50 protein-coding genes and 1 riboswitch (2 of these 51 running past the window's edge) are annotated in these 57,671 nt (G+C 43.5%); of the genes, 32 read left to right on the top strand and 18 right to left on the bottom strand.

All coding sequences use genetic code 11. The features are described 5' to 3' along the window. On the top strand, positions 1–1,806 hold the 3' portion of the coding sequence (gene luxQ, locus AACW75_RS07450; protein ID WP_145571116.1) for a quorum-sensing autoinducer 2 sensor kinase/phosphatase LuxQ. The gene continues 765 nt to the left of window position 1, outside the view; the window shows 1,806 of its 2,571 coding nt (coding positions 766–2,571); its start codon lies beyond the left edge, outside the window; its stop codon occupies positions 1,804–1,806. Positions 1,807–2,036: 230 nt separating this feature from the next. Here the strand turns inward: luxQ and AACW75_RS07455 are convergent, their stop codons facing one another. Beyond that, the gene (locus AACW75_RS07455; RefSeq protein ID WP_145571117.1) at positions 2,037–2,696 is read right to left on the bottom strand and encodes a PilZ domain-containing protein; all 660 of its coding nucleotides are present in this window, start codon (positions 2,694–2,696) and stop codon (positions 2,037–2,039) included. A gap of 195 nt (positions 2,697–2,891) precedes the next feature. Here AACW75_RS07455 and AACW75_RS07460 point away from each other — a divergent pair, with 195 nt between their 5' ends. Further along, positions 2,892–3,242, top strand: a complete 351-nt coding sequence (locus tag AACW75_RS07460) for a HopJ type III effector protein (RefSeq protein ID WP_017075843.1) — start codon at positions 2,892–2,894, stop codon at positions 3,240–3,242. A gap of 167 nt (positions 3,243–3,409) precedes the next feature. On the opposite strand, the gene AACW75_RS07465 is transcribed toward AACW75_RS07460, so the two are convergent. Continuing rightward, positions 3,410–3,718, bottom strand: a complete 309-nt coding sequence (locus tag AACW75_RS07465) for a DUF1289 domain-containing protein (RefSeq protein ID WP_017075842.1) — start codon at positions 3,716–3,718, stop codon at positions 3,410–3,412. A gap of 160 nt (positions 3,719–3,878) precedes the next feature. On the opposite strand from AACW75_RS07465, the gene yegD reads away from it, so the two are divergent. From yegD to AACW75_RS07485, 4 genes are all read left to right on the top strand, one after another. Next, on the top strand, positions 3,879–5,231 hold the full coding sequence (gene yegD, locus AACW75_RS07470) for a molecular chaperone (RefSeq protein WP_145571118.1): 1,353 nt from the start codon (positions 3,879–3,881) through the stop codon (positions 5,229–5,231). Positions 5,232–5,723: 492 nt separating this feature from the next. Beyond that, positions 5,724–6,773, top strand: coding sequence for a porin (locus AACW75_RS07475; RefSeq protein WP_114635554.1), 1,050 nt, complete (start codon positions 5,724–5,726; stop codon positions 6,771–6,773). A 352-nt stretch (positions 6,774–7,125) separates the two neighbouring features. After that, positions 7,126–7,758, top strand: a complete 633-nt coding sequence (locus AACW75_RS07480; protein WP_145571119.1) for a fumarylacetoacetate hydrolase family protein — start codon at positions 7,126–7,128, stop codon at positions 7,756–7,758. Positions 7,759–7,928: 170 nt separating this feature from the next. Then, a complete protein-coding gene (locus tag AACW75_RS07485; protein ID WP_017075838.1) occupies positions 7,929–8,561 on the top strand; it encodes a LysE family translocator in 633 nt (210 codons plus the stop codon). Between the two features lie 118 nt (positions 8,562–8,679). Here the strand turns inward: AACW75_RS07485 and AACW75_RS07490 are convergent, their stop codons facing one another. Further along, positions 8,680–10,404 (bottom strand): phospho-sugar mutase, encoded by a 1,725-nt coding sequence (locus AACW75_RS07490; RefSeq protein WP_145571120.1) that lies wholly within the window; start codon positions 10,402–10,404, stop codon positions 8,680–8,682. A 507-nt stretch (positions 10,405–10,911) separates the two neighbouring features. Between AACW75_RS07490 and coxB the strand changes: the two genes are divergently transcribed. Genes coxB through AACW75_RS07510 form a run of 4 tightly spaced genes read left to right on the top strand, consistent with a single transcriptional unit; the run spans position 10,912 to position 15,366 of the window. Continuing rightward, complete coding sequence (coxB, locus tag AACW75_RS07495; protein WP_145565291.1) at positions 10,912–12,144, top strand: cytochrome c oxidase subunit II; 1,233 nt, start codon at positions 10,912–10,914, stop codon at positions 12,142–12,144. Further along, positions 12,141–13,802 (top strand): cytochrome c oxidase subunit I, encoded by a 1,662-nt coding sequence (ctaD, locus tag AACW75_RS07500; protein ID WP_017075835.1) that lies wholly within the window; start codon positions 12,141–12,143, stop codon positions 13,800–13,802. Before coxB ends, ctaD begins: the two co-directional genes overlap by 4 nt. 11 nt (positions 13,803–13,813) lie before the next feature. After that, on the top strand, positions 13,814–14,443 hold the full coding sequence (locus tag AACW75_RS07505) for a cytochrome c oxidase assembly protein (RefSeq protein WP_145571121.1): 630 nt from the start codon (positions 13,814–13,816) through the stop codon (positions 14,441–14,443). A gap of 38 nt (positions 14,444–14,481) precedes the next feature. Further along, positions 14,482–15,366: a cytochrome c oxidase subunit 3 gene (locus tag AACW75_RS07510; protein ID WP_145571122.1), complete on the top strand. Its 885-nt coding sequence runs from the start codon at positions 14,482–14,484 to the stop codon at positions 15,364–15,366. A gap of 37 nt (positions 15,367–15,403) precedes the next feature. On the opposite strand, the gene AACW75_RS07515 is transcribed toward AACW75_RS07510, so the two are convergent. Continuing rightward, on the bottom strand, positions 15,404–15,634 hold the full coding sequence (locus tag AACW75_RS07515) for a DUF2909 family protein (RefSeq protein ID WP_029225153.1): 231 nt from the start codon (positions 15,632–15,634) through the stop codon (positions 15,404–15,406). Between AACW75_RS07515 and AACW75_RS07520 the strand changes: the two genes are divergently transcribed. Genes AACW75_RS07520 through cyoE form a run of 4 tightly spaced genes read left to right on the top strand, consistent with a single transcriptional unit; the run spans position 15,522 to position 19,149 of the window. Continuing rightward, positions 15,522–16,463 carry an SURF1 family protein gene (locus AACW75_RS07520; protein ID WP_135457486.1) on the top strand — a complete coding sequence of 314 codons (942 nt, stop codon included), beginning with the start codon at positions 15,522–15,524 and terminating at the stop codon, positions 16,461–16,463. The genes AACW75_RS07515 and AACW75_RS07520 overlap by 113 nt on opposite strands. Then, on the top strand, positions 16,456–17,064 hold the full coding sequence (locus tag AACW75_RS07525) for a hypothetical protein (protein ID WP_135457488.1): 609 nt from the start codon (positions 16,456–16,458) through the stop codon (positions 17,062–17,064). Before AACW75_RS07520 ends, AACW75_RS07525 begins: the two co-directional genes overlap by 8 nt. Positions 17,065–17,111: 47 nt before the next feature. Beyond that, positions 17,112–18,167: a COX15/CtaA family protein gene (locus AACW75_RS07530; RefSeq protein WP_145571123.1), complete on the top strand. Its 1,056-nt coding sequence runs from the start codon at positions 17,112–17,114 to the stop codon at positions 18,165–18,167. Beyond that, positions 18,157–19,149, top strand: a complete 993-nt coding sequence (gene cyoE, locus AACW75_RS07535; protein ID WP_145571124.1) for a heme o synthase — start codon at positions 18,157–18,159, stop codon at positions 19,147–19,149. The genes AACW75_RS07530 and cyoE overlap by 11 nt, the downstream gene beginning before the upstream one ends. A gap of 115 nt (positions 19,150–19,264) precedes the next feature. Here the strand turns inward: cyoE and gbpA are convergent, their stop codons facing one another. Next, the gene (gbpA, locus tag AACW75_RS07540; protein WP_145571125.1) at positions 19,265–20,731 is read right to left on the bottom strand and encodes an N-acetylglucosamine-binding protein GbpA; all 1,467 of its coding nucleotides are present in this window, start codon (positions 20,729–20,731) and stop codon (positions 19,265–19,267) included. Positions 20,732–20,803: 72 nt separating this feature from the next. Continuing rightward, positions 20,804–20,893, bottom strand: a riboswitch (cyclic di-GMP riboswitch). Positions 20,894–21,216: 323 nt separating this feature from the next. On the opposite strand from gbpA, the gene AACW75_RS07545 reads away from it, so the two are divergent. From AACW75_RS07545 to aroG, 4 genes are all read left to right on the top strand, one after another. Beyond that, positions 21,217–21,570, top strand: a complete 354-nt coding sequence (locus AACW75_RS07545) for a hypothetical protein (protein WP_017075827.1) — start codon at positions 21,217–21,219, stop codon at positions 21,568–21,570. Positions 21,571–21,668: 98 nt separating this feature from the next. Then, positions 21,669–22,340 carry a DUF3313 domain-containing protein gene (locus tag AACW75_RS07550; protein WP_145571126.1) on the top strand — a complete coding sequence of 224 codons (672 nt, stop codon included), beginning with the start codon at positions 21,669–21,671 and terminating at the stop codon, positions 22,338–22,340. A gap of 12 nt (positions 22,341–22,352) precedes the next feature. Beyond that, complete coding sequence (locus AACW75_RS07555) at positions 22,353–22,568, top strand: DUF3820 family protein (protein ID WP_004730103.1); 216 nt, start codon at positions 22,353–22,355, stop codon at positions 22,566–22,568. Between the two features lie 313 nt (positions 22,569–22,881). Then, complete coding sequence (gene aroG, locus AACW75_RS07560) at positions 22,882–23,934, top strand: 3-deoxy-7-phosphoheptulonate synthase AroG (protein WP_145571596.1); 1,053 nt, start codon at positions 22,882–22,884, stop codon at positions 23,932–23,934. A gap of 121 nt (positions 23,935–24,055) precedes the next feature. On the opposite strand, the gene AACW75_RS07565 is transcribed toward aroG, so the two are convergent. The 3 genes from AACW75_RS07565 to AACW75_RS07575 all read right to left on the bottom strand — a co-directional run bounded on the left by AACW75_RS07565 (position 24,056) and on the right by AACW75_RS07575 (position 28,222). Continuing rightward, positions 24,056–25,480: a phosphomannomutase CpsG gene (locus AACW75_RS07565; RefSeq protein WP_145571598.1), complete on the bottom strand. Its 1,425-nt coding sequence runs from the start codon at positions 25,478–25,480 to the stop codon at positions 24,056–24,058. 16 nt (positions 25,481–25,496) lie between these two features. After that, positions 25,497–27,032 carry a mannose-1-phosphate guanylyltransferase/mannose-6-phosphate isomerase gene (locus tag AACW75_RS07570; RefSeq protein WP_145571600.1) on the bottom strand — a complete coding sequence of 512 codons (1,536 nt, stop codon included), beginning with the start codon at positions 27,030–27,032 and terminating at the stop codon, positions 25,497–25,499. Positions 27,033–27,106: 74 nt separating this feature from the next. Continuing rightward, on the bottom strand, positions 27,107–28,222 hold the full coding sequence (locus AACW75_RS07575) for a mechanosensitive ion channel family protein (protein ID WP_029225151.1): 1,116 nt from the start codon (positions 28,220–28,222) through the stop codon (positions 27,107–27,109). Between the two features lie 184 nt (positions 28,223–28,406). On the opposite strand from AACW75_RS07575, the gene AACW75_RS07580 reads away from it, so the two are divergent. Next, a complete protein-coding gene (locus AACW75_RS07580; protein ID WP_065205894.1) occupies positions 28,407–29,066 on the top strand; it encodes a potassium channel family protein in 660 nt (219 codons plus the stop codon). A 9-nt stretch (positions 29,067–29,075) separates the two neighbouring features. Next, positions 29,076–30,443 carry a TrkH family potassium uptake protein gene (locus tag AACW75_RS07585; RefSeq protein ID WP_017075819.1) on the top strand — a complete coding sequence of 456 codons (1,368 nt, stop codon included), beginning with the start codon at positions 29,076–29,078 and terminating at the stop codon, positions 30,441–30,443. A gap of 97 nt (positions 30,444–30,540) precedes the next feature. Here AACW75_RS07585 and msrB read toward each other — a convergent pair whose 3' ends face one another. Then, a complete protein-coding gene (gene msrB, locus AACW75_RS07590) occupies positions 30,541–31,683 on the bottom strand; it encodes a peptide-methionine (R)-S-oxide reductase MsrB (protein ID WP_145571602.1) in 1,143 nt (380 codons plus the stop codon). A 198-nt stretch (positions 31,684–31,881) separates the two neighbouring features. Here msrB and AACW75_RS07595 point away from each other — a divergent pair, with 198 nt between their 5' ends. Next, positions 31,882–32,280: an OsmC family protein gene (locus tag AACW75_RS07595; protein ID WP_017068628.1), complete on the top strand. Its 399-nt coding sequence runs from the start codon at positions 31,882–31,884 to the stop codon at positions 32,278–32,280. A 165-nt stretch (positions 32,281–32,445) separates the two neighbouring features. Here AACW75_RS07595 and AACW75_RS07600 read toward each other — a convergent pair whose 3' ends face one another. From AACW75_RS07600 to phnW, 4 genes are all read right to left on the bottom strand, one after another. Then, positions 32,446–33,516: an OmpA family protein gene (locus AACW75_RS07600; protein ID WP_145571603.1), complete on the bottom strand. Its 1,071-nt coding sequence runs from the start codon at positions 33,514–33,516 to the stop codon at positions 32,446–32,448. A 336-nt stretch (positions 33,517–33,852) separates the two neighbouring features. Then, a complete protein-coding gene (phnX, locus tag AACW75_RS07605; RefSeq protein ID WP_145571605.1) occupies positions 33,853–34,671 on the bottom strand; it encodes a phosphonoacetaldehyde hydrolase in 819 nt (272 codons plus the stop codon). 127 nt (positions 34,672–34,798) lie between these two features. Continuing rightward, positions 34,799–36,256, bottom strand: a complete 1,458-nt coding sequence (locus tag AACW75_RS07610; protein WP_145571606.1) for an aspartate aminotransferase family protein — start codon at positions 36,254–36,256, stop codon at positions 34,799–34,801. Next, positions 36,256–37,359, bottom strand: a complete 1,104-nt coding sequence (gene phnW, locus AACW75_RS07615) for a 2-aminoethylphosphonate--pyruvate transaminase (RefSeq protein ID WP_145571608.1) — start codon at positions 37,357–37,359, stop codon at positions 36,256–36,258. Before phnW ends, AACW75_RS07610 begins: the two co-directional genes overlap by 1 nt. Before the next feature lie 366 nt (positions 37,360–37,725). Here phnW and AACW75_RS07620 point away from each other — a divergent pair, with 366 nt between their 5' ends. The 6 genes from AACW75_RS07620 to AACW75_RS07645 all read left to right on the top strand — a co-directional run bounded on the left by AACW75_RS07620 (position 37,726) and on the right by AACW75_RS07645 (position 45,183). Then, positions 37,726–38,736: a putative 2-aminoethylphosphonate ABC transporter substrate-binding protein gene (locus tag AACW75_RS07620; protein WP_135457522.1), complete on the top strand. Its 1,011-nt coding sequence runs from the start codon at positions 37,726–37,728 to the stop codon at positions 38,734–38,736. Between the two features lie 168 nt (positions 38,737–38,904). Further along, positions 38,905–40,326: an FAD-dependent oxidoreductase gene (locus AACW75_RS07625; protein WP_145571610.1), complete on the top strand. Its 1,422-nt coding sequence runs from the start codon at positions 38,905–38,907 to the stop codon at positions 40,324–40,326. Positions 40,327–40,553: 227 nt separating this feature from the next. Continuing rightward, entirely contained in the window at positions 40,554–41,663 is a 1,110-nt protein-coding gene (locus AACW75_RS07630; RefSeq protein ID WP_017075811.1) for a putative 2-aminoethylphosphonate ABC transporter ATP-binding protein, read from the top strand. 21 nt (positions 41,664–41,684) lie between these two features. Then, positions 41,685–43,394 carry a putative 2-aminoethylphosphonate ABC transporter permease subunit gene (locus AACW75_RS07635; protein WP_445329515.1) on the top strand — a complete coding sequence of 570 codons (1,710 nt, stop codon included), beginning with the start codon at positions 41,685–41,687 and terminating at the stop codon, positions 43,392–43,394. A gap of 68 nt (positions 43,395–43,462) precedes the next feature. After that, entirely contained in the window at positions 43,463–44,167 is a 705-nt protein-coding gene (gene phnR, locus AACW75_RS07640; RefSeq protein ID WP_017075809.1) for a phosphonate utilization transcriptional regulator PhnR, read from the top strand. 113 nt (positions 44,168–44,280) lie between these two features. Next, positions 44,281–45,183 (top strand): EamA family transporter, encoded by a 903-nt coding sequence (locus AACW75_RS07645; RefSeq protein ID WP_145571616.1) that lies wholly within the window; start codon positions 44,281–44,283, stop codon positions 45,181–45,183. A gap of 103 nt (positions 45,184–45,286) precedes the next feature. Here the strand turns inward: AACW75_RS07645 and AACW75_RS07650 are convergent, their stop codons facing one another. The 3 genes from AACW75_RS07650 to AACW75_RS07660 form a co-directional block, all read right to left on the bottom strand. Then, on the bottom strand, positions 45,287–46,069 hold the full coding sequence (locus tag AACW75_RS07650) for a siderophore-interacting protein (RefSeq protein ID WP_145571618.1): 783 nt from the start codon (positions 46,067–46,069) through the stop codon (positions 45,287–45,289). 186 nt (positions 46,070–46,255) lie between these two features. Continuing rightward, positions 46,256–47,734, bottom strand: coding sequence for a peptide MFS transporter (locus AACW75_RS07655; RefSeq protein WP_339385029.1), 1,479 nt, complete (start codon positions 47,732–47,734; stop codon positions 46,256–46,258). Positions 47,735–48,200: 466 nt separating this feature from the next. Further along, entirely contained in the window at positions 48,201–49,571 is a 1,371-nt protein-coding gene (locus AACW75_RS07660) for an L-serine ammonia-lyase (protein ID WP_017075805.1), read from the bottom strand. 357 nt (positions 49,572–49,928) lie between these two features. On the opposite strand from AACW75_RS07660, the gene AACW75_RS07665 reads away from it, so the two are divergent. Beyond that, the gene (locus AACW75_RS07665) at positions 49,929–50,807 is read left to right on the top strand and encodes a YdcF family protein (RefSeq protein ID WP_145571620.1); all 879 of its coding nucleotides are present in this window, start codon (positions 49,929–49,931) and stop codon (positions 50,805–50,807) included. A 4-nt stretch (positions 50,808–50,811) separates the two neighbouring features. Here the strand turns inward: AACW75_RS07665 and AACW75_RS07670 are convergent, their stop codons facing one another. Both AACW75_RS07670 and AACW75_RS07675 read right to left on the bottom strand, forming a co-directional pair. Further along, positions 50,812–51,489 carry a hypothetical protein gene (locus AACW75_RS07670; protein ID WP_135457537.1) on the bottom strand — a complete coding sequence of 226 codons (678 nt, stop codon included), beginning with the start codon at positions 51,487–51,489 and terminating at the stop codon, positions 50,812–50,814. A 203-nt stretch (positions 51,490–51,692) separates the two neighbouring features. After that, entirely contained in the window at positions 51,693–51,953 is a 261-nt protein-coding gene (locus AACW75_RS07675) for a putative hemolysin (RefSeq protein ID WP_017075802.1), read from the bottom strand. A 369-nt stretch (positions 51,954–52,322) separates the two neighbouring features. Between AACW75_RS07675 and AACW75_RS07680 the strand changes: the two genes are divergently transcribed. The 4 genes from AACW75_RS07680 to AACW75_RS07695 all read left to right on the top strand — a co-directional run. Beyond that, on the top strand, positions 52,323–52,841 hold the full coding sequence (locus tag AACW75_RS07680; protein ID WP_135457539.1) for an NUDIX hydrolase: 519 nt from the start codon (positions 52,323–52,325) through the stop codon (positions 52,839–52,841). A 555-nt stretch (positions 52,842–53,396) separates the two neighbouring features. Further along, on the top strand, positions 53,397–55,508 hold the full coding sequence (locus tag AACW75_RS07685; RefSeq protein WP_145571622.1) for an LruC domain-containing protein: 2,112 nt from the start codon (positions 53,397–53,399) through the stop codon (positions 55,506–55,508). 12 nt (positions 55,509–55,520) lie between these two features. After that, positions 55,521–56,015, top strand: a complete 495-nt coding sequence (locus tag AACW75_RS07690) for a hypothetical protein (protein WP_135457543.1) — start codon at positions 55,521–55,523, stop codon at positions 56,013–56,015. Between the two features lie 252 nt (positions 56,016–56,267). Then, on the top strand, positions 56,268–57,671 hold the 5' portion of the coding sequence (locus tag AACW75_RS07695; RefSeq protein ID WP_145571624.1) for an ABC transporter ATP-binding protein. The gene runs 360 nt beyond the window's last position; the window shows 1,404 of its 1,764 coding nt (coding positions 1–1,404); the start codon lies at positions 56,268–56,270; its stop codon lies off the right edge, out of view.

Genomic DNA, 57,671 nt, shown 5'->3' on the forward strand with positions numbered 1-57,671 from the left:
AACTCTGTTGAAACGCCTCTCATCATTCGAGCTGTCCAAAAGAACACGAACTTCATTGCGTTAGAAGAGAACTATGAGCGTGCGATCATTGTTGTGATTGTGGTGATCATATTGATGTCTTTCTTTGCGCGAGTTTGGATTCAAAGAAGAGTGGCTGCTGAGCTAAATAAACTGATGAGCTTTACTCGTTCTGCGAGTGGTAATGATGAGTACAATAAGTTTGATGGTTCTAACATTTTCGAGTTCCACCATATCGGTTGCACGCTTGAAGACACCTTTGAACGGTTATCGGAACAGAATCAAAAGTTCCAAGATCTCTTTAACTTTGCTCATTCACCTATCTTGGTTTGGTCTGATAAAGGCGACTTGATTCAGATGAACCCTGCAGCCCGCATGGCGCTTTTTGATGCCGACGATACCTATGGTGCAATCGCTCAAGAATTTGAGAGCCGCATGTTGCCAAATATTCAAATGGTGGTTCAAGGGGCGAAACTGACCGGGATTAATGTACCAATCGGCGAAAAGGTTTTTCGCTGGAATATGTCTGCTATTCGTGTTGAACACGGTATTACAGGTGTTGTTGTTCAAGGGCAAGACATCACCAAGCTTATTGAAGCGGAGAGACAAGCTGATCGAGCAAGAGAAGAAGCTGAGCACCTTGCGAATTTACGTGCTGACTTTTTGGCTAAGATGAGCCATGAGATTCGTACGCCGTTAAACGGTATTTTAGGTGTTTCTCAGTTACTCAAACGCTCTATACAGGGCGAAGACAATCGAGATCAGGTCGATGTACTTTGTAACAGTGCTGAACATTTACTGGCGGTGCTTAATGATATCTTGGATTTCTCCAAAATCGAACAAGGTCAGTTTAATATACAGAAGAAAGATTTCCGTTTGGGTGAGTTAGTCAATACTTTGGATAGTATCTACCGTCCTCTGTGTGAGGAGAAATCTGTTGCCTTTAGCATTGTAAATCACTTGGAAGATGATGTTGATATCTACACTGACCAAGTTCGACTTAACCAGATTATGTTTAATCTATTGAGCAATGCTCTTAAGTTCACTCACCAAGGGGCGATTTCTGTCAGCTTTGAGCTCGAAAGTATTTTTAATTCAGATAAAGCCAGCTTGATTGTTCGAGTGAAAGATAGCGGTATTGGCATTGACGAAAATAAAATCGATGCTGTATTTGAACCGTTTGTACAAGCCGAAGAAACGACAACCCGTGAGTATGGTGGCACAGGTTTGGGGTTAACGATTGTAAAAAACCTGGTGGAAATGCTAGAAGGCGATATTCAAGTCCGCAGTGTCATAGAGCATGGCTCAGAGTTCATTATCGAAATCCCAGTGGAATTACATTCCAAGCCATTGTTGGGCTATAAACCACAAGCAGATATCGAGCCTCAAACTCTATTTAGTCGGTCTTTGAACGTTTTACTCGTGGAAGATAATCATACCAACGCGTTTATCGCTCAAGCTTTCTGCAAAAAGTATGGAATGGTTGTTACCTGGGCAAAGGATGGCTTAGAAGCGCTAGAAACAGCAAAGGTGAGTACGTTTGATCTCATTTTAATGGACAACCAACTGCCTAACTTAGGTGGGGTTCAAACCACTCTACAATTACGAGATGAGATTGGAGTATCGACACCTATTTACGCATGCACCGCTGATGCTCGAAAGTCGACCCGAGACAGTTTTCTGGCCGCAGGGGCAAATTACGTGATTGTAAAGCCGATCAAAGAAGAGTCTCTGCACCAAGCTTTTGTGCATTTTAAAAACTCTTACTGGAACGATGTGAGTCGTTAACAGTGAACTATCTAACGGATAACCATTTATCTAATAGCAGGTCGCAGATAACTATTAACTTAATTCGTAATTCGTAGTTCGTAGTTCGTAGTTCGGGTTGTTCAAGGTTGTATCGAGGTTGGGTTAGAATTGGCGGGTGCATACACAATAAGTCACTCACCATTTTCTTTATCAAATTACAGTTCGATATTGTTTTTTTTGCTGAACTTTATACTAAAAGCAATAAGCAGTTATAAAAATCCAGCGACAAAAGCTTGTTCTAAAAGAAGTGTTTTCAATTCGTCGCTCATATCTAAATGCTCTGGGAATTGGATGCCCAATAGCCAACCTTGACCTTGTCTTTTCTTACTCACCACTTTATAAACAAGTTCGCTATCCAAATGTTCACTTAAGATTGAATTGACTTTGATCTTCCAACCGATATCTATATCTGATTGCTGCGCTATATAGACGCCACAACCTGAGACCGAAAAATCGATCAGCGTTGCGTCAAGTGACAAGGTATCAAAGGTGACTTCACAATCGAGGCGCACTTTGTATCTTTCATGTTCGCGGATCGGCTTGGTCGCGAAATTAGAAGGTGGGCGAAGGAATATAAGATGCGCGGGCGAGGTGATATGAGCCAGTACATTAGTCTTAAACGCAATAATATGTCCAAGCTCTGTATCAGTGATAGCACGAACAATAATATCAACGTTGGAGAGCTTTCTAAGTGTTAGTGCTTCAGTCGCTTTCTGTGATAACTCTAAGATCAGGTACTGATCTTCTTTGTGCCCGATATACAGTGTACTTATTTGGATTGAGTCGTCTGGGCCAAATTCCAATACACCTGCTGTTTTTGTACCCGGTTTTAGGTATCTGAACAGTTCTAAGTTTTTATCTTTATGCATATTCATCAATGAACAATGTTGACCATCTATTGAAATGATAATAACGCCCTGATAAGACTATGTCATTAGTTTCATTAAGGTAATTGTCAGTGTTGAGTTAAAAAGCGAGTTGCTTTCCTAAGTAAACAGCAGCTTACTCTTGCCGCAAAACAAGGTAGACTGTTGTCAGTTATGTCATTGATGGAGAAATCGTAAATGGAACTGGAAACCTTACTAAATACTCTGGCTGAAACGCCTGAGAGCGTTCAATTTGAAGAGACAATGCAAGTGATAGAAGCTAACTATGACTTTTGTGAGAGTGAGTTTCGCAATGGTGATGTGGTCAATGCTGCGGGTCAAAACAATGGATCGTGTAAGATTTTTGCATTTGGTTTAGATAACAAACTATCAGCGGAGCAAACATTGGCTTGTTTTGGTCAATTTTATCGCAATGACGTACTTGGTTTCCCTGAGAATACCGATCACCAAAATATTCGTAATTTTATGACGCATGGTTGGAGTGGCGTTGAGTTTTCTCAGCCAGCGTTAGTGGCTAAAGCTAAATAACTTTCTTTAAGGGCCAAATCTTTAAAGATTAAATTGCTTTAAGGCTGAATACCGATCTTTAGAAGCGAGTAAACCATCACTCGCTTCTTGTTTGCATCGGGTATCGAGCTTCTTTCTTTATTAAGCAGATCGCTATTACGTATATTGCCATCTGCCATCTCGAACGGTTACTGGACAGGTAATGCTGACAAGCACTTTCTACACATACAAACACCTGCTTTTGGAATGCTGTCGGTATCACGCTTCTCTAACTCGAAACACCAACATGTCTCTTTTCCCGCACTGATATCGCATTGTGCGGGCTCACTGCATTGTGGACATTGGTGAGTTGAGCTAATGCCACTCAGATTGTTCATCACTGATTCTCTTTCGCTTTCAGATAACCCTTTCCAACCTATAATCTCGTCCATTGTTCGATGGCAGCCACTGCATATACCACCATTATTTTTACAAGCCGCTCGGCAAGGTGTTTTCATTTATCTGACCCGTGATTCATTTGTGCTGAAATGTAGCATATTTGTTTCCCTTTGCAGAGCCCTGTAAACCTCGAAATGACCCAGTAAAATTAACAAATGACCTCGTAATTTTTAGAATTTTCATGTAGCATCTCGCCCCTTTTGTCGAATGGGGGATATTATGTTTATTGGATTTGATTACGGAACGGCGAACTGTTCTGTTGCTGCAATGGTTAATGGAGAGCCAAGCCTGTTACCGTTGGAAGGTAACAACCACTATATTCCCTCAACCGTATTTGCACCAACTCGTGAAAGTGTTTCTGAGCATCTATTTCGCCATTTGAATATCAAACCGAGTGATACGATTGGAGAGCAGGTGTTGCGACGAGCCATCGCATTGAACCGCGAAGAGAGTATTGATTTAGTGCCAGAAGATATGGCATTTGGTCAGGCTGCGTTGGATCTTTACTTAGAAGATCCTCGTGATGTCTATTATGTGAAATCACCGAAATCTTTTCTTGGCGTGAGTGGGCTGCATGATGTTCAGGTGAGTTTCTTTGAAGATTTAGTATGCGCCATGATGGCGAATATTAAACATAAGGCCGAACTCACGACTCAAGAACAGATCAAACAAGCCGTTATCGGTCGTCCGATTAACTTTCACGGTCGAGGTGGCGAAGAAGCAAACCGACAAGCCGAACATATTCTTTCTCGCGCTGCTAAGCGTGCAGGTTTTGCTGATATAGCCTTTCAATTTGAACCTGTAGCTGCGGGGCTTGATTACGAAAGTACCCTTACTGAAAATCAAACGGTCTTGGTGGTGGATATTGGCGGTGGTACGACCGATTGCTCATTGTTAGAAATGGGACCAACTTGGTCGGGTAAAGCAGATCGTACTCAGAGCTTATTGGCTCATAGTGGGCAAAGAGTCGGTGGTAATGACCTCGATGTCTACCTGGCATTCAAGCAATTGATGTCACCTTTTGGTATGGGTAGCAAAGGCACTTCTGGTATCGATATGCCGTTGACTCAATTCTGGAATCCAATTGCGATTAACAATGTTGAAGCTCAGAAGAACTTCTATTCTCGTGAAAATCTAGCGGCGTTGAAGTTGCTTCGCAAAGAAGCTTCAGAGCCTCAAAAGTTAGATCGCTTGATGAGGGTTTATCACGATACTCTAGGTTACAGCATTGTACGCCGAGCTGAAGAAACCAAAATTGCTTTAGCGGAATGCGCTCAATATCGAACTGCGATTAATGTGGCCTCTGAGTTAGTTGAAGTCGATATCTCTGTAGAACAGATGATCGAAGCCATTGAAACCCCAAAATCTAAGATGATTGAATTGGTTAAAGAAGCCATTCAACAAGGTCAGAAGAAGCCAGATGTGATCTACATGACTGGTGGTTCGGCTCGTTCTCCAATCCTTCGTCAAGCAGTAGAAGAAGCCGTACCGAATGTACCGATTGTGAGTGGTAACTATTTCGGCTCGGTAACAGCCGGTCTAGCTCGTTGGGCTGAGGTTTGTTTTAAATAAGAACGAAAATTATGAGTTATTGAGGGCAACCAGTCGCTGATTGGTTGCCTTTTTTTGTGTTTGGCTTTAATGAATTTTCGCGAAGGTACTTTTTTATTCTCTAAAGTGGGAATTGTTTCACACGATTAAATATTTCAATGAGATTCTCAGTGTTACAAAATGTTTCAAGGTTAAGATTTTGTCATGTGATGGTCTGACGAGTAAATTTTAATTTTGATTTTTAATGTTTATTTGATGACTAGAAAATCAAAAATATTGATAGATTCATCTCAATAAATACCAAGTTACGCTTGTGGTTTTATTTGTATGGTATTGTTTATAAAGTTTTTTTTGTTTTTTATAGTGTGATTTTTTTTATTTTATATATTTTAATGCAACTTTCTTGTCATTCGTATATTAGTGTTTGCCTACTTGTTAAATGCAGGTAACAACTTCTCCGTAAGCACGAGGTTGTTAGTGAATAACTCACCCAGTTACATAATGGATATGACAATGAATAAGAAACTTTTAGCGCTAGCAATTTCTGGTGCAGTATTTGGTACACAGGCAGTTGCTGTAGAACTTTACAACGAAGACGGCACAACATTCTCTGTTGGTGGTCACGTATCAGTTGCAGTTGGCGACGTAAACAGCGCTGACCGTCAAAACAGCGATGATATCGGTGTAGAGTCTGTTTCTCCACGTATCAACTTCGGTGCAACTCACGAGCTTGGCAACGGCTTTACTGCTGACGCTAAAGGTGAATGGGCGCTAAACATGCTTGACGGTGGTGAAGAGTCATTCACAACTCGTCTTGGCTACGTTGGTCTTTCTCACGACGATTACGGTCGTGCAGCAGTAGGTACTCAATGGGCACCTTACTACAACGTTGCTGGCGTAGCAGATATGCCAATCGCATTCGCGAATGACTTCATCTACGAAGATCACGGTAACCTAGGTACTGGTCGTGGTGAAGAGATGGTGAGCTACGGCAACGCTATCGATTTCGGTAACGCAGGCTCTCTAAGCGCAGCTGTTGCTTGGCAAGGTCGTAAGGTTGATGGCGCAACTACATACGGTAACCGTGGTCAAGTTGCATTGAACTACGCAATTGCTGACTTCACTGCAAACTACGCATACAACACTGGTGATGTAGACTACGCTCTTCGTGGTTCACAAACTGCTGACTCTCACGTATTAAGTGCAACTTACGGTTCATACGGCGCGGAAGGTCTTTACCTTGCTGGTGTATACGCGATGAACAACTACATGAACTCTGCGAAAGTAGGTTCTGCTAGCATCGCACTAGAAGAGACAGTAGCTATTGAATTACTAGCTTCTTACGCACTTTCTAACAGCCTTAACCTAAGCGTTAACTACGAAGCGGTAGAAGACGACAAGAACAGCGAAACTGTATACAGCACTTCAGCTCTACAAGCTGAATACAACTTCACATCTCAGTTCGTAGGCTTTGCTGGTTACCAGTTCGACCTACAAGGTTCTGGCGTGTACAAAGAAAAAGCTGACGACCAATGGCTACTTGGTGCTCGTTACTACCTATAAGTCGCAGACTTATTTAGCATAGTGTTTACTCCTTAAGTTTACCTTTTAGGATACTGTCCTAGACACCATGCTAAGCCCTCTCAAGCCTTTTGGCTGGAGAGGGCTTCTTTCGTTTTAATGCCTTCAATTATATCTCTTATCTCTGTGCTGACTATCCATCCCTTTTTATTTAGCTGTGAACCTGACGGGTTGGCTCATCAATCCTTACTTATTACGTTCTGCTTATAAAAGTTTACAAATCATCGAATTGAGCTAAAGATCAGAATTTAGAGATCGGTAACCATCTTGTCGAAGATTCTCTCTTTATGTTGCGGTAAACTTTGCACTCCAAAAAATAGTTCAGGGACAAACTATGAGCAGCGTTGTAGATCAGGAACAATTGATGAATTCAAAACGAACAGCAACACCGACCAAGGTGCTGTGTGTTGGGCGTAACTATGTTGATCACATTGAAGAGCTCAACAATGCTATCCCTGACTCGATGGTGGTTTTCAACAAACCGAATACGAGCGTTACGTCTACCTTAAGTTCTTTTCATCAAGAAGCTCTACACTATGAAGCTGAAATCTGTTTTATCGTTGAAAAAGGTGAATATTCAGCCGTGGGGTTAGGGTTAGATCTGACCAAACGTGAGCTTCAAAGTAACTTGAAAGCGAAAGGTTTACCTTGGGAGCGCGCCAAAGCGTTTGATGGTTCGGCTGTGTTTAGTCGCTTTGTTCCAACTGATCACTTAGACCTCACTGACTTGAATCTAGAGCTGTTTATCAACTGTGTCCGCGTTCAAAAAGGACACGTTGAACAGATGCTATATTCCCCAAAAACTATCCTCGAAGAGTTGTCTTCTTACACGACATTACTCGACGGTGATGTCGTGATGACGGGTACCCCTAAAGGCGTTGGAGAAGTACACCGTGGTGACATCTTCCTTGGTCGTCTTAAGTGTGGAGAAATCACATTGATTGAGATCGAGTGGGTAGCGAGTTAATCACATTGGTTTTTTTAGTTAATCACATTAGTTTTTAGTTAATAAATTGGCTTTATTGACTGGTAGTGGTTGTTAATTCGAACAATTAACCATCAAGCAACTGATTGTGTCTGGAAGGGTGCTTGTAATTGATATAAAATCCAGCTCCGTTTTTATCAATACTGAAACCCATGATCGACTTAGCCATCTTACCTGTTTACTTGACTGCCGTTGTTGCACTTCTCCTTTTACCTGGTCCTGATATGTTACTGATCGCGAGCTCAAGTATGAGCTATGGTCGTAAGGTCGGTGTGTTTGCGAGTCTAGGTAACGCGACTTCTGGAATTATCCTGACAGTATTGGCGGCGATGGGTGTTTCGGCATTGATTGCGATGAGTCCTATTGCGTTGAAAGCGCTGCATTTATTAGGCGGGACATACTTATTGAAAATGGGGTGGGACTGCCTTCGAACCGATCAGGGAGAAGCACCCGAACTCAGCGACAATGCTGCCGCTAAGTCGTATTACCAAAGAGCGTTAATTAGTAACCTGCTTAACCCAAAGGCGTTGGTTTTCTTTGTGATGTTTTTGCCTCAATTCGTTTCTACAAATATTGAAGCGACCTCAGGTGAACAAATGCTGTTTTTGGGCTTATTATTGAACGTGCTTGGTTTGACGTTTAATTTTCTTCTTGTGGCTTTGGTGGGCACTATTGGTAAGTCTCTCGTAGAAAACGCAAAGTTTCGTACTTATCAGCAGAAAGTGATGGGCGGCGTGTTTATTGTATTAGCCATGTGGATGCTGTCTTCTTTCTTTATTTCATAGACACCTCAACCAAAACATATTCTGGCGGTTAGCCGCTGAGATAAAAAATGGACGCTTAGAGCGTCCATTTTTATTGTTGAAGTTACGTGTTTGGATTTTAGTGTGACGTATTAACTCGTTAAGAGTTCAACTCTTTTTGGTGCTGTTCAATCAACTTTTCCATGTACTCTTCACCACGTAGACGAGTGTCATCGTATGTTTCTGTCCCTTCAAACTTTGTCACCGTCTCATAGTAGACTTTCACTTTTGGCTCTGTCCCTGAAGGGCGGACGATAATACGTGACCCATCTTCGAGGTGATAAATCAACACGTCACTCGATGGCAAGTTAATGGTTTCAGTATCGCCACCAACGACGTATCGCAAAGAAGATTGCAGGTCTTCAATAACAGAGACAGTGACATCACCTATCAATTTGGGTTGTGCCGCTCTGAGTTTTGAGCCAATTGACGGTGAATCGGGGTCAAGGGCAATACTTCGCTGAGCGTTGGTATGGACACCATGTTCAAGTGAAATCTGAGCCAATAGATCCCAAACGGTTCGACCTTGAGACTTTAACTCTTCAACCAATTGGGCAAACACGACGATAGCAGACAGCCCATCTTTATCACGAACCTGAGTACCAATCGTGTAACCAAGTGCTTCCTCATAGGCGAACAAGAACTCATTGTTTTCGTCTTCCAATTGCATGCCAATATTGGCTAACCATTTGAATCCAGTCAGCGTTTGGAAATAAGTTGCACCATGGGACTGAGCTACTTTTTCAAGCAAGGTTGAAGATACAATACTGTTGCCGACTAATTGGTTTTTGCTGTGAGGCTTTGATAGTAAGTAATGAGCAAATAAAACACCCACTTGGTCGCCTGTCAGCATCTTATATGAAGCATCATCAGTTCTAGCTGTATCGTCAGTTCTAACCGCAACGGCAAATCGGTCTGCATCTGGGTCATTGGCGCAAGCAATGTCGGCATCAACACTTTTTGCCAGATTGACCACAAGATCCATTGCCCCTTTTTCTTCTGGGTTCGGGAAGTTTACGGTTGGGAAGCGACCATCAGGGTCTCTTTGTTCCGGAACACTGAAGACTTTGTGGAATCCAGCATCATGGAGAAGGTCTTCTGCCATTTGCGCGCCTACACCATGCATTGCAGTGTAGGTAATGGTTGTTTTCGCTGATTCGATACTGTTGTTTACATACGGACTCTGATTAATCGCAGCGCGATAAGTTTGATAATAGCCCTCGGTTAGCCAAACTAATTTACCTTGTTTCTCTGCATCGCTTAGACTAAGCAGAGGAATAGGTTTCGTCGAGGCTATATCAATTTCAGCCGCAATGCCTGCATCGTGGGGTGGAATGATTTGCGCGCCATTCTCCCAATATACTTTGAAGCCATTATACTCTGGTGGGTTGTGGCTGGCCGTCACGACAACAGCGGCAGCAGCATTGAAATGCTCAATACCAAAAGCAACGATAGGCGTCGCGGCTACATTTGACGTTAGGTAGACCTTAATCCCCAAAGCTGTAAGCACAGAAGCGGTATCAATGGCGAACTGCTTTGAATCTAAGCGCCCGTCATAGCCAACAACGACGCCACGGATGGTGGCATTGGCAACATGTTCTATTAAATAGTGACCAAGCCCGGTCGCAGTTTCTTGTATCACCAAGCGGTTCATTCTATTTGGACCGCATCCGACTTTGCCTCGTAAGCCCGCCGTTCCGAATTCCAATCGTTGACTAAAGCGGTCCTCTAATTCGTCGTGCATTCCCTCATCGATGAGGTGTTGAAGCTCTTCACGAGTTCTTGGATCTGGGTCTCTCGCTAACCAGTTCATAGCATCTTGCATAATTACTAAACCTTTTCATATCGGGATGTCTTTCTGTTGATTTAATTTAAGTGATATTGATTATCATTTCCATGAAAGCAATCGTAAAACTCGATTTAAAATAAATTCCAACAGCAAGGGAAGGGCATATGGATAAAGCAACTTCAAATAATTGACTGTTTAGTAAGTAAACTTACCTTGAACAATTGGATATCACTAACTAGCCTTTTACATAAATATAACAAAATCTAACAAATTCGCCGTTTTTGAATCTTTCATGGAAACTTCCAACGCTTATGAGCCGTATTCACTCTTAGGTTGAGATGAGGTCAGCAGCCCGTTTACAGGCTAGTTCCATTTGAGTTGTAGATTGAGATTCAGCTTTTCATGTGCATCTGGAATAACAATGAATGTTGTTCAGCTCGCAATGACATGTAGCTCGTAGTGAAATACAGCTCGTAATGAAACACAGCTCGCAACGACATTTAAGTCGCAAGTATCCAATTAGGAAGGATGAGGAGAGATCTTTTGAGAAGATTATTGGTCAGGCTAGGGTGGCTTTTGAATAGTTTTGTTGTGGCTTTAGTATCGCCTTTGGTGCATGCGACGAGTGAATACAACATGACACAAGGCGTCACTGAGATCAGCGGTAAGGTGTATGAACTTCATATGTTGATCTTCTACATCTGCTGCGCGATCGCTTTCGTTGTTTTTGGTGTGATGTTTTATTCGATTCTGAGACATCGAAAGTCTAAGGGCGCAGTTGCTGCTCATTTTCACGAAAGTACCAAAGTCGAAATCCTTTGGACCATCATTCCTATTATCATCCTCATCGCTATGGCCATACCAGCCACCAAGACCTTGATCGCGATGGAAGACACCTCTCAATCAGAACTCACCGTTAAAATTACTGGGTCACAATGGAAATGGCATTACAGCTATTTTGGTGAAGACGTCGAGTTTTTCAGCCTTTTAGCGACCAGTGATAAAGAAATCGAAGGGATTGAAGTGAAAGGTGCGCATTACTTACTAGAAGTTGATAAGCCATTAGTACTGCCTATCAATCGTAAAGTCCGCTTTTTGATGACTTCCGATGATGTTATTCACTCATGGTGGGTGCCTGCTTTCGCGGTTAAGAAAGATACCATTCCCGGTTTCATCAATGAGGCGTGGACAAAGATCGATGAGCCTGGCGTTTACCGAGGTCAGTGTGCTGAATTGTGTGGTCGTGCTCATGGCTTCATGCCGATTGTGGTACGTGCCATGGAAGAAGACGATTTTGACGCATGGTTAGCGGAGCAGAAAGAATTGGCGATAGCCGCACAACAAGCGGCGCAAGATGCACTAGATGCGTCACTTTCCTTAGAAGAATTGAATGCCATCGGTGAAGAAGTCTACAAAACCCGTTGCGCCGTTTGTCATCAAGTCAACGGAGAAGGTATTCCCGGCGCATTTCCTGCCATTAAAGGAAGCCCTATAGCACTTGGTGATGTGGGTGTTCATATCGATACCATTGTTTATGGTCGCGGAGGCACCGCAATGCAGGCATTTGATAATCAATTAACCGAGAAAGAGATTGCTGCGGTAGTGACTTATCAAAGAAATGCTTGGGGTAATGACACTGGCGATGTGGTTCAGGCTTCAGATGTGAACGCTTATAAGGCGAAGCAAGAAGGTGGGTCTGACAACGAACAAAGTGAAACGAACAGTGAACAAGGCTCAACGGATGAGGCACAAAACGATGCTAAGGAGCAGTTATGAGTTCGCCAATCAATAAGCCGGTGAAATCGGCTCCCGCAGAAGATCAAGCACTGAGTCATTCAGCTGAAGGTTCATTGGACAGCCATGATTTACCTCATGATGATCACGACTCACATGCTGCTCCCAAAGGTTGGGCGCGTTGGCTTTACTCAACCAACCACAAAGACATAGGTACACTTTACCTTTGGTTTAGCTTTGCCATGTTCTTAACCGGCGGCGCCATGGCGATGGTGATCCGTGCGGAGTTATTCCAACCGGGGTTACAGCTCGTTGAGCCAGACTTCTTTAATCAGATGACTACCGTACACGGTTTAATAATGGTGTTTGGTGCCGTGATGCCTGCATTCACAGGTTTGGCTAACTGGATGATCCCAATGATGATTGGCGCTCCAGACATGGCGCTGCCGAGAATGAACAATCTCAGTTTCTGGATTCTACCTTTTGCTTTCTTGATCTTAATTGGTTCTTTGTTTACTGAGGGAGGCGGGCCGAGTTTTGGTTGGACATTTTATGCGCCGCTCTCGACAACTTATGGCCCAGACAGTACGGCATTGTTTGTATTTTCTGTCCATATTATGGGGATAAGTTCGATCATGGGGGCGATCAACGTCATCGTAACCATAGTGAACATGCGTGCGCCGGGAATGACTTGGTTCAAGCTACCGATGTTCGTATGGACGTGGTTGATTACCGCTTTCCTATTGATAGCCGTGATGCCAGTGCTCGCGGGGGCTGTGACTATGGTGCTGACCGATAAATATTTTGGAACAAGCTTCTTTGATGCTGCAGGTGGTGGAGATCCGGTGATGTTCCAGCATATATTCTGGTTCTTTGGACATCCCGAAGTGTACATCATGATCTTGCCGTCTTTTGGTATTGTCTCGGCCATCATTCCGGCATTCAGTGGCAAGCGTCTGTTTGGTTATCACTCGATGGTGTACGCAACATGCAGTATCGCACTGCTGTCATTCTTAGTGTGGGCGCACCACATGTTCACCACGGGTATGCCAGTATTTGCCGAGCTTTTCTTCATGTATTGCACCATGTTGATCGCCGTGCCTACGGGAGTGAAGGTGTTTAACTGGGTGGCGACGATGTGGCGGGGTGCTTTGACCTTTGAAACACCAATGCTGTTTGCTATTGCCTTTATCGTTCTATTCACGATTGGTGGGCTATCTGGATTGATGCTCGCTATCGTGCCAGCTGATTTCCAATATCACGATACTTATTTTGTTGTGGCTCACTTCCACTATGTTCTGGTGACAGGTGCCGTGTTCTCAATTATGGCCGCCGCCTATTACTGGCTGCCGAAATGGACTGGGCATATGTACGACCACAAGCTCAGTCTGTGGCATTTCTGGACATCGGTAGTATCGGTCAATGTGTTGTTCTTCCCAATGCACTTCTTAGGGTTAGCCGGAATGCCGCGTCGTATTCCGGATTACGCTATTCAATTTGCTGACGTTAACCAAGTGGTGTCGATTGGTGGTTTTGCCTTTGGGTTGTCTCAGTTGATCTTCTTATGGTTAGTTATCAAGTGTGTGAGAGGCGGGGAGACTGCGCCAAGCAAGCCTTGGGATAGAGCAGAAGGTCTTGAATGGACAGTTCCTAGCCCTGCCCCTCACCACACCTTTACTCATCCACCTAAAGTTGATTAAAGGGAAGAGCCATGAACGACAAACAGAGCAACCGAAATCAAAATGATCAGTTGATTAAGCTAGCAACCAATAAGCGATCAACTAAAAAGCTGACGGGCTACTTGGTGTTGAGTGTGGTTGCGATGTTTGGCTTCGGTTTCGCTTTGGTTCCTCTGTATGACGTAATGTGTGAAGCCTTGGGGATCAACGGGAAAACCAACACGGTCTCTGCCGTTCAACCTCAGGGAATGCAGCCCGACTATTCTCGTACTGTTCGAGTGGAATTCATGTCGCACATTAAGCCAGATATGCCGTGGCAGTTCTCGCCTGAAGTTCGAGTGTTAGAGGTTCATCCCGGTGAGGTGGTTCAAACTAACTACATTGCCAAAAATCTTTCTGGATCCTCATTGGTTGGCCAAGCTGTACCATCGGTTTCTCCAGGTATGGGGGCAACTTACTTCAATAAGATGGAATGCTTTTGCTTTAATCAGCAGCCATTGGACGGACACAAAACCGCTGAAATGGGGTTGATATTTTACATTGAGCCCGATATTCCAGAATCGATACATACGCTTACGCTCTCTTATACGTTATTCAATATCACGAGTGAGGTGGGTGCCGAGGCAAATAAGTCTGTGCCTAACGTGCTCGCAAGTAACTAGGGATTTACAGAACCAGTATCAACATAAGGAGTTGAGCGATGAGTTCTAAAAAGGAAGTTTATTTCGTTCCACATCAAAGCCACTGGCCATTAGTGGGTGCCGTTGCATTGTTTTTGGTCGCGGTTGGCGCTGGCTTGACGGTGCAAAACATGGGTACCGATTCTGCTGGTGGTGTGTTTGGAAAAGCAGTGCTGTTAGTTGGGTTTTGTGTGTTGCTTTACATGCTCGCAGGTTGGTTTAGCAATGTGATCACCGAATCGCTAAGCGGCCTCTATTCTGAGCAGATATCTCGTTCGTTTCGACAAGGTATGAGCTGGTTCATCTTCTCTGAAATTATGTTTTTCGGTGCTTTCTTTGGTGCACTTTTTTATGCTCGTATGATTTCTGTGCCTTGGATTGGTGGCGCAGGTAACAATGCAATGACTCACGAAGTGCTGTGGCCGATGTTTCAGTCGATATGGCCGCTGACCACCACACCAGATGGTGTGACGACGCAAGCAATACCTTGGCAAGGTATCCCACTTAAGAACACCATTATCCTGCTGCTTTCCTCTGTGACGCTGCACATGGCACATATCAGTCTTGAACAAAATAAGCGTATGGCTTTGATCGTGTGGTTGGAGATAACCATTGTTCTGGCGGGCTTCTTCCTATTCTTCCAAGTTGAAGAGTACCTTCACGCGTATCAAGAGATGGGGCTGACGCTTCAATCCGGTATCTATGGCAACACCTTCTTCTTACTGACCGGATTCCATGGTTTGCATGTGTGTTTAGGAACGATTTTTTTGATTGTGTTACTGGCGAGAGTTGCGAAGGACCACTTCACTCCGAAAGACCACTTTGCGTTCCAAGCGGGCAGTTGGTATTGGCACTTTGTTGATGTGGTTTGGTTAGGTCTGTTTGTGTTTGTTTATGTGCTCTAACGAAATATATCGGTCTAGCTGTTAGGTTTGTATGGGCTTAATAAGGGCGAGGGTTGGGAGTTATCATTCCTGAACCTAACGCCAGTAATAACAGTAGCACGACAACGGCTGACCACATGACTCGACGACCCAAGAAGTGACTCAGTCTTTTGCCATTGTGTTTACCTGAGGCGATTTGGATTAGCCCTTTCATCAGGTTGAAAGCGATAAAAAATAGCAAAGCGACCAATACAATTTTAAACAACAACACAAAGGTAGATGACGCCATAGTGATAACTCCAAACCGATTGATTGATGATGAACACAAGTTCCGCAGTAAAGGTTTTTGGATAGCGGTTGTTTTAACTGTGGTTTCAGTCGGCATTTTAATCAAGTTGGGTTTGTGGCAGTTAGACAGAGGTAACGAGAAACTACGTTATGAACAGCAGCTATCAGAAAGAGCGCAGCAATCACCTAGGTCATTGGATGGGGTTATCTCTGAATTGCAGAACTCGCGTACACAAGCGCAAGATTTATCTGAACAGCAGTCTTTAAATGGTTTGAAGGTTGACGTGACATTGGAAACATCAAGTGGTTTGGTGATCTTGTTAGACAACCAGATTAACCAAGGAGCGGTGGGGTATGTGATTTACATGTTGGGGGAAGTTCAAGGCCAAGGAAAGCAGTTCTTGCACAAACATCAACTACTGATAGACCTTGGGTTTGTTGTGGCAAGCCGTGACAGAAGAGAGCTTCCACAGCTAGGAAATATCACATTACCAATCAATATGTCAGGGCGTTTGTACACTCGTTCGGTGAACCCTCTAAGTCATGAGTTGGCTTTAGAAAACACAACGCCTAAAAGAATTCAAAACATCAACATCACAGCGTTATCAGAGTATACAGGGCAAGAAGTGCTGCCCTTTGTCTTCCAACCGCAAAGCTTAGAATCGTGGCCTTATGAGTTGTTGTGGCGACCAACGGCTATGAGATCTGAAAAGCACTTCGGTTACTCATTTCAATGGTTTGTAATGGCAGCGGTACTTTTGTTTTTGATGTTGTTAATTGGCTATCGGTACCTAAAAGCGACACCTATCACGGAGAACAACGATGGATAAATCTCAAGCACAAGTGAACAGGGAAAGTACCGATGCAAACATGGTTGAGTTTAAAAAGCGTCGCACTAAGGGGCGTTTAGTATTAATCGGATTGGTTCTAATTTTTGCTCTGCCAGCGATTATCGCCAAAACCGTATTGGAACAGAGCTGGTATACGTCAGGAGTAACCAACTCAGGAGAATTGATTGAACCAAGGGTCACGCTGAAAGATTTTGGCGTAACGGTACCCATGGCTGGAGAGGGTTGGTTAGTAGGTTATATCGCCCCTACAGAGTGCGAAAGCTTGTGTGAACAACAGCTTCATTATTTGAATCAAAGCTACTTAGCGTTAGGGAAAAACAAAGAAAGAGTGACCGCTGTTGTTTTCGTCTCAGAAGGTAACTCGTTGTCGGGGGCGCTCAACAAGCCTGATTTGTCGTTTTTAGCTGGTGGTGATCAATTAAGTACTGAGTTTGCGCCTGCTTCAATCGTCATTATCGATCCTCTTGGGCAACTGGTGATGGAATATAAGAGCGTTTCGGACTCTTCGGAGTTAGTCAGCCAATCGAAAGGCATGATTCATGATTTACGAAAACTACTCAAGCTGTCGAGAGTGGGGTAATGGCGAGTAATCATTAGGTGTTGATGGTTCGTATAGGGAGATAAGCGATGCAAAAAGGAGCTCCAAAGTTACTCATGTTTATTATGAGAGTGACTATCTTGCTAACTCTGACTGTTATTGTGCTCGGTGCTTACACGCGTTTGTCTGATGCTGGTCTTGGTTGTCCAGATTGGCCGGGATGTTATGGCAAGATCACCGTGCCTTCCGATGCATTAGCGGTGAATGAAGCGAATCTACAATTTCCAGAACGAGTGCTTGAAGCTGAAAAAGCCTGGATCGAGATGGTACATCGCTACTTTGCAGGATCGTTAGGAATTCTTATCTTCGTGGTCGTTACTTGGTGTATCCAGAAAAACATTTCACCGATGGGCCTTCCCCTAGTTATCTCCGCAACTGTGATCTTTCAAGCTTTGCTTGGAATGTGGACGGTGACTCTCAAGTTGATGCCCGTTGTCGTTATGGCGCATTTGATGGGTGGTTTTACGTTGCTGTCCCTTCTTTGCTTGCTCTATTGCCGTTTATCCAATATTCAGAGCTGTTTTAGTGGACCTGTTTATCCGTCAAAACTTAAAGCTTGGGCGCTGCTTGGGTTGATAGTGGTCGTTGGGCAGATCTTGTTAGGTGGGTGGACGTCATCCAACTATGCCGCTCTTGTGTGTACGCAATTACCCATTTGTGAAGGGAACTGGACAAGTTATCTCGATTTCAAAAATGCTTTCGATTTTGCTCAACACGGACATGATAATTATGAGTTTGGTGTGTTGGAGTATCCAGCAAGACTTACCATACATGTCATGCATCGTTTTGGCGCTATTGTTGCCACATTAACTGTGTTGATGATTGTGTATCAACTTTGGAAGTTGGGTAAAGCACCTCAACAGAAGCTGAGTATCATTGTTGCGATGGTGTTGTTTGCTCAAGTCAGTTTGGGGATTAGCAATGTCTTGTTCCACCTGCCGATATCCGTTGCGGTTTTGCATAACCTAATGGCGGCAATGTTGCTTGTGAGTATGGTTGTGACTAACTTTGTGGTGTGGCAGTACAAACCAAGCGAGTGTTTGGCTAAGAACAATGTATTACAAGGAGGTAATCATGGTCAGTAGAACGTCGACACAAAATAGAGTGATGGTTCAAGGTGGAGCATCAAGCAATGAAAGTGCGACCAATCATAGAATTTCTTCAGGAAACGAAGTGGTTTCAACAAGTGATTTGGTCTCGAAAAGTAAAGCAACTTGGAAGGTTTATTTAACGCTGACTAAACCCAAGGTAGTGGCTTTGATGCTGCTGACGGCATTGGTTGGTATGTGTTTAGCGGTACCCAATGGATTGCCCTTACAACAAACTCTGTTCGGAATGATTGGGATAGGGCTGATGGCCGGTTCGGCAGCTGCTTTTAATCATTTGATCGATAAAAAGATCGATGGGCAAATGACTCGCACTAATCGACGACCTTTACCGTCGGGTGAACTGAGTAGTGTGCGTGTGTTCAGTTTTGCGTCTGGTATTGGCTTACTTGGTTTTGTCACGCTAGTGGTGTGGGTCAATCAACTCACAGCTTGGTTAACTTTCGCGAGCTTATTAGGTTACGCGGTGATTTATACCATGTATTTGAAACGAGCGACGCCGCAAAACATCGTGATAGCCGGAATTGCTGGCGCTATGCCACCCTTATTAGGCTGGACGGCCGTAACCAATGAACTGCATTCAAACGCTTGGTTGTTGGTGATGATCATCTTCATTTGGACACCTCCGCATTTCTGGGCACTGGCGATTCATCGTCGTGATGAGTATGCCAAAGTGAATATTCCAATGTTGCCAGTGACTCACGGGATCGCCTACACCAAAACGTCTATTTTGCTTTACACTCTGCTGCTCAGCATCGTGTGTATATTGCCCGTCTTGGTCGGTATGAGTGGCTGGGTATATTTGAGCGCTTCTTTGGTGCTAAACGGCGGATTTGTTTATCACGCTTGGGTACTTAAATATCGTGACGAGCCTAATATGGCAATGAAGACCTTCAAGTTCTCTATTTATCATCTCATGATCTTGTTTGTAGCCCTTTTGGCCGACCACTATCTACTCTGATAACTGACGTACTTGTTGTTATTGAACAAGAAAACGGATGCCTTAAGCATCCGTTTTTGTTTATTTAGCTAATTGCTAAAGCTTATTTACTCGAAAGTATGTCACTCGTTAGCAATTAGTCCACTTTGTTCCAAGCATCTTGCCAGTGTGAACCAACACCTGGTTCGTACTGAGTTGCTGTTGGAGCCCATTGAACACAGTAACCAGAGTATGGGAACTCTTTACACTGATAAACGCCGCCGTCGCTGCTCAGTACCTTAGTACCTGCTGTGTAAGACTCAATGCTTTCTGGGAACACGAAGTCGTAGTCGCCTGCTGGTGGCGGTGTTTGCTCGTCCATTAGGTGGAAATCAAGCGTGTTCTGATCTACTAGGTTACCTTGGTCATCTTTCGTCACGACCACAAGCATGTGGTGGCCTGGTTCCGACTTCGATAGAGTGAGTTGAACATCTTCAACTTGTCCATCTGATAACTCAGATTTCTGAGATGCAAGTGCTTCACGGTGATGGTTGTAAACGGTCAGTTCTGCTTGAATATCGCCAGTTGCTGCTAATGTAAGATCAAGCTGTGTAGGTTGGTTTTCATCAATAACATACTCAGACTCTAGGCCTGTGACTTCTAACTCATGATCTGGCTCTGGAGTATCAATCTTGTAACCGATCTCTACGCTCTTAAAGCCTGAACCTGATTTTAGATAAACAGGGTTCGTGCCATACACTGGCGCGAAATCGTTTTGATCGTTCAGCTGACCTGCTTTGATTTGCGTTTGCTCTTGATTGATCTTCGAAGCAAGCGCGTAAGACCAGTTGTTTGCTTTACCTTGTTCGTTGTTCTCAATCACTAACTCTGTACTGTATGAAGCGTTCTCACCAGATTGGTCGAAGACACGAGTGTAAACAGCGTCACCTACATTCAGGTCTTGAGTTGGATTGATTTGACCGCCTTGATCCCAATCCGGGATAACAGGGCCATCGCCGTCAAATTTTACATCGATAACGTTGTAGAAAGCCGCTGCAGTATCACCCACATCCCATACAGCAAGAATCACTTGATAACCTTCACGCTCTGGTACATTACACAAGTGGCTGACTTGCATCGGTGGTTGTTCCATATTGCCTTCAACGACGCAGAATGGCGTTAAATCAAAAGAACTGCGTGCCAAAGGTTGGTTTGGGTTCCAATCTGGTTGAGTAATGTAATATTTCCAATCTCGGGTTTTGTGGTTCGCTGTGAACGTCCACTCAAAGTATTGAGAACCAGACTTGATAGGGCGTTTAACCCAGCGGTCTGCGGTTTGCTCGTCTAGCGCTGCCGCTAAAGAAGATTGTGCACTAGCGATTTTGCCATCGGCAGGGCCGCTTTCAGGGAAGCCCTCAGGGCCTTCTACACTTTGTGGTTCATATTGAATACCACCACAGCCTGTGTTTTTTTGTTGTGTATCACTCGCTGGGAATTTACACAACGCGACACGACTTTCTGCTACGCCATTATCGTATGCCGAGACATAACCGTGACCGAAGCTTGCTCCACTGACGCTAAGTAGCGATAGTGCGATGAGCGATTTTTTTGGGAGTTGTTTCATTATTTGTCCTTACTGTATTTGGCCGACAAAAAAGAGAACACTCCGGCATGCATTTACACTTAAATTCTATTAAGTGGCGGCCCCGCTATCATAGACAGAATATATGTCGACAGACCGGTGGCTTTGCGTCCTATTCTTTCAAATAGTTTGCCTGAAGTGAGTTTGAGCAAACGAAATGTAGCCAACAGCTTTTATAAATGCGACACAATAGATTTAAATGTGGAATGCTAATCTCGAACTTATAATTCTTAATACAAATTAACTTGCCATATGTGTTCCTAGGTAACATATAAACAATTGATATAAATAAAGAAAGTAATTGCTCTAATTGTTTCTGTGAATGATTAATGGTTATTATTCTTTGTTCCTTACACCGATTGAGCGCATATCAAAACCAAACCTTTGGTTTCCACTAACCGAACGTTGACATGCTGTGTATGAAAAGCCGGACAATTGATTGGTAAGAATTATATAAAGGAGTCGGTATGGAATTTACAGAGCAAGACAGAGATGCGTTGTATCAAACGTGGATGTCACAAAAGTCGCGAATGCGAATTACGCAGATGGAGTTTTCGAAGAAGCTAGGCATGAACCAGCTTGATTTCTCAAGAGTGCTAAGAGGGGAGACAGCATTGACTATGTCTTTCATTAGTCACTTCTGTCGCTTACTTCACTTAGAACCTAGGAATGTGTTTCCTTCGCTTAAAGAAGGTAACAAGTCAGGGCCTAAAGTCGTTTATTTGAAAAGTAGAATGAGTGTTGATGGTGAAATTCAAAATGCTTACATCGAAGGAAATCAAGTAATCGTAGAGTATGCACACACCGTTCAGCATGATTAATTTTAGATCCAGCTTTGATTTTTAACTCCTTTTCTACAATCCTTTCACTTAGGGTATGGCATACTTAGTTGAAATATTGAATCTAATCTAAGTGCGCTATGAAACCTTTAAAATTTCTCTTGTTTGTCGCAACCTGCATTTTCATGTTTGGTTGTGCCGGCGGTCCGATTAAAACCGCAACCAAATTTACTACTTATGAAGATTTTCGACCTGGACCTGGTGGCGGTGTCGATTTAGTGTGGGCAAGGGTTGGGCTACGTGACGAACAACGTTTGAAATCCAAGTTGGATGATTATGACTCTGTGGTGATCGACCAAATCTTTGTTCTTGCAGAAGAAGGGACGTTGAATCAAGAAGAAATTCAAGAGCTCACTGACCATATGATTACCCGTTTGGAAGAGAAAATATCGCCTCACAAAACGATTGTTGATGGGCCTACGGGTAAAACGTTACGTTTAAGCGTTGCCTTGAGCAACGTTGAAACACCAAATCCTATCCTAGCCGTAACCAGTAGTGTTCTACCATTCGGTCTTGCTATATCGACCATATCTAAGGTGGCAACTGGTGAGTACACCAATGTGGGTAGCGCTAGTGTCGAACTCTTGGTAAGCGATGCTCAAGAGGGTACGCCATTATTTGCTGCCATCGACCGTGAAGCGGGTAATAAAGATTTTTCGACGATGATTGATTCGTTGGACGACGCCAAAGACGCGATCAATTATTGGGTTGAACGTTTAGGTGATACTCTACAGAACATCGACGATGCATAGAAAGAGCACGTAATGCTAGAGAAAGAGAACCTGATTAAACTTGCTAGAATGCAGATGCCATTTGGCAAATACGCTGGTCGCACATTGATCGACTTGCCTGAAGAATATTTGCTGTGGTTTGATAAAAAGGGATTCCCTAGCGGTGAGCTAGGCGACTTATTAAAACTGTGCCTTGCGTTGAAAATCGAAGGGCTGGATAGTGTCGTCAAACCTTTGAAAAGAATGTAATTTAATTGAAGTTCACGCTAATAACGTGAGCTTTTTTATTTTAGATTATCACTAGATATTACGTGTATAGTGGGATTTGAAAAACAATGGACCTTATCCCGAGATAAATTGCGCAATCGATAGCGTGTAAATAATGTTATACGGGGTGTTTTAAATATAAAACACAAAAAAAATTGCGTTTTTTTTGAATTAGTGATTGAAACTAGAGTTTTTACTAGTTAAGTTACAGGGAACAAGAAGATAAGTGCTGATGGAAAGTTACGTGAGATAACCTACATTCAGCTCAAGGATAGAAAATAGGAAGAAGTAAGCGATGTTCCAGACTGATGATGTAAGAATTAACAAAGTAAAAGAGTTATTACCACCTGTTGCTGTTTTAGAAAAGTTTCCAGCGACAGAAATTGCTTCTTCTACAACCTTTGAAAGCCGTAAAGCGATTCATAATATTTTAGAAGATAGCGACGACCGCTTACTTGTTATCGTAGGCCCATGTTCTATTCATGACACAGATGCTGCACTTGAATATGGCAAACGCTTGAAAGTGTTACGTGATGAACTAGGCGACAAACTTGAAATCGTAATGCGTGTTTATTTTGAAAAACCACGTACAACTGTTGGTTGGAAAGGTCTGATTAACGACCCATACATGGATGATACGTTCAAGCTAAACGATGGTCTTCGTCTAGGACGTAAGCTACTGCTTGACCTAACTGATATGGGAATGCCGACGGCAAGTGAATTCCTAGATATGATCACGCCTCAATACGTTGCTGACCTAATCAGCTGGGGTGCAATTGGCGCACGTACGACTGAATCTCAGGTTCACCGTGAACTTGCTTCAGGTATTTCTTGCCCTGTAGGCTTTAAGAATGGTACTGATGGCAACATTAAGATCGCAACCGACGCGATTCGTTCAGCGAGTGCTTCTCACCACTTTTTGTCTGTAACTAAGTACGGTCACTCCGCTATCATTGAAACTGCAGGTAACCCTGATTGCCATATCATCCTACGTGGTGGTAAAGAGCCAAACTACAGTGCAGAGCATGTAAGCAAGATTAAGGAAGAACTAAAAGCTTCAGGTCTTCCAGAGAAGGTGATGATTGATTTCAGCCATGCGAATAGCTCTAAGCAGTTTAAACGCCAAATTAACGTATCTGATGACGTAAGTGCACAGATTTCAGGTGGTGATAAAGCTATTTTTGGTGTGATGATTGAATCTCACCTTGTTGAAGGTCGCCAAGACTTGGTTGACGGCAAAGCAGCGACATACGGTCAGTCTATTACCGATGCTTGTATTGGTTGGGAAGATACTGAAACAGTACTTCGCCAACTGGCAGATGCTGTTGAAGCTCGTCGTAACAAGTAAACTAATTACAGTCAGCGACTAAGCGACTGAAAATTCAAAGCCCTTATTAGCAATCGCTAGTAAGGGCTTTTTTGTGGCTCTTAGTTGAAAAGTAGTTAAAAACTGGAAGTGCTTGGTATTCTTAAATGAAAAAAGACAGTAGCTCGTCGACTTTAAGTGACAGTAAAGTTCTATCTTGCTTGGTTTCCACGTTGAGGCGTATCAACGGCTCTGTATTGGACTTTCGTAAGTTGAAGCGCCATGTCCCCATATTCATGCTGAGCCCGTCTGTGTGATCGATCTCAACGGCATCAACTTGATAGTGCGACAACACATAAGCCATGACTTGTTCTGGGTCTGAAACCCTACGATTGATCTCTCCTGAAGAGGGAAATCTATCCATACTCGAATTGGTCAATTGGTGAAGAGATTGTTGGGTTTTCGACATCAATTCAATAACCAGTAGCCAAGGAATCATTCCTGAATCGCAGTATCCAAAATCACGAAAATAATGGTGCGCACTCATTTCACCACCGTACACAGCGTTTAATTCTCGCATCTTCTCTTTGATGAGCGCATGCCCAGCTTTGACTGCAACAGCCTTCCCATCAAGCTTATTGGCGACTTCAATCGTGTTCCATGTCATACGCATATCGTGCAACACTGTGGCGTTAGGCTCTTTTAACAAAAATGCTTCAGCGAGCAACCCGACAATATAGTAACCCTCAATGTAATTGCCATTTTCGTCAAAGAAAAAACAACGGTCAAAATCACCATCCCACGCAATGCCAAGGTCGGCAGAATGCTCTAAGACTCCATTTCGAGTCGCTATTTGGTTGTTTTTGATCAATGGGTTGGGAATGCCATTAGGGAATTTCCCGTCAGGAGTATGGTGAACCTTGATGAAGGTGATAGGGGTACTGAGTTCGTTAAATTTCTTCTCTAAAGCATCAATGACATGTCCTGCAACGCCGTTTCCTGCGTTAACCACAATCTTCATGGGTGAAAGTTTAGACGGTGTTATGTAGGAGAGTAGGTGGTCTACATAGGGAGCGAGAATACTGGTCGATATGCCTGAGTTATTTGATTGAACATGAACGATCGGTAAATCGGTGTTCAGCTCTTGATTCAGTACTTTAATGCTTCGTTTGATTTTATCTAAACCACTGTTTTTACTGATGGGGCTAGCATCAGCACCGACCAATTTCATTCCGTTGTAATTGATTGGGTTATGGCTGGCTGTGATTTGTATTCCGCCAATCGCTTTTAGGTGACGAGTCGCAAAGTAGACTTCTTCAGTGCCAGTCATACCTAGGTCTATGACGGCTATCCCAGACTCGATTAAGCCTTTGGTCATGGCTTCTTGTAATGAAAGGGACGTTTCTCGGTTATCACGACCAATCACCACTTGAGCCAAGCCATCTAATGAAGTTTCAGGTGTCGTGGATAGGGCGTACTCGCCAAATGCCTTACCGAGCAGATAGGCGAACTGCTCGTTAATTTGAGAGCCAATAATGCCGCGAATATCGTTGTTCTTAAAGCAGCTAAGATCTAATGTTGGTTTCATTTGATTGTCGCCGCTTCTATTTCGATTTTTTGTTCCGAGACGAAGAAGCTTGTTCGCTTCGAACGTCTCGCCCATAGCTGTCTTGATATCGAATGATATCGTCTTCACTTAAATGGCTGCCGGTTTGAACTTCAATCATTTCAAGAGGTGTCTCGCCAGGGTTCTCTAGGCTGTGGATGTGACCTAAAGGGATGTAAGTCGATTGATCTTCTTCGACGAGATAGGTTTTCTCATCGTTGGTCACTTTCGCAGTGCCAGCCACTACTACCCAATGTTCCGCTCTATGATGATGCATCTGTAGTGAAAGCTGATGACCCGCTTTTACGGTGATACGTTTCACTTTGTCTCGCTTTCCTAAATCAATCACATCGTATTTACCCCAAGGCCTAAATACCTCACGATGATGAATATGCTCTGTTCGACCTGCTTGACTTAGTTGACTAACAATCGATTTAACACCCTGAACCTTGTCTTTATCTGCGACTAATATGGCGTCTTTGGTCTCGACAATAATCAGGTTATCGACACCTACAGTAGCAACTAGCTTGTTTTCAGCATGAATGTAGTTGTGTTGAGAGTCGACAGTCAACACGTCACCTTCAATAACGTTATTGTGCTCGTCTTTGTCGCTTACATCCCATATAGCAGACCATGAGCCAATATCATTCCAACCGACATCCATTGGGATCACAGCTGCGTGCGAGGTCTTCTCCATCACGGCATAATCGATAGAATCGCTTGGGCTGCTTTTGAATGCTTCAGCGTCGATACGGATAAAATCTAGGTCGACATTTTGCTTTGCAAGAGCGAGTTTACAAGCGGCCAAGATCTTTGGGTGATGTTCGGCTAGCTCTTCAAGATAGCGTGATGCCTTGAACATAAACATGCCGCTGTTCCATAGGTACTGTTCTGAGCGGATGTATGCTTTTGCGGTTGCTTTATTGGGCTTTTCTACGAAGCATTCAATGGCGTAAGCATGATGAATTATCTCCCCCATAGCATCGGTCTTTGCTAGTAAAGTTGAGGATAGAGGTTGCCCCTGTTTGATGTAACCATAGCCAGTCTCTGGAGCATTTGGGGTTATACCGAATGTGACCAGTTTACCTTGTTTAGCGTAATCTACACCACGACTCACGGCTTGTTGAAACTCTGATGTTTTGGCTATGTGATGATCGGCAGCCAGTACCAGCAAGATTGGGTCATGATTTTCTTCTGAGCTATCTGTGGCCGTGCTTAACGCTTGCAAGGCTGCGAGTGCTATAGCGGGCGCAGTATTTCTGCCTACAGGCTCCAATAGAATGCCACTGTGTTGAAGCTCTGCCGATCGAACTTGTTCAGCGGCGATAAAACGATGTTCTTCATTGCAGATGATGAAAGGAGCACCGCAATTGATATCAACGACAAAGTTTTCTAAACCATCAAGGCGCTGCAGTGTTTGCTGCAACATTGAATGCTCGCCAGCAATACTTAGAAATTGTTTAGGGTAAAGTTCTCGAGACAATGGCCAGAGGCGGCTACCAGAGCCGCCAGCTAAGATGACAGGTAAAATCATAAGGTGGTAATCGGTTGTATAGGGTTACTACCACCATATTACCACGCCTCACACTTATTTCTTATCGACCTTGACTATCGATGAGCTTCAGGATGTGAATTGATGACATATTGAGACTGGCTGACTTCCTGAGGGTCTATCTTGAGGGTCTGAGTTGGGAACGCGATGTCTGCATTGTGTTTATGAATAATCTCCAGAACCTGTAACAGAACGTCTTGCTTCACTTTGTGGTACCTGATCCAGTTGACCGTTTTTGTGAAGGTATAGATAAAGAAGTTCAGCGTTGAAGGTCCAAATTTATCAAAGTTAACGATCAGCGTCTGTTTGGCATCAATATCAGGGTGGGTCTCGAGCATGGTTCTGACTTCATCAACAATGAGCGCTAATTTGTCTGCATCTTGATAACGAAGACCAAAGGTTTCATTGATTCTGCGATTCAGCATTCTGGATGGGTTCTCCACCACAATACTACTGAACACAGAATTTGGAACGTACAAAGGGCGCTTATCAAATGTGCGAATGATCGTCATACGCCAGCCAATGCGTTCTACGGTTCCTTCAATTTGACGATCGGGAGAGCGTATCCAATCACCGACTTTAAAAGGTCGGTCGAAGTAAATCATCATGCCGCCAAAGAAATTAGACAACAGATCTTTAGCCGCCAAACCGACAATTAAACCACCGACACCACCAAAGGTAAGCAAGCCAGATAAGCTGAGCCCAAACGCCTGCATGATCGTTAGGCCACCCATCACCATGAAGAACAGTCGAGCAACCTTTGCGATAGCTTGAACTGTGGTTTCATCTCTGGTTTTTTGTTCTAAAACATAGGCCTCTGAGTTAGTAATCATTCTCAGAGTAAACCAAACAAATGTACATATAATTAAGATGTGTTTAAGCGTTTTTAACCAGTTGATTTCATTGCCAAACTGGTCTTGAAGTATCAGGCCGATAGATACCATGCCTGGCCAGCACCAGATCAGGGTACTCACTGGTGTTTTTAGGGCATCTAGAATTAGGTCATCCCAGTGGAACGGGGTCTTCTGAACCAGTATTTCTAAGCGATTATGGACAATTCGCCAAATCACCCAAGCAAAGAAACTTGCAATGGTGATAAACAAGACGCTATTTCCCCAGCTATTGTGGCTCTGGGTGATGTAAGTTTGAACTTGGTTTATGAATTCATTCATAGTGTGTACTGCCGCAGAAATTATGGGTTCGAAATTAGCAGAAATCACTTTTGTTCTCTACCTTTATAAATCAAGCGATTAGCTGACAATCGTATCTATCTATGGATATATAGTCGTTTTTTTGTATGAAGACAATTTAGTTATTTGTTTTCGACGTTACGTAGCTTTGCAAGTGGAGCAATGAATGAGTGACAAACAGTTTGCCGTTATTGGGTTAGGGCGATTTGGCCTTTCTGTGTGTAAAGAGCTTCAAGATTCAGGAGCTCAAGTTCTTGCTGTTGATATCGACGAAGATAAAGTGAAAGAGGCTGCTGCTTTTGTGTCGCAAGCGATTGTTGCCAATTGTACCAGTGAAGAAACGGTGGTTGAGCTTAGGTTAGACGATTATGACATGGTCATGGTGTCAATTGGAGCTGATGTTAACGCCAGCATCCTGGCTACATTGGTCGTCAAAGAGGCCGGGGCTAAAACGGTTTGGGTAAAGGCCAATGATAAATTTCACGGTAAAATCCTTTCGAAAATAGGTGCTGATCATATCATCATGCCGGAACGAGATATGGGAATACGTGTCGCTCGAAAAATGCTAGATAAACGCGTCCTGGAATTCATAGATCTCGGTAGCGACCTAGCGATGACAGAAATCGTAATAGGACATAAATTCTTAGGAAAACGACTCTGCGATTTAAACTTGTGTAAAGAAGCGGATGTACAAGTCTTGGGCTTTAAGCGCGGTCCTAACCTAACCAAAGCACCGTCGTTGGATATCAGTTTGGAGATAGGTGATGTCGTTATTATTGCAGGACCGAAAACTCTCTTGGCTCATAAACTCAAAAACTTATCGTAAGGTGAGTATATGAATTCGTTAAATCGAAGAGGGCTTTTTTACGCTTTAGAGCAAGATAACAAGCGCAAAAAAGGCTCTGAACCTAAGGTTATCCTGACGAGCTTTCTTGCGGTGCTTATTCCTTCTGCGATATTGCTGACTCTGCCTGTTTTCTCGGTTACAGGATTAAGTTTTACGGATGCATTGTTTACGGCTACATCAGCGATCAGTGTGACAGGATTAGGCGTGGTCGATACTGGTGAGCATTTCACTTTGTCTGGAAAGATCTTGCTGATGTTTTTGATGCAAGTTGGTGGCTTGGGGCAGATGACGTTGTCTGCGGTGCTGCTCTACATGTTTGGAGTTCGGCTAAGCTTGAAACAACAAGCGTTGGCGAAGGAAGCGCTTGGACAAGATCGTAAGGTTAACCTCCGAAAATTAGTCAAGAAGATTATCATCTTTGCATTGGTTGCGGAGTGTCTTGGTTTCGTGTTGCTCTGTTTCCGTTGGGTTCCTGAAATGGGTTGGGCAACGGGAAGCTTTTATGCGCTTTTTCATGCGATTTCAGCGTTCAATAACGCAGGCTTTGCCCTATTTTCAGACAGTATGATGAGTTTTGTCGATGATCCATTGGTGATCTTTACCTTAGCGGGCCTATTCATTTTTGGTGGACTAGGTTTTACGGTGGTTGGCGATCTCTCGAGTAATTGGCGTAGAGGATTCAAACACCTTCATCTACACACTAAGATAATGTTAACGGCGACACCGACTTTATTGTTAGTAGGCACAGTGATGTTTTGGTTATTGGAGAGGAATAACTCAACAACGATGGAAGGTTTGTCTATCCAAGGTCAGTGGCTTGCGGCTTTTTTCCAGTCTGCTAGCGCACGTACTGCTGGTTTCAATAGCGTGGATTTATCGCAGTACACACAACCTGCATTGTTGGTGATGATAGTACTGATGCTGATTGGCGCTGGCTCAACTTCTACAGGGGGCGGAATTAAGGTATCGACCTTTGCCGTGGCATTTGTTGCGACCTGGACTTTTCTACGTCAGAAAAAACATGTGGTGATGTTTAAACGTACGGTAACGTGGCAAGCGGTAACAAAGTCATTGGCCATTATTGTGGTAAGTGGGGCGCTATTAACCACTGCGATGTTTTTGTTAATGCTTACTGAAAAAGCGGCGTTTGATCGAGTTATGTTTGAAGTAATTTCTGCTTTTGCAACGGTTGGGTTAACGGCGGGGCTAACAGCTAATCTTTCTGAGCCTGGGAAATACATCATGATTGTCGTGATGGTAATAGGGCGGATTGGTCCTTTGACTTTAGCTTATATGTTAGCTCGTCCAGAACCGTCCTTATTGAAATACCCAGAAGATACTGTGTTAACGGGTTAATAATGTTAACAGGCTAATAAACAAAGTTTTGTTAGTAATAAAAAAGCCAGCGATCTGCTGGCTTTGTTGTTTATGCTTGGCTTTTATGCAGAGCTATTTAACCCTCAAACATTTCCACGTATTCTTCATAACCTTGTTCTGCTAATTTATCGGCAGGGACAAAACGCATAGCAGCTGAGTTCATGCAGTAGCGTAAACCTGTTGGTTTTGGACCATCTTTAAATACATGACCTAGGTGAGAGTCACCAAATTTACTGCGAACCTCTGTTCTTGGGTAAAGCAGTTTGTAGTCAGTAGTCGTTACGACATAAGCCTCGCTGATTGGCTGTGTAAAGCTCGGCCAACCTGTACCTGATTTGTATTTGTCTTTTGAAGAGAATAAAGGCTCACCCGTTACGATATCAACGTAAATACCTTCTTGCTTGTTATCCCAGTATTTGTTGTCAAACGGGCGCTCTGTTGCGTCGTCTTGTGTCACATCGTATTGCAGTGAAGTTAGAGACGCTTTGATCTCTGCATCAGACGGCTTGTTGTATGTCTTAGTATTGGCTGTCGCATTCTTACCATCGATGATCTGACGGATGGTTTGCGGGTTTTCTTTTCTATCATCGCCGAAGATTTTATCTAGGTACTGATCACGACCAGAAGCGTAGCGGTAGTAGTTATAACGAACCTTGCTCTTCTTGTAATAATCTTGATGGTAATCTTCCGCTGGCCAGAATTTTTCAAATTCAATCAGTTCTGTTTTTAGTGGTTCACCAAAGATCTGAGCTTTGTCGATCTCCATCATGAAGTTTTGAGCGACGTCTTTTTGCTCTTGGTTATGATAGAAAATAGCAGGTCGATATTGTGGACCTCTATCAACGAATGAACCCTTGTCATCAGTTGGGTCGATATGTCTGAAGAACTGGTCAAGCACCTGTTCATAGCTAACCACATCAGGGTTATAAGTCACGTTGATCACTTCTATGTGACCAGACTTACCCGATGAAACTTGTTTGTAGGTTGGATTTTCTAATTCACCACCAGAATAGCCAGAGATAACGTCTGTCACGCCTGTCAGTTTTTCTAGATCGGATTCTGTACACCAAAAACAACCACCAGCCAGTGTCGCGATTTCAGCTTTACCTGAATTAGCTGTTTTATCCATTGTATTGGCGGTGCCAGTTTGGCTTACAAATAGCGAAATCAGTGGTAGCGCAACCACGAGTGATACCAATATTTTAGATAATTTATTCATAGATACCTCATCTTGACGTTTTTCTCATTCGATTTTGAATGTACGAATAGAGACAGGTTTTAGATGGAAAAAATTGCATTATTCACAAAAAAATATGTCATTGAGAAAATCTTGCTCATAAATGCCGCCAGTAGTAGGGTGTAGACATTAATATAAATAATAGATAATGATGACGTTTACGTACATCTAAGGAACAGCATGCAAGCAGAAGTTAAATGGGTCGAAGGCTTTAAATTTCTAGGTCAATCTCAATCAGGCCATTCTGTCGTTATGGATGGAAGTGGTGGTGCTACCGCGCCAAGCCCTATGGAAATGGTGTTAATGGCTGCTGGTGGTTGTAGCTCTGTTGATGTAGTTGATGGCTTGAAATCTGCTGGTCAGAACATCACGGGTTGTAATGCAAAACTAGAAACGACACGTCGTGAAACCGCGCCAAAAATCTTTACCGTGATTAATATTCATTTTGAAGTGTCTGGTGACAACCTTGACCCTGAGCTAGTAGCTAAAGTATGTGCTGATTCATTAGAGAAGTATTGTTCAGTATGCCTGATGCTGGGTGCTGGCGTAGAGATGACCCACAGCTGGGAAATCGTCTAGTCTTCTGATTGTATAGCTTGGCGTTAGGCTGTTTTTTACGGCTTACGGCTTAAAGTTTACGAATTATGGACAAAGACAGATAAAGAAAAGGGCGGAGTACTTGAAAGTGCTCCGCCCTTATTATTTCAGTTATTGTCGAGAGATCTTAGTTACTGTAGATAGCTTTTATTGAGCAGTTTCTACGATAACTTCTTCAACTTGTACTTCTTGCTGGTATTCAAAACCAGGAATAGTTGCGTCAACACGACGGTTTTGAGAACGGCCTTCTGCAGTATCGTTTGTTGCAATAGGGTTCTCTTCACCTTCACCAGACGCTGAAATGCGGTCTGCTTCAATGCCTTGCTCTTCGATGTATGCTGCTACCGCTGCTGCACGCTTCTTAGAGATCATCATGTTGTATTCAGCTGCGCCTGTCGAGTCTGTGTGACCAACAACATCAACTGACGATTGAGGGTGAGCATTAAGTACTTCAACTAATGGCATTAGCGCAATTTTACCATCTGTAGACAGTTCAGTGCTGTTAGTCGCGAACATTTCTTGAGAGTAGCTCTCTGTTTGCGCTTTAGTCACAACAACGGTTGTCTTCTCTTCAACAACAACTGCTGGCTCTGTGATTGGCTCAGATGGCGCTTGTGTTACTGCTACCGCAGAAGCTGTAGCAGCAGCCGCTGATGCTGTTGTGTTACCTGTACCGAAGTTGTAGCTAACACCAACAGACAGTAGATTTGAGTTTAAGTCTTGAACGTAGTTGTCGTCGAAATCATCAAAGTATTGATATTCAACACGCAGTGCCCAATCAGAAGATAGTTGCTTCTCTACACCGATACCTGCAGAAAGAACAACGTCGTCTTCACCACCGTGTGAAATGTAAGCAGGACCTGCTTTGAAGAATACGTCAAACTCTTGTTGCACTGGCAGGCGGTACATTGGCGTTAGTGATATGGCGATTAGAGGGTCGCTGAATGCTGCTGTTGAACCGTTCTTAGAAAAGCTTGTTTTATAATCACCTAAGAAATCAGAGCTTAACTCGATACCAAGTCTGTCAGTGAAGTTATAACCAGAGTAAATACCGGCACCAATTGCATCATCATCACATTTAGCACCGCTTACACATGCGCTGTCTAGCCAGCCCACGCCCACTTTAGCACCAACGTAAGTAGTTGCAGCAATAGAAGGAGTTGCTGCTAGGCCTGAAGCCGCAACAATAGCACACATGATTTTTGACAGTCTTTTCATAATCTTATCCTTGGATTAACTCTTATTGTTATCTGAACCTACCAGGAAAACGATTACTTATTGGGTATGACACTGCTTACAATAAGTAAATCAAGGCGTTGGTTCAGCTGGATCTATTTTTTACTTAGTACTTATATTGTTAATCTGATTGCGTATTGTAGTCAATGAAATTGTTAAAAATTATATATTTAAGGTGCTATTTACTGTTTTATTTGTCAATAATATGTTGTCTTAAATGTTGGAATCGGATGAACCTCGTATCACCGACGTAGTTTTACAAGGTTTTGGTGTTGTTTTTTTATACAGAGTGCGGATTTATTGAGCTGGCTTATAGGTTTATGGGCGCTCACCTGCAATTAAACGTTTTTCAATATCGGCAATGACACTAGGCAAGTCTGCAATAGTATCGATCAAATAGTGCGGGTTTGACCTATTTAGCTTCACACTTGCTTTCTCTCGTGCTGTTTGAAGCGTTGCTTCTTCTGCATCCAAATATTCTTGGTACGTTAAGCCAGCCTCGTTACCTGATAGAACAAGGCCAACTGTCCACATGCCTGCGTTGTGGCCTTCATCGATTCCAGGTGCTGCGTCATCCACTTTCACACACGCTGCAACGTTAGTTACGCCCAAATCAATCACGTTTTTAAGCGCCATAAACGGAGCAGGGCGACCACCTTGTGGTAAGTCATCAGTTGCGACTACGTTATCAGGAAGGTAACCGTAATCTGCTGCAGCTGGAATCAGTACGTCCATCACTTCTCGCGGATAACCTGAGCAAGAACCGATTTTTACGTTCTTCTCTTTTAGGTTATTCACGACCTCTATGGCATTCAAGATTGGTTCGGCATGGTCGGCTACTTTTGCTTTCTGAAGAGGCATGAATGCCGCGTAGATCGCATCAACGTCTTCACTTGTCATCGTGCGTCCGAATTGAGCATTCCAACGAGCGTCAACAGCTGGAATTCGACCAACCGCTTGGATGTGCTCCCATTTGCCGATACCCATAGGTTCACGCGCTTCTGCTAGGTCGATATCAAACTCGAAACCTTGCTTGAATGCTTCGACAAAAATACTGGTTGGAGCAAATGAGCCAAAATCAACGATAGTGCCAGCCCAGTCAAAGATAACCGCTTGGATAGGTGATGTCGTGTTCATAATAATGTCCTATTGTGTGTCACTTCCCGCCTGTTTAATACTCAAAGGTTCAGTCGGGAGGTTACGGGTTGTTTTAGGTTGTTGGTTGCTTGAAATTATTGCTTCAAGGCATGCTTTCCACGGTGGTTCAAAGGTATTCAAAGTCTTTGCTGACTTTGGCTATCGCTTTTTCGAATACAGACAGAGCGACTTCTAGCTCGCTACGGCTGATGATCAATGGTGGGCTCAACTGAATCACGTTACCTTGTGACACCTTAAAGCTCAGGCCATCGTTCAGACATTGATAAAGTACTGCTTCTGCTTCATCGAAAGCTCGGGTCTTAGTGATATGGTCGGTGACCAACTCCACGGCCCAAAGCAGGCCGATGCCGCGAACGTCACCAATAACTGGGTATTTCTCTTTCATTTGAAGCAGTTGTTCACGCACGAATACGCTGTCTGCTTGCACTTTTTCAAGTAGATTTTCTTGCTCAATCACTTCCATGGTCGCGAGTGCTGCTGCACAGCCAATTGGGCTTTTCTCATGGGTGTAGTGCCCAAGAGATACCTGCGCTGCCGTGTTGTATTTGTCTTTGGTGACCATGGCTGCAATTGGAACCAAGCCGCCGCCAAAGCCTTTACCGATACATAGGATGTCAGGTTCGATATCAAACGCTTGGTGAGTAAACCATTCGCCGCTACGACCCATGCCATTTGGGATGTCGTCAATGATCAATATGACGTTGTGTTTGTCACAGATCTCACGGATGCGTTTCCAATAAGCCTTACTTGGCACTTGAACGTCTGTGTTACGAACCGCTTCGGCAATGAAGGCACCGATGCCACCTTCTTTTTCAATGACGTACTCAAGGTAATCGGCATAGTGCACATCACATGCAGTCTCATTGTTATCGCCTGCGCTACTCCCACTTAACGGAAAACTATCGCGAGGCGAAAAAGAGTCTCTAAGCGGAAAAGCACCACGATAGGAAACTGCTGGTGGAATGCGTTCTACGCCAGCCATTAATGGCCCCATACCTTCGCGGAAACAGGCTTCACCGCCGACAGATATTGCATCCAGTGACGCGCCATGGAATGAGTCCCACAATGAAACGACTTTGAAGTTGTTGGTGACATGTCGAGCAAGTTTGAGCGCCATGCCGATCACCGATGTACCACCGGGAGCAAACAACACGCGATTCAAATCGCCACCACAGATCTGGGTGAGCTTCTCAGCACACTGAACAGCCGTTTCATTGGTAAAGCGACGCGGTGAAAACGGCAATGACGCCATTTGTTGAGTCACTTTATTAATGATATGTGGGTGGCCATAACCAAGCTGATGAACATTATTGCCGTGAAAGTCCATGTACTTTTTGCCCGTCGCATCTTGAATATAGATGCCTTCGGCTGCTTCAAGGGTGTCTAGGCAAGGCGTTGACATCGCTTGATGAAGAAACACGTCAGCATCACGCTTTAACATCGCTTGAGTCGCATCATCGTTTAGCGATTCGTTCCATTTTTTGCGTGCTGGCGTGGTGTTCACATCGCCTTCGCTTCGAAAGTGCGTTGCCTTTAGATCTGGCTCTTGATTGGTCGTCGTCATTATTTGATGTCCCAGTACATAGCGTTTTTCACTGCGCCAATTAGGTCTTCAATGTCTGACGGGTAAACTTCACCGATGTTACCGATACGGAAGCAGTCTGCGTTTGAAACCTTGCCCGGGTAGATCACAAACCCTTGCTCTTTCAAACGGTCATAGAATTCCTTGAACTGGTAATCGCTATGAGTTGGAGAGTAGAAAGAGGTGATGATAGGTGAGTGAAGGTCATCGTTAAGCAGTGGTTCAAAACCAAGAGAGCGCATGCCAGCAACCAATGTGGTTTGGTTGGCTTGGTAGCGATTGTGACGAGCTTCAATGCCGCCTTCTTGCTCCAATTCAAGCAACGCTTGGTAAAAAGCACGCACCGTGTGAGTGGGAGAGGTGAAGCGCCATTTACCGTGGTTGCTTTCCATGCAGTGCCATTGGTCAAACAGGTCAAGGCTTAATGAGCGAGCTTGGCCTTTACACTTCTCAAGTTCCGATTGCTTAGCAATAACAAAGCCGAACCCCGGTACACCTTGAATGCACTTGTTTGCTGAGCTGATCATGTAATCGATACCCAAATCAGCAATATCCATAGGGATACCGCCAAAACTCGACATCGCATCAAGAATGACGGTTTTGTTGTGTTGTTTTGCTAATTTGGCAATCTCTTCAATTGGATTCAGCATGCCAGTGGTGGTTTCACAGTGGACAATCGCCACGTGGGTAATGTCTGAATCCATGGCCAATGCCGTTTCCATTTCGTTCAAGTCAGGCTGTGATGTTTCACCTGGAGAAACGACATGGCATGGAATGTTTAAATATTCTGCGATTTGAGCAATACGAGCACCATACGCACCGTTATCAACAACAAGAAGCTTACCGTTGTTAGAGATAACACTACCAATCGTTGCTTCAACTGAAGCGGTACCGCTGCCTTGCATTAATACGCTTGTGTATCCCGGCTGCTTAGTGGCTAAAGTCACTAGCTTGCTACGAATCACTTCAACAACGTCTTTGTTGTATTCATCATCCCAAGTACACCAGTCTTTTAGCATCGCTTGGCGGACGGTTTCAGAAGTAGATAGAGGGCCTGGTGTCAGTAGTAAGTATTCGTTTCTCATGTTCAGTTCTCGTGATGTTCATTTTGGACTATACCAATATTTAAGGTTACTTTAACAACCAAATTAAACGGTCGTAAATAGCCCAAACGTCATTTTCACAAAAGCTTCATATTTAAAACTGGCCACTTGTCTGAGATATTTTCCTATCTTTAAACTGCCATTTTTTGTTCATTTAACCGTCACAAAAGTCGATTAGGTTAATACTCGTTATCTGGTACATACCAAGTTGTGGGTGTGTGCTAACAACCTAAATGAATTTATGGATATAGGTGCCTTTTAATGAGGCTTCTAGCTTTAACAACCTTAACCTTGGCAATTTTTAATTTTGGCAACTTCTCATTTTAGAGTTGAGCCTGACTGGAGAAAATGATGAAAAACCGTTTTATGAAAGGATCACTTGCAGCATTAGTTACGCTATTAGCTGGTAACGCTTATGCAGCACAGGAAGTGACGGTTTACACTGCTTTTGAAACTGACATTTTAGCTAAATACAAAAATGCTTTCGAAAGTGAAAACCCAGACATCAACATCAAGTGGGTACGTGATTCAACTGGGATCATGACGGCAAAATTATTGGCTGAGAAAAACAACCCTCGTGCAGAAGTAGTTTGGGGACTTGCGGGTTCTTCTATGGCTCTGCTTAAAGAAGAGGGCATTCTGAAACCTTACACACCTCAAGGTGTAGAAGCGTTACGCGCTAACCTTAACGATCCACAATCTACTCAAGCTTGGTACGGCAATGATGCATTCTTTAATGCCGTTTGCTTTAACGAAATAGTTGCTAAGCAACTGAACCTGCCAGTGCCTAAGTCTTGGGATGATCTAACGAAGCCTATCTACAAGGGCCACATTGCGATGCCAAACCCAGCGTCTTCTGGTACGGGTTACATGCAGGTTTCAGCTTGGTTACAAAACATGGGTGAAGACCAAGGTTGGAACTACATGCAGAAGCTAGATCAAAACATTGCTCATTACACGCACTCAGGTTCGAAGCCATGTGTTCAAGCGGGTATGGGGGAAGTGGCTATCGGAATTTCTATGGCGAGCCGAGGTGCGAAGCTAAAAACTCAAGGTGCGCCACTTTCTGTGATTACGCCTGAAGGTATCGGTTGGGAATCTGAAGCGGTAGGTCTTGTTAAGCCTTCCGATGCAGCACAACGTGTTATCGATTGGTCAATATCTAAAGCAGCGAATGAACTTTACATCGAAATGTACCCAGTTGTTGGTCACCAAGATGTAACAGGTAAAGCAGAGAACTTCCCGAACGTAGAGAAGAATATGGCAAAAATGGACTTCGCTCGCATGGGCAGCGAACGTGCAGATGTTCTGAAAACATGGTCTGAGAAGTTTGACGCTAAATCAGAGCCAAAATCTTAATCGACTGAGATCTTTAGTCTATTAGCTACTTGGTTCATTAACTACTGAGCTTATTAGACACATAGTTTATTAGATATGCAGCTCATTAGAAGTTAGAAATCAGTAAAGGAAGGCTTCGGTCTTCCTTTTTTAGTTTTACGCCTTTAGGTTTTTAGTAAGGTACAACAAATGAAAAAGCACTACTCATATTGGTTCAAGCAAGCATTGGAACAGGAATTTGGCAGCATCAACGCGGGGCTAGAATCCGCTAAACCGCTTCAAAAAGACGTTAACTGTGATATCGCTATTGTCGGCGGTGGGTACACCGGTTTATGGACGGCGATTTTAATCAAACAACAACAGCCTCAAAAGCACGTTGTGGTGATTGAAAAAGGCTTGTGTGGCAGCGGTGCTTCCGGCTCCAACGGCGGCTGTATGTTGACGTGGTCGACTAAGTATCCAACGTTGAAGAAGCTCTACGGCAAACAACAAGCAAAATGGTTGGTTAAAGAATCGGAAAAGGTCATTTACGAAATAGAAGCTTTCTGTAATGAACATAACATCGATGCGCATCTGTATCGCAGTGGGACTTATTACACCGCGACCAATGAAGCGCAAAAGGGAGGAATGGAACCTGTTGTGAATGAGTTGGTCAAGCAAGGTATAAATAGTTGGAAGAAGTGTGACAACTCTTTGGCTGATAAAGCGGGATCTGATCGCCACATTGAAGGTTACTACTCAGAAGCTGCGGGCAGTGTTCAGCCAGCTTTATTAGCGCGAGGTTTACACCGAGTTGCGCTCGAACTGGGTGTCGAAATTCACGAAAACACAGAGATGACGTCACTCGACTATGGCTCCCCAGCTCGTATCCAGATTAAGGGCGGAGCTGTGTTTGCGGACAAAGTGATCTTAGCGCTTAATGCATGGATGCTCGATCACTTTAAAGAGTTCAAGCGCAGCATCGTGGTTGTCTCGTCTGATATGGTAGTGACTAAGCCTATTCCAGAAAAACTCAAGCAGTTTGGCCCCGAAAAAGGAGCGGCGGTGGTGGATTCTCGTATCTTTGTTCATTACTACCGTGACACCCAAGATGGACGACTCATGTTGGGCAAAGGCGGCAATAAATTCTCGTTTGCGAATCAAGTCGAAAGCATGTTCAACCAGACCACCAACTATCTGCCGATTCTCAATCAATCATTCCAAAAACTGTTTCCTAAGTTGGAGCAGAATGAATTCGATTACAATTGGTCAGGCGGCTCAGATCGTTCGGTCACAGGTTTGCCATTTTTCGGTAATCTAAAAGGCCAAAGTAATATCTATTATGGGCTTGGTTACTCTGGTAATGGCGTTGCTCAAACCCGTATGGGCGGGAAGATTTTGTCAGCAATGGTACTCAATATCGACAACGCTTGGACACAAAGCGGTTTAACTAACGGCCCGTTAGGACATTTCCCACCAGAGCCATTCCGTTGGGTAGGTGCCATGATGGTGCGTGATGCAGTACGAAGAAAAGAGAACGCGGAAGATTCCGGTAACACGCCATTGTGGCTTGATAGGCAATTGGCAAAGTTGGCGGGTGCAGCAGGTAAAGCCGACAAGGTTGAATCGTAAACTAATCTAGCGTTCAAGTTTGAGGTACACACGAAGGCTCTCAGTGACTTTTTGGTTGGTCATTGAGGGCGTTCAACGTTGAATTAACTTTCAATGCTGAACAAGTAGCAATCTTTAATGCTTATTATATCTGCAATATAACTGTCATTTAGCTTCTATAAATTTGTCACTCAACTGCAATATTCTCAGTTTAAATTTGGTATATACCATATAGAGAGTGCTGTAGTATGAGCAACCAAACTTATTTGAATATTGAAAACGTTGTAAAGCAATTTGGCCAATTTACAGCGTTAAAAGACATCTCCTTATCAATAGATAAAGGCGAGTTCGTCTGTTTCCTTGGCCCATCTGGCTGTGGAAAAACCACCTTATTACGTGCGATTGCAGGTCTAGATTTACCAACTTCAGGCTCTATTGAGCAGAACGGTAAGGATACGACCTTCCTGCCACCAGAAAAGCGTGACTTTGGTATCGTATTTCAATCTTATGCTTTGTTTCCCAATCTCACAGTGGAAGAAAACATTGCGATTGGTCTGAAGAATCAAGGGATGTCGACCAAAGAAGCTCTGGAAACAGTAGAGTCTTGGTTAGAAACGATTGGTTTACCGACGTCTGGCCAAAAATATCCGAATCAACTGTCTGGTGGACAACAGCAGCGTGTTGCTCTGGCTCGCGCATTGGCGTTGTCTCCAGGTTTGTTATTACTTGATGAGCCGCTTTCTGCGTTGGATGCGAAGGTCAGAACACATTTGCGTGACGAGATCTGCCAGCTGCAACGTAAACTGGGTATTACGACCATAATGGTGACGCACGACCAAGATGAAGCCTTGACGATGGCAGACCGAATAGTGGTGATGAACCATGGTGTCATTGAGCAAGTAGGTGCCCCACAAGAGATCTACCAAAAACCAGTCAGTCGTTTTGTGGCTGAGTTTGTTGGCAGCATGAACTTCATTCAAGCTTCTGTCGCAGCGCAAGGCAAGATACGTATTGCTGAGTCGATGTTACCGTTGCCGGGTTTAGATAACCTCACTCCAAAACTTGGGGACGTTTTTGATATCGCAGTTCGTCCGGAACAAATTCAGTTTGTGGATCGTTTTAGTGAATCATTACCCGTGAGAATCGTATCAAGCGAATTCTTAGGGGCGTTTTATCGTGTTGAGTGTCAATTGCAACATGACTCAACGGTGAAAGAGATCATCGTTGATGTATCAGTCAAAGAGTTCAATCGATTGAAGCTCCGCCGCAGTGATATTCGTTATGTTGCGTTTGATCAAGATGGCCTGAGAGCTTACCCATCGAAAAGCCTGCAAGTGATGGAAGACGAGGCGGCGTAAACAATCATGGAATCGACTCAAATGATGCAATCTAAACTGTTAATTCAGCGACGAGTACAACCTTTCCTTGCTCGGTTAAGTAAAGACAACGTAATTCTATTTGGACTGTTGGCATTTTTGTCTGTGGTCATGACACTGTTTATTCTGATGCCACTATGGGCAATGTTGAAAAAAAGCGTTCAGAACGCAGACGGTGAATTTGTAGGTTTACAGAATTTCGCCACGTACTTCGCTTCTCAAAGCCTTTGGCAATCTGTAGGGAACACTTTTACTTTGGGTCTGCTAGTCACGGTCGTAGTTGGTGTATTAGCGTTTGGTTATGCTTATGCTCTGACCCGCTCATGCATGCCATTCAAGGGGCTTTTTCAAGTGTTGGGTTCAGCGCCGATTCTTGCTCCGTCACTGCTTCCCGCGATTAGTCTTATCTTCCTGTTTGGTAACCAAGGTATTGCTAAGGAAGTATTAGGGGGTAATTCGGTCTATGGTTTGATTGGCATATCATTGGGCTTGATATTCTGGACGTTTCCACATGCCTTAATGATTTTAACTACTTCATTGAGAACCTCTGACGCTCGTCTTTATGAAGCGGCACGAGCCTTAAACACTTCACCTTTGAAAACCTTCTTTATGGTGACGTTACCAGCAGCAAAGTATGGTTTGATCAGCACTTTGATCGTTGTGTTTACATTGGTAGTTTGTGACTTTGGCGTACCGAAGGTGATTGGTGGTAGTTACAACGTGTTATCGACCGACATATTTAAACAGGTGGTAGGGCAACAGAATTTCTCGATGGGTGCAGTGACCAGTATCATCTTGCTGTTGCCTGCATTATTGGCGTTTACCGTTGATCGCTGGGTTCAAAAGAAGCAGAAGAGCCTATTTGATACTCGCTCTGTCGCGTACCAACCAGAGCCAAGCACTATGCGTGATGGGTTGTGCTTTCTTTATTGTGCCATCATATCGGCGGCTGTGATTATTGTGTTGGGTATGGCGATATACGGGTCAATGGTCACGTTCTGGCCTTGGAACAAGGCGTTAACACTAAATAACTATAATTTTTCTGAGATGAGTACTTACGGTTGGACGCCATTCTTCAACTCTTTAACGCTAGGCGTATGGACAGCAATTGTCGGCACGGTATTGATTTTCTTGGGTGCTTATTGCATTGAGAAAGGCAGAGCATTCGGCCCTATTCGTCAAGCAATGCAAATGCTCAGTGTGGTACCGATGGCGGTTCCGGGTATGGTGCTTGGTTTAGGGTATATCTTTTATTTCAACGATTTAAGTAACCCTTTAAACTTCCTATACGGAACAATGGCGTTCTTGGTTATTAACACCGTGGTCCACTACTACACAGTCGGTCACATGACGGCGTTGACTGCATTAAAACAACTACCTGATGAAATTGAAGCGACCGCAGCCTCGGTGAACTTACCGCAATACAAGCTGTTCTTTAAGGTGACGGTGCCAGTTTGTCTGCCTGCGATTTTAGATATTGCGACATACCTGTTTATTAATGCACTTACCACGACATCTGCGGTAGTATTCTTGTATTCTACCGATACGATACCTGCGTCAGTTTCAGTACTGAATATGGACGACGCGGGGCAAACGGGTGCAGCAGCTGCCATGGCGGTGATGATCATGATATCGGCAGCGAGCGCGAAGTTGATTCATATGTTAATCAATAAGTTATTCGAGAAGCGCACCCAAGCTTGGCGTAAACGCTAGCAAACCATTTTATATTGCAGTTGGCCAAGGAGTGGCTGACGACAAGAACAAGAATAAAAGGAAATGAAGTGCAGTACGTAAAAATCAAAGATGTCATCGTAGAGCAGATAGAGTCGGGGATGTTAACGCCACGACAGAAACTGCCTGCTGAGCGCAAACTGGCTGAATCGTTCGATACCACACGTGTTACGTTGCGTGAAGCCTTGTCTTCACTTGAAGCGGAAGGGCGTATTTATCGAGAAGATCGACGTGGTTGGTTTATCTCTCCTGATCCGCTTCGTTACGATCCTACGCAAACGTTGAACTTCACTAACATGGCTTTGTCTCAGAACCGTAAGCCGAAAACAGAGTTGGTGTCGGCGAAAGGGATGTTAGCAACCAAGGAAGCGACAAAGCTTCTTAATCTTCAACCGTTCTCAGATGTTTATCGAGTGGACAGAGTTCGCTACCTTGAAGACAGACCGGTTGTGTATGTGACGAACTACATTCGACCTGAGCTGTTCCCTAACTTGCTTGACTACGACTTGTCTAAATCGTTGACTGACATCTACCGAGAGCACTTTGGTGTTGTGTATCAGAAGATCCGTTACCGCGTGAGTACAACGTCTTTGCTTGGCGAAACAGCCCAAGCACTGCGTGCGACCTCAGGGTCTCCGGCTATGGTGGTCGAGCGTGTTAACTATAATCAAGATGGTGATTTGATTGACTGCGATATTGAATATTGGCGCCATGACGCGATCAGTATCGAGTCGATAGCGCAGTTAGAACGTTAAATGTGCTAGTTACTCCATCGTTTTTATAGATTCATTGGAAAGCCTCTTACCCGGAGGTTTTTTTATCACTTATGTTTAGCCATTCGCTGATCAATTAATAGAACAGGAACGAAATGGAAGTCTCTGCCATTGTTATCGTGATTATTTCAGCTTTGCTGCATGCGGGTTGGAATGTTCTAGGCAAGTCTAATCAAGGATCGGGTTCGTCTTTCTTTCTGGCTTCTGGCTTTGCCGCTGCCGCGATATTGACGCCTTACTTGATCTGGTATGTTCACAGTGTTGGCCTGTCAAATATCTCACTTCCATTTTGGCAACTGGTTTTCTTGAGTGGGATTTGCCAAATCGTCTATTTGATTGGGCTAGGGACTGCCTATAAACAAGCAGACATCGGCGTGATTTACCCAATGGCAAGAGCACTGCCCGTGTTGATGGTGGGTTTAGGCACGGTGTTAATAGGCTATGAGCTGTCACCTAATCAATGGTTTGGGTTCACCTTGATTACTTTGGGTTGTTTGTTTGTACCACTTAAGAAGTTTTCAGATCTTAGGTTAAAAGCGTATCTCAACCTTGGCGTACTGTGGGCGTTAATCGCGGCCATTGGTACCACGGGTTACTCGATTATTGATAAAGAGGCCCTTCTATTATTGGAGCCTCTAAGCACGCCTAGTATCACTAACAAGTACACCGCGATTTTCTACCTAGGTATTCAGTTTTGGGCGATTGTGATTCCGCTGAGTATTTGGTTATTCGTGACCAACCAAAGAATCGAGTTTACCAACGCATGGATACTGCGTAAAAGAGCAACACTTGCTGGCATCATGATGGCATCGACCTATGGTCTGGTGTTGTTTGCAATGACCATGACAGAAAACGTCAGCTTGGTTGTGGCACTTAGACAAGTAAGCATCATCTTCGGCGTAGTGATGGGGATCTACTTTTTAAAGGAAAAGTGGCATACCACTCGCGGTGTAGGCGTGGCTTTTATCATTGCCGGTTTAGTTATCTCTCTGAATTAAAAGTCATGTTGAGGTCTTGGAAGTTTGAGTTTTTGCGTTAGAAACTAAAACGCCCTTAACTATATTACTGTCGTTAAGAGCGTTTAGTTTTCGATAATTAACTTTAACCAGCGAGCGCCTGAGCATCCTGTTGTTTTAGCGCTTTGTGGCCATCTTCAGTGACGCCACGTTTCCAGTAGCTGCTGATGTAGATGTTCTCTTTGGTTACTTCTTTTTCGTTTCGGAAGTACTGTCTTAGTTCACGCATGCTTTCAAATTCACACGCCGTCCAAACCGCAACCTGACCCTCTAACCATTCTGAATTGCGAACCGTTTTTGAAAGTGTTTCTTCAGTTTCATCTTCAATTAACCAAGTGACCTTGATCCCTTGAGGTACTTCAAGTATTTGCCTGTCTGCTGCTGAGTTGATCTGAATAACAGCGTGACCCGTTGCTGTTTCTGGAAGTGTTTTCACTTTTGCAGAAAGTGCAGGCAGTGACGTCATGTCTGCAACTAAGAAGAACCAATCAGATTCAAGGTTCAGCCCTTGAATTAAGCCTGGTCCTGCCACTGAAATCGTGTCTCCGACTTCTGCATTCATTGCCCACCTTGCGGCAAAACCACATTGCAAATCTGTGGTGATGTGGCGAACGAAATCAACCTCAATCCATTTTTCTACAGAGTTGTACTGACGAATTGTATAAGTGCGCATGGTTGGGCGCTCACCTTCGTTCAGTCGGCTTAAATCAGTGGTGCCGAGTGGCGAGAATAAAAGCTTGATGTAGCCGCCGGCACATTCGGTTGGGTACTTACTTAATCCTTCACCGCTCAGCGTTATACGCTGCATATTCGGTGTAATTGTTGAGGTTTGAGTAACGGTTAATGTGATAGGGCTAGGCTTGCTCATATAAGGCTCTCTTAGATTTTGATTTTTACATCATAATCCTGAATAAGAAAACACTCAATACTAATAGTTATCATTTACCTTTATTTACACAAGCGTAGTGTCAGTCAAATTTCTTATCTATATGGCTTAATAAAAAAGCCCTTTAGAAAACTAAAGGGCTTGATGTATCAGATTATTAGAACGTGATTAGCTGTTTGCTTGCTTTAGTTCAATCGTTTCTTCAGCCGCTTTCGCTGCTTCTAGCATCTTGCGAATGATGAACGATGCAGCCATTGCGATACCTACCATCACTACCGCTAAAACGGTTAGCATTTGGAAGTAATCGCCGTAAACCGTTTGTACGATTTCTTGCGTGATTTGTTGACCTTTCTCTAGTGCAATAGACGTTGAGAATACCGCGCCAACAATGCCTGAAAGAGCGATTGCGACAGAGAACAAGCTTACTGAGAAGTTCTCGATGTGCTTAGGTGCTACAGACAGGATGAAGGCTACAACCATTGAACCAACAATAACTTCACCAAACGCTAGGAAGAAGTGAATAGCTAGGAACACTTCTGGGCGAATCAGTACATCGTCACCAACGGTAGTCACAGCCATTGTTAGAATACCGAAAGCAATCGCAGTAAGGATGAATGAGAAACCTACTTTCGTTGCGGTAGAAAAGTTAATGTTTTTCTTTTCTAGGTTAGAGAAGGTACCCGCGATGATAGGACCAGCAACCATACACCAAAGTGGGTTCATTGCCATTGATGCTTCAGGAGCTACAGGGATGAAGCCGAATAGGTCACCACGCATTGTGTTGATCGCTACCATTGTCATCGAAGTCATCATTTGTCCGTAGTACACGAAGAAACATGTCGTCAGGAATGTGATGATTAAGATAGTACCCATTTTCAACATGTCTGATTTCTTCGATTTCATCATCAAAGAAACAAAGTACATGATTGCTGCGCCGCCAATTGCGTAAACGATGTTTTGGCCAATATCCATGTTAGAGAACATGAAGAATACCAGGCCAATCATAGCTGCAGAAAGACCAAGGAATGCAGCCCAGTTTTTAGTGCTTACAGGTTTTTGATCGATTTCAGCACTTGCTTCAACAAGACCTTTGCGAACAAAGATCATCATTAGAAGCGCTGCGCCAGCAAGAACAGCTGAAAGAAGGAAGCCACCGTGGAAACCCACAACAAGCACTAACATAGGGAACAAGTATTGACCTAGAAGAGCACCAATGTTGTTTACCGAGTAGTTGATTGGGTAGCAGTTTTCGAAATCTTCTTGAGTTTTGAACGTGCGTTTGTAAATACTTGGGTAAGAAGGGGACATCAAACCACGTGCATAACTTGCTAGAGCAATACCACATAATGCCATTGGCACATTAGTAGCGGCTGCACCTAGCACGAGTAAAGCATAACCACTTGCGAATCCAAGAAAGGCAATAGTCAAAGATCGGTATGCGCCTAAAAACTTATCAGCTATAAAGCCACCGGCGATAGCAAATAGCGGACCGATTGCAGAGAAAGCACCAACAACCATCATAGTGTCGGCTTCATTGTAGTTAAGATCTTCAAGGAAGAAACGAGTCAAGATCACCATGACGCCATAGAACGAAAGTCCAAACATCATTTGGCAGAACATCATTGATTTGTTTAATCTATTCCACATTATATTATTCTAACTTTTATATTAATAGATAGTGTAATCACCTAATTATAATATCATTAGTAGCAAGACATAAAATGAAACATTTACCATAACCGTTACTTTGCTCTCTTTATCTTTTCTTATCTGAGGATTCATATTTCTCATGTATGAAAAATGAAATGTTAGATTTTGCTAATGGATATATTGCTGTATGAAGTTTGACCAATCTCATTTATGGCTAAGTAATGAACTATTAAAGGGAAAATTAGCAACTATCATCTTGTAAAACTTTTCAAGTGAGTATCACTTTCATTGGCCGTTGGGTTTTAGCCAATAAAAAAGCCAGCTTGATTGCTGGCTTTGCTTGGATGTTGGAAACTAAGTTTTCAATAATGCGGTCTTAGTGAGAGCTCTTTTAGTCGAATAGCTTCGCTTCATTGCACTTCACTATTTGTAGCATTTCACTACTCACTTCATCGCACCTTAACTATTCACACGGTGGCGCCATGTGGATCACAGCTAAACCACCTAAAGAAGTCTCACGGTACTTCTTGTTCATGTCTTTACCTGTTTGGTACATGGTTGCGATAACCTTGTCTAACGAGATAAGACACTTGCTGGTGCGTTTTAGCGCCATACGTGATGCATTGATCGCTTTCATTGCACCCATTGCGTTACGTTCGATACATGGCACCTGAACAAGCCCACCGATCGGGTCACACGTCATGCCCAGTGAGTGTTCCATTGCTATCTCAGCTGCGATACAGATTTGCTCGTTACTACCGCCTCGAAGGGCTGTTAAGCCTGCCGCTGCCATTGAAGAAGATACACCGACTTCACCTTGGCAACCTACTTCAGCACCAGAAATCGAAGCGTTAGTTTTGTACAAGATGCCAATCGCACCAGATACTGCCAAGAAATCTTTCAGTTGCTTAGTGTCTAACTCTTTGATGAAACGATGGTAGTACATTAATACTGCGGGAATAACGCCGGCTGCACCATTGGTAGGTGATGTTACCACTTGGCCGCCCGCTGCATTTTCTTCACTTACAGCAAAGGCAAACAGATTGATCCAATCCATGATCTCCATTGGATCGTTTTCAATTGAGGCATTCGCTTCTAACTTTTTCAAAAGAGCAGGTGCTCGACGTGTCACTTCTAACCCGCCGTCAAGGATGCCTTCGGTGTCAAAGCCACGTTGCATACACAGAGACATCACCTTCCAGATTTGGTCAGCTTTCTGGTCAATCACATCCATATCTTGGAAAGAAACTTCATTGCGCAGGATCAAGCCACCAAGACTAAGTCCTTGGTGTTCTGACAATTCAAGTAATTGATCGGCAGAAGTAAAAGGGAATTCAACTTGTGTTTCTGACTCTGATTTGCCGTTTTGTAGCTCATCAGCGGTCGCTATAAAGCCACCACCGATAGAGTAGTAAGTTTCCATATCCAACAGGTTACCGCTTACGTCGAAGGCAGAGATCGTCATGCCATTCTCATGAAGTGGAAGGTTGGTTTTGTGGAAGAGTAGGTCGCTTTCTACATCGAAATGAATTTCGTGGTTGCCGCTAACCATTAAAGACTTATCTTCAATCGCTTTACGCATGGCTAAATTAGCGCTGGTTATTTTGATCGTATCAGGGCGATTACCAAGCAAGCCTAATAGGGTCGCTCGGTCTGTGTGGTGACCAATACCTGTTAGTGACAGTGAACCGTATAAATCGATTTGAATACGGGTAACTTGTTCAAGTACCGATTCAATCTTTTGGGTAAAATTAAACCCAGCAATCATTGGTCCATTGGTGTGGGAGCTGGAAGGCCCGACCCCGATTTTGTAAATGTCAAAAATAGACAGCATAGTAACTTCCTGTGAAGACGGTTCGATGAACGAACTCTGTGTAAAATTTGTATTTCGTCAGTTTCACTTTGTTGAGTGTTCGTGTTCTCTGGGTGAAATAGTTCTTTGATTGAGCTTGTTCTTTGCTTGAAACGTCTCTTTTACTGAAACTCTTGTTAACAAGCGTAGAGCGATGAAATCCAAGATCGTGCTATTTTGTTTTACAGCTGCACGTTGACTCTTGTGTGGCTTATTGTGTTGCTATCAATAGTGAGCATTATTGCGAGCAACCGATAAGAATTTCAAAATACTTTTGTTAATAAGTATTGTATACATAATTCACTCCATCTAATCATAAAAACGAGACTTGAACATAAAATGAGCATTAATCACCTCCTTATTGTGCTGGGTAAGCGACTTAATAAGAATAAATTGACTGATGAAGGAATCAGTCGTGTTGATGCATTGGTTGAATATCTTGCGGAGCTTTTGGTAGAAGAGTCGAATCAGCAAACTGCTGTTGCATTTTGTGGTGGGGTGATAAAAGGTCAAACCACCTCTGAAGCGGATGCAATGCATCGGTATTTTCGAACTCTGGAAAGCCAGCGAGAATATCCGTTTTCCTTGGTAGCGACTTTGCTTGAGCAGAGCTCGACAAATACGGTTGAGAACATTCAGAACTTAGCTTCAGAGATGATTGAAAGTGGACTGTTTACCCGTGGGCAGAGTCTCAAAGTGACGTTCGTTTCGAATGACTACCATTTACAACGTATTTTCGAGATCCAATCACTAATGGACGAGCAAGGCTTGCTTAAGATTTTGGTCGAGAAGTGCTCTGCACTTGGGGTGGAACTACAAATAGATCGTCAGCTAGAAGCTCATGTCGCGGTGCCATATCCTCATCAAAATACTCAAGGGCAATTGTTTCTGTTGATGGATGTGCTGACAACCTATCGAGTTTATCTTGAAGGTGTTTCTGCGGGCACATTTAAGCGAGATTTGGAGTTAGTTAGGGGAGAGCCTGAAAGACTATCGTCGGAGGCACTGATAGCTGTAAAGGAGTTAGTAGAGGGGGCATCTCACTTTGACATCGTCGACAGCTTACTCCCAGTATTGGAGCGCTGTATCCAGCAGACTTCAGTGGGTACCGACATAAAAAAAGTCAGGGAGTACCTAGCATTATTAGATACGAACCTGACTTTATTGAATCGATATTTAGACCCAGAATCGGACCTCACGCACCGCTGGTGGCGTTAAAAGGCTATTTCTTTCTCGTGATACCAATAACGGTCTTTAAGCTTGCAAAAGCAATCAAACAATAAGCTAGAAGTTCAGTGCCTTCTTCAGCGATGTTTTTAACCACACGAACGTAATCATCACCCATAACATTGTGCCAAAAACTTCCCATGCCAAACAGGCGAGAAAATACCAACAAGATCATTAGGCCAGTAACCAGCAGGTTCATATGAGGAGAGGCTAGAATCAGCGCCAATTGGTCAATGGTACGCTTACCATTCCTAATAGCATAAAAGATGGCGCTACCAGCTAGAAAAATAGCCGGGTAAACCCACGCGCCGTGTACGATCTTGTCAAACCAAAAGTCCATTTCACGAATAAACATCACAGCGAAGAATGCACTAATGAGTAGAGCCGCATGTTTAACCTCGCTTTTTTCTCTTGCGAGATAGGCAAAAGATCCAGATGTGACAATAAGCAGCAACTGCTGCAGCATTTCAGTCACTGAGATTTCACCGACATTGCCATTCAACAATACAAAATCAATGCGAAGTGCAAGGTTCGCAACAATACTAATTGCTAGAACGACTAACGCTGTTTGGCATCGTTTATAGATCACTTGAGAGGTCGACTGCGAAAGAGTGAACTCCGGGAGTTCAAATGACATATGTTTTTGCGTTTTAGTATCAGACTGGTTTTTCATAAATAATTCTGTATGTAAATATGTGTAACAGGCGGGCATTCTATCGGGCGGCAATTTGACAATGTCAGAGGAATGTCAGAAATAAAACAGTGTGCAATTGTTGGGTGTGTACGGTAAACCGCTGCCATAACAGCAGACAGTTTACGTAATTTAGAGAATTGAACAAGATGAAACCTTCACGGTGAGGCTTGGTATTACAGCGATTAACTTTGTGTTTCTGTTTCTTGTTCCTGATTGTTACGGTAGTACTCCCACTGTTCAATGCGCTCACCGTCTTCGAATACACAGTAAGTTGTGCGTTGATCGTTTTCAGTGACAGTATCTAACTCACCATCCTGTTGAACACAGTAAACCGCAGCTGGGTTAGCGACTGATACACGTTGGCCTTCGCTATATTCTGCATAGTCATTTGCACAACCGCCTAATACAACGACAAATACAGCCATCAAACCAATTTTCTTCATGTTTATCTCCTACGTGATAACTCTAAAAGTGAATGCGTTAAGTTCTACAGAACCAGTTTAGAAGCTCTATGAAATGAGTATATTTTAGATTTCAGAAAAGGTTGTGCTAATTTGGTCAAGATATTGAAATAGGATGATATTTCTTCATGTTTAACTGCTTTTTGAGTGTTGGGTCAGCTAAATTAATTGGCGCGATAGCTAGACTGTGCTCGTTCGATGAATGGCTCTGAGTTGATTATTCTGCACCGATAACCATGAGTTAACGTCGGTGAAATGGAGAGGGGATGTGTGTTTGTGGTTGGTTATGAACCTCGAATCTATTAAAGGGTATGGTATGATGCCGCCAAATTCAGTTGAGCAGTCAGACCCATGAGACATCTAAAAACCACTATCCACCCTGATATTGAACACCTAGACAATAAAACGGTATATAAGCGTAATGCTGCCCGTGCCATTGTTTTAGATGGCGAAGACATCCTGATGCTTTATACAGAGCGCTACCATGACTATACCATCCCTGGTGGCGGTTTAGATGACGGTGAAGACGTGATCGCAGGCATGGTCCGTGAACTGGAAGAAGAGACTGGCGCAAAGAATATTCACAGCATTAAACCGTTCGGTATTTTTGAAGAATTTCGTCCTTGGTATAAAAATGATGCCGACATGATGCACATGATCTCTTACTGCTACTCGTGCAAGATTGATCGTGAGCTTGGTGAAACGGCTTACGAAGACTATGAAGTAAAAAACGGTATGAAACCGGTTTGGATGAATATCCATGAAGCAATTGCTCATAATGAAAAGACCATGGCTGAGAGCCCTAAAAAGGGCATGAGTATTGAGCGTGAAACCTTTTTACTGCATTTAATTGCTAAAGAGATGCTTTAGATTAAAAAGCTTTAGCAAAAAAGCTCTAATACCCATTCAAAATGAACGGTTGTCTTGAGTTGTTCAAAAACTAACTGCTTAACAGTGAAGTACTTTAGGCAGTTTTTTCTAATCATGAAAACTCATACGACTTTTCAGAATTACCTCCTTTGGCTCATCAATATTAATTTATCCTCAGATTATCTAGCGACGATTGTTTGTGTTTATCCCCTTAACTCACGCTTTTGACTTATTGGTTTTCAAGTTGACTTGTATTCCATCAAATTGATTCCTATTTTGAATATTCTCTCTATTTAACTCCCATTTTTATTCCTTATTTGCTTTTTTGTTAATTATTTCAATTGTTTATTGTTGTTTTTGTAAAGGTTAAAAACTTGGCGCTTCTTTTGCTTTATCTACTAAGCAGCTCGATTTGTCGGCACCAAAATAACAAACCACTACCTAGGCTCTCCGAAATCCCTAAGGAAATGGAAAATCATTATTTAATCGTCGTTCAGAGTTCACATACTTTTTTTCAAGGAATTCGCTCTGGCGAAGAAGAAATAGAGGTTTACTATGAGATATAAGCAAGTTATTTCACTTATAACGGTAGCGGTCAGTGTCCCTGTCTACGCAGCGACGGTAGATTTGGATTTTTCTAACCATGTTGAATCAACGGACGGCAGCAGTGGTTGGGCCGGGCCTACCTATGATGGGCCTGACATGCATTTTCTCAACGTCGGCACACACGACGGAAAAGTAATTGACGCCAAAGTATCAAGTAGTGTTTTTGGAGATGCTTCTTTTGTATTCCATGCCCCTAACTACAAAGTTGGTGCAATTCAGCCCTCTGGAGATATCGGCTTTCTCTATCAGACCAACTCTGCCGGGGCTGCAGGCTTAATATACACTTTTGAGTTTTTTGACGGAACAGACGGTTTATCGGGTACGTTTTCTGAACCTTACACGATTCCCGAATTTGACATGATTGGTTACGACATAGATGGGGAGCCTGTGCAGTCAGAGCAAGTTCGAGTTTTTAAGAGCGAAGGCTTCTATAGTTATCAGCTCGGTAGTGCTAGTGCGAGTTTGACCGCAGAAGAGAGTGCGGATGGAACTTCAGTGCTCTTCACTGGACCTGGTACTAATTACTCCGAAACAGACACGTCAGGTGCTGTTAAATTTACCTATAAAAACACTTCAATCGTTACTCTACAATTTGAAACCGTAACAACAAGTGGTAGTTCTTTCCCAAATCCAATCTTCTCTGCATTCGACGGAAACTGGGACCTGTCAGGGTTTACAACGCCTATTGAAAGTTCTGACGAATCTGATTTTGGCGACGCTCCCGATAGCTATGGAACATTGCAGGCGAATAATGGGGCTGAACATGCCATTTCTTCGACGCTTTATTTAGGAGTTAGCATTGATGCTGATACCGATGGTCAACCAGGTGCAGCTTCCAATGGTGATGACCTAGATATTGGTGGCAACGATGATGACGGTATCGCCTTGTTGTCCAACCTAGAGATCGGCTTAGACAGTCTAATCAACGTTAACGTAGTGGGCAGTGGTTACCTTCAGGCTTGGGCTGATTGGGATATGGACGGGACTTTCGATGATGATGAACAAATATTGAAAAACCATTCTGTAGTCAGTGGAAGTCAGGTTGTTGCGATTCGCGTTGGAGATGAAGCCTCCGTTGGTTTAGTGCAAACTCGATTTCGTTTAGCGAGTAGTCCTAATATTCCAAGTGATGGTTATGTTGGCGATGGTGAGGTAGAGGATTACGTATTTAACGTCACTGACGCAGGAACTACGGTTCAACACTCTAATTACTACACTGCAGCCTTTGAAGATAACTGGCCAGAGGTTGGTGATTTTGACTTGAATGATGTTGTGGTTTACTACCGCACGACCATAATCAGTAAAGATGATGTTGTGCTTCGAATGGACGTAACAGGAACCATAATGGCTTATGGCGCATCTTACGGCAACGGGTTGGGGTGGAAACTAAATGGTTTTGACGAGTCAGATGTCGATCTTCAAACGTCTAGAGTACAAAGAAATGGTGTGACTCGTGTTGATATCTCTCCGTTTACTGGAGAGGACAAACAAATTGCATCGCCGGGAGGTGATCTCGTCGTGGTGGCTTCTTTGAACCTCAAAAATGATTTGCCTATTCATGGTGAATGTATGTTCCACCGTACTAACCCTTCTTGTAGTCCGTCTTTGGAATCCGAACAAATGACGTTCAGTATTTCGTTGCCATTTATCGCTGGAAGTGAACCAACGGTGAGTTCACTGATGCCGTTGAGTGGTTTTGACCCGTTCATCTTTGGAGCAGGAGAAGGTCAATACCATGGTGATAGCTTCGCTACATCTCCGGGCAAAGACTTAGAAATACACACAGCAGACTTCCCTCCAACATCTAGAGGTACGTTGGTCAGCGACTTCTATGGCATCGCACAAGACGACTCTGATCCTTCAAGTGACAAATATTATCGAACCACGCAAAACATGCCTTGGGGAATCTTGATTTCATCGCCATGGAACCACCCGTCAGAATATATTGATATCAGTGAGGCATACCCAGAGTTCGCAGAGTGGGCTACATCCGGTGGTGTTTCTAAACCAACGTGGTACCAAAACCCTAACGCCAACAAAACTTGGTCAACGGAAGACTAATCAGGAGGATTTATGAAAACAATCAAACTAATTTTGAGTGGTGTGACCCTTATGTTCCTTTCTGCTTGTGGCGGCGGTGGTGGCGGAAGTAGCGCTTCATCCCCAAGCTCTGTTGTTCCACCAAGCAATACGCCAGCAGCGGGAAATACCGCTGTAACGTCTGCATCAATGCCGATACAACAATCTTTGAAATCGGTTGAGCTATCTATACCTGAAGGCTTTGATTTTTCTACCGAGAGAGAGGTTTCTGTTAAAGTTGATGTGGCGAGCTCGCAAAGCACTCGAGGATTCATGACTATCTATACTGAGTTCAATGGAGATGTTGTCGACTACACATCACAAGTGTTGAGAAGCCCAATCAATGAAGACATTGAATATTCAACGACGCTTCTGATACCGAATCATGTTCAGAAGGTTTGGGTTGAAATCTGGTACCCGTCGGCAATAGGAAGCGAAGTAAAACGTTCGGTAGACATTGTGAATAACAACGTAGAAGTTCTTCTTTAGTCTTTATGGATTGCTAAAATTATTTGCCGCCATTAAGGCGGCAAAATTGTTTCAGAAGTCGTTCTTTTTCGCCAGTACCGATATTCATAATGTCCTAAGGAATCGACAAAAATGAATGTGGTTGATATTGTCAACTAAGTGTTTTTGATGTATCTTTACCTCAATGATTGACCAATCTCGCCCGATCAAATGATCAAGCATCAAATAAAAAACGGTTAAATCACCGTGAGCCTGCCCTTAACAAAGAATACTATGAATAAAAGACAGTTTATTGCCCATTACCTGCGCATGAATCGCACCTCTTACTTGTTGGCGGTTGTGTTCATTTTCCTCGTCAACTGGTTACAAGTTGAGATCCCTCGTTATATTCAATTAGCCATCGATTTGATTGATGATGCCTCTTCAAGTGGTCATCAGCAGCTTCAAACCTACGTCTGGATCGTGGTTGGTATGTCAGTCGCCATGGTTGTGGTACGTATTCTGTCTCGTATTTATGCGCTTAATCCCGGGCGAATCACAGAGGCTGCACTTAAAAGTACGTTACTACAAAAGCTGAATCGTTTGCCGAATAGCTTTCATGAACGTTTTGCTTCTGGTCGGTTAATATCCATTATTAATAATGACCTTGGCGGGATACGCTTGTTGTTTGGTGTCGGGTTCCTTCAGTTCTTTAATGCGCTGCTTGCATTGTCACTGACACCTCTTTACATGTGGCGTATATCCCCGGAACTCACGCTCTACTCGATTATCCCTATCTCAATCGCTTTTGTGATTTTTCGAGTGGGTTTTAAGCGTATGAAAGCGCTGCATTTAGATCACATGAAACGTTTACAAAACCTGTCCGCTCAGTTGATGAGTTACCTGTCAGGGATTGATTTGATTAAGAGCCAACAGATGTCACCTTGGGCGAAATCTGAAACCGAGAAACTCAACCAGTTATTGCTTGAATGTCGTTTAAAGATCACTCGTATCCAAGTCTTCTTCATGCCTGTGCTTGATTACGCCAATGACCTGATGAAAATCATAATTCTTGGGTTGGGTGGTTACATGTTAATGAGACAAGAGTTAACTCTAGGTGAGATAACGGCGTTCCTGACTTACTCGGTTTTACTCGCAATGCCATTGATGCAGTTAGGTAGAATCGCAACGATTTATCAGCGTGGCATGGTGGGTATTCAAAGTGTGCAAACTATTCTCAATGCGAAAGTTCCAGAGCTTGATGAAGACAAGCTGACTGAACTCGATGTTAAATCTCTGAAGGGAAAAACGTTTTCTATTCGTAACCTTAGCTTTCGCTATTCTGGTGAAGAACGAACGATTCTCGATAACATCAGTTTTGATATTCCAGCGGGTAAGAAAATCGGCGTACTAGGGGGGATTGGTTCGGGGAAAACGACATTAGTAAACTGTTTGAATCACCATTTGGATGTTCCTGAAAGTTCTGTTTTTCTCGGTGACAGAGATGTAACCAGTTTCTCACGCAGCGATCTGCGTCGCTATGTTAAAACCGTTACTCAAGACCCTTATCTGTTCTCCGCAACTGTCGAAGATAATATTCGTTTTGGTAGTTCTGACACTGAATTAGCGAAGAGTCAGGTTGATGAAGTTTTAGAACTGAGTCAGTTAGCCAATGATGTCACACGTTTTGAACATGGC

Source organism: Vibrio sp. L3-7, assembly GCF_963898195.1.
GTDB lineage: Bacteria > Pseudomonadota > Gammaproteobacteria > Enterobacterales > Vibrionaceae > Vibrio > Vibrio echinoideorum.

Excerpts from the sequence above, each read along its gene's own strand:
- AACW75_RS07455 (WP_145571117.1), bottom strand. The coding sequence starts at position 2,696 with ATGCATAAAGATAAAAACTTAGAACTGTTCAGATACCTAAAACCGGGT.
- AACW75_RS07460 (WP_017075843.1), top strand. The coding sequence starts at position 2,892 with ATGGAACTGGAAACCTTACTAAATACTCTGGCTGAAACGCCTGAGAGC.
- AACW75_RS07465 (WP_017075842.1), bottom strand. The coding sequence starts at position 3,718 with ATGAAAACACCTTGCCGAGCGGCTTGTAAAAATAATGGTGGTATATGC.
- yegD (WP_145571118.1), top strand. The coding sequence starts at position 3,879 with ATGTTTATTGGATTTGATTACGGAACGGCGAACTGTTCTGTTGCTGCA.
- AACW75_RS07475 (WP_114635554.1), top strand. The coding sequence starts at position 5,724 with ATGAATAAGAAACTTTTAGCGCTAGCAATTTCTGGTGCAGTATTTGGT.
- AACW75_RS07480 (WP_145571119.1), top strand. The coding sequence starts at position 7,126 with ATGAGCAGCGTTGTAGATCAGGAACAATTGATGAATTCAAAACGAACA.
- AACW75_RS07485 (WP_017075838.1), top strand. The coding sequence starts at position 7,929 with ATGATCGACTTAGCCATCTTACCTGTTTACTTGACTGCCGTTGTTGCA.
- AACW75_RS07490 (WP_145571120.1), bottom strand. The coding sequence starts at position 10,404 with ATGCAAGATGCTATGAACTGGTTAGCGAGAGACCCAGATCCAAGAACT.
- ctaD (WP_017075835.1), top strand. The coding sequence starts at position 12,141 with ATGAGTTCGCCAATCAATAAGCCGGTGAAATCGGCTCCCGCAGAAGAT.
- AACW75_RS07505 (WP_145571121.1), top strand. The coding sequence starts at position 13,814 with ATGAACGACAAACAGAGCAACCGAAATCAAAATGATCAGTTGATTAAG.
- AACW75_RS07510 (WP_145571122.1), top strand. The coding sequence starts at position 14,482 with ATGAGTTCTAAAAAGGAAGTTTATTTCGTTCCACATCAAAGCCACTGG.
- AACW75_RS07515 (WP_029225153.1), bottom strand. The coding sequence starts at position 15,634 with ATGGCGTCATCTACCTTTGTGTTGTTGTTTAAAATTGTATTGGTCGCT.
- AACW75_RS07525 (WP_135457488.1), top strand. The coding sequence starts at position 16,456 with ATGGATAAATCTCAAGCACAAGTGAACAGGGAAAGTACCGATGCAAAC.
- AACW75_RS07530 (WP_145571123.1), top strand. The coding sequence starts at position 17,112 with ATGCAAAAAGGAGCTCCAAAGTTACTCATGTTTATTATGAGAGTGACT.
- cyoE (WP_145571124.1), top strand. The coding sequence starts at position 18,157 with ATGGTCAGTAGAACGTCGACACAAAATAGAGTGATGGTTCAAGGTGGA.
- gbpA (WP_145571125.1), bottom strand. The coding sequence starts at position 20,731 with ATGAAACAACTCCCAAAAAAATCGCTCATCGCACTATCGCTACTTAGC.
- AACW75_RS07545 (WP_017075827.1), top strand. The coding sequence starts at position 21,217 with ATGGAATTTACAGAGCAAGACAGAGATGCGTTGTATCAAACGTGGATG.
- AACW75_RS07550 (WP_145571126.1), top strand. The coding sequence starts at position 21,669 with ATGAAACCTTTAAAATTTCTCTTGTTTGTCGCAACCTGCATTTTCATG.
- AACW75_RS07555 (WP_004730103.1), top strand. The coding sequence starts at position 22,353 with ATGCTAGAGAAAGAGAACCTGATTAAACTTGCTAGAATGCAGATGCCA.
- aroG (WP_145571596.1), top strand. The coding sequence starts at position 22,882 with ATGTTCCAGACTGATGATGTAAGAATTAACAAAGTAAAAGAGTTATTA.
- AACW75_RS07565 (WP_145571598.1), bottom strand. The coding sequence starts at position 25,480 with ATGAAACCAACATTAGATCTTAGCTGCTTTAAGAACAACGATATTCGC.
- AACW75_RS07570 (WP_145571600.1), bottom strand. The coding sequence starts at position 27,032 with ATGATTTTACCTGTCATCTTAGCTGGCGGCTCTGGTAGCCGCCTCTGG.
- AACW75_RS07575 (WP_029225151.1), bottom strand. The coding sequence starts at position 28,222 with ATGAATGAATTCATAAACCAAGTTCAAACTTACATCACCCAGAGCCAC.
- AACW75_RS07580 (WP_065205894.1), top strand. The coding sequence starts at position 28,407 with ATGAGTGACAAACAGTTTGCCGTTATTGGGTTAGGGCGATTTGGCCTT.
- AACW75_RS07585 (WP_017075819.1), top strand. The coding sequence starts at position 29,076 with ATGAATTCGTTAAATCGAAGAGGGCTTTTTTACGCTTTAGAGCAAGAT.
- msrB (WP_145571602.1), bottom strand. The coding sequence starts at position 31,683 with ATGAATAAATTATCTAAAATATTGGTATCACTCGTGGTTGCGCTACCA.
- AACW75_RS07595 (WP_017068628.1), top strand. The coding sequence starts at position 31,882 with ATGCAAGCAGAAGTTAAATGGGTCGAAGGCTTTAAATTTCTAGGTCAA.
- AACW75_RS07600 (WP_145571603.1), bottom strand. The coding sequence starts at position 33,516 with ATGAAAAGACTGTCAAAAATCATGTGTGCTATTGTTGCGGCTTCAGGC.
- phnX (WP_145571605.1), bottom strand. The coding sequence starts at position 34,671 with ATGAACACGACATCACCTATCCAAGCGGTTATCTTTGACTGGGCTGGC.
- AACW75_RS07610 (WP_145571606.1), bottom strand. The coding sequence starts at position 36,256 with ATGACGACGACCAATCAAGAGCCAGATCTAAAGGCAACGCACTTTCGA.
- phnW (WP_145571608.1), bottom strand. The coding sequence starts at position 37,359 with ATGAGAAACGAATACTTACTACTGACACCAGGCCCTCTATCTACTTCT.
- AACW75_RS07620 (WP_135457522.1), top strand. The coding sequence starts at position 37,726 with ATGATGAAAAACCGTTTTATGAAAGGATCACTTGCAGCATTAGTTACG.
- AACW75_RS07625 (WP_145571610.1), top strand. The coding sequence starts at position 38,905 with ATGAAAAAGCACTACTCATATTGGTTCAAGCAAGCATTGGAACAGGAA.
- AACW75_RS07630 (WP_017075811.1), top strand. The coding sequence starts at position 40,554 with ATGAGCAACCAAACTTATTTGAATATTGAAAACGTTGTAAAGCAATTT.
- AACW75_RS07635 (WP_445329515.1), top strand. The coding sequence starts at position 41,685 with ATGATGCAATCTAAACTGTTAATTCAGCGACGAGTACAACCTTTCCTT.
- AACW75_RS07645 (WP_145571616.1), top strand. The coding sequence starts at position 44,281 with ATGGAAGTCTCTGCCATTGTTATCGTGATTATTTCAGCTTTGCTGCAT.
- AACW75_RS07650 (WP_145571618.1), bottom strand. The coding sequence starts at position 46,069 with ATGAGCAAGCCTAGCCCTATCACATTAACCGTTACTCAAACCTCAACA.
- AACW75_RS07655 (WP_339385029.1), bottom strand. The coding sequence starts at position 47,734 with ATGTGGAATAGATTAAACAAATCAATGATGTTCTGCCAAATGATGTTT.
- AACW75_RS07660 (WP_017075805.1), bottom strand. The coding sequence starts at position 49,571 with ATGCTGTCTATTTTTGACATTTACAAAATCGGGGTCGGGCCTTCCAGC.
- AACW75_RS07665 (WP_145571620.1), top strand. The coding sequence starts at position 49,929 with ATGAGCATTAATCACCTCCTTATTGTGCTGGGTAAGCGACTTAATAAG.
- AACW75_RS07670 (WP_135457537.1), bottom strand. The coding sequence starts at position 51,489 with ATGAAAAACCAGTCTGATACTAAAACGCAAAAACATATGTCATTTGAA.
- AACW75_RS07675 (WP_017075802.1), bottom strand. The coding sequence starts at position 51,953 with ATGAAGAAAATTGGTTTGATGGCTGTATTTGTCGTTGTATTAGGCGGT.
- AACW75_RS07680 (WP_135457539.1), top strand. The coding sequence starts at position 52,323 with ATGAGACATCTAAAAACCACTATCCACCCTGATATTGAACACCTAGAC.
- AACW75_RS07685 (WP_145571622.1), top strand. The coding sequence starts at position 53,397 with ATGAGATATAAGCAAGTTATTTCACTTATAACGGTAGCGGTCAGTGTC.
- AACW75_RS07690 (WP_135457543.1), top strand. The coding sequence starts at position 55,521 with ATGAAAACAATCAAACTAATTTTGAGTGGTGTGACCCTTATGTTCCTT.